31 protein-coding genes are annotated in these 57,671 nt (G+C 46.8%); 6 read left to right on the top strand and 25 right to left on the bottom strand.

Annotated features, from left to right (window positions below; genetic code table 11):
* Nucleotides 1-20 precede the first annotated feature (20 nt).
* The 14 genes from Q1V85_RS03430 to Q1V85_RS03365 form a co-directional block, all read right to left on the bottom strand.
* Nucleotides 21-1,589, bottom strand: coding sequence for a hypothetical protein (locus tag Q1V85_RS03430; protein WP_300597460.1), 1,569 nt, complete (start codon nucleotides 1,587-1,589; stop codon nucleotides 21-23).
* Nucleotides 1,590-1,620: 31 nt separating this feature from the next.
* Nucleotides 1,621-3,141: a glycosyl hydrolase family 28 protein gene (locus Q1V85_RS03425; protein WP_300597459.1), complete on the bottom strand. Its 1,521-nt coding sequence runs from the start codon at nucleotides 3,139-3,141 to the stop codon at nucleotides 1,621-1,623.
* A 417-nt stretch (nucleotides 3,142-3,558) separates the two neighbouring features.
* Entirely contained in the window at nucleotides 3,559-4,983 is a 1,425-nt protein-coding gene (locus Q1V85_RS03420; protein WP_300597458.1) for an alpha-L-fucosidase, read from the bottom strand.
* A gap of 78 nt (nucleotides 4,984-5,061) precedes the next feature.
* Nucleotides 5,062-6,435, bottom strand: a complete 1,374-nt coding sequence (locus Q1V85_RS03415) for a polysaccharide lyase 6 family protein (protein ID WP_300597457.1) — start codon at nucleotides 6,433-6,435, stop codon at nucleotides 5,062-5,064.
* 30 nt (nucleotides 6,436-6,465) lie between these two features.
* Nucleotides 6,466-7,863, bottom strand: coding sequence for a hypothetical protein (locus Q1V85_RS03410; protein WP_300597456.1), 1,398 nt, complete (start codon nucleotides 7,861-7,863; stop codon nucleotides 6,466-6,468).
* Between the two features lie 204 nt (nucleotides 7,864-8,067).
* Nucleotides 8,068-9,261: a glycoside hydrolase family 88 protein gene (locus Q1V85_RS03405; protein ID WP_300597455.1), complete on the bottom strand. Its 1,194-nt coding sequence runs from the start codon at nucleotides 9,259-9,261 to the stop codon at nucleotides 8,068-8,070.
* 13 nt (nucleotides 9,262-9,274) lie between these two features.
* Nucleotides 9,275-11,194: an alpha-L-fucosidase gene (locus tag Q1V85_RS03400; protein WP_300597454.1), complete on the bottom strand. Its 1,920-nt coding sequence runs from the start codon at nucleotides 11,192-11,194 to the stop codon at nucleotides 9,275-9,277.
* Between the two features lie 13 nt (nucleotides 11,195-11,207).
* A complete protein-coding gene (locus Q1V85_RS03395) occupies nucleotides 11,208-12,419 on the bottom strand; it encodes an alginate lyase family protein (RefSeq protein ID WP_300597453.1) in 1,212 nt (403 codons plus the stop codon).
* A 198-nt stretch (nucleotides 12,420-12,617) separates the two neighbouring features.
* Nucleotides 12,618-14,759: a TIM-barrel domain-containing protein gene (locus Q1V85_RS03390; RefSeq protein ID WP_300597452.1), complete on the bottom strand. Its 2,142-nt coding sequence runs from the start codon at nucleotides 14,757-14,759 to the stop codon at nucleotides 12,618-12,620.
* 7 nt (nucleotides 14,760-14,766) lie between these two features.
* Complete coding sequence (locus Q1V85_RS03385) at nucleotides 14,767-17,304, bottom strand: glycoside hydrolase family 95 protein (RefSeq protein WP_300597549.1); 2,538 nt, start codon at nucleotides 17,302-17,304, stop codon at nucleotides 14,767-14,769.
* 191 nt (nucleotides 17,305-17,495) lie between these two features.
* The gene (locus Q1V85_RS03380) at nucleotides 17,496-19,991 is read right to left on the bottom strand and encodes a glycoside hydrolase family 2 TIM barrel-domain containing protein (protein ID WP_300597451.1); all 2,496 of its coding nucleotides are present in this window, start codon (nucleotides 19,989-19,991) and stop codon (nucleotides 17,496-17,498) included.
* A 42-nt stretch (nucleotides 19,992-20,033) separates the two neighbouring features.
* Nucleotides 20,034-20,831 carry a hypothetical protein gene (locus tag Q1V85_RS03375; protein ID WP_300597450.1) on the bottom strand — a complete coding sequence of 266 codons (798 nt, stop codon included), beginning with the start codon at nucleotides 20,829-20,831 and terminating at the stop codon, nucleotides 20,034-20,036.
* A gap of 69 nt (nucleotides 20,832-20,900) precedes the next feature.
* Nucleotides 20,901-22,475: a RagB/SusD family nutrient uptake outer membrane protein gene (locus Q1V85_RS03370; protein WP_300597449.1), complete on the bottom strand. Its 1,575-nt coding sequence runs from the start codon at nucleotides 22,473-22,475 to the stop codon at nucleotides 20,901-20,903.
* A 9-nt stretch (nucleotides 22,476-22,484) separates the two neighbouring features.
* The gene (locus tag Q1V85_RS03365) at nucleotides 22,485-25,619 is read right to left on the bottom strand and encodes a SusC/RagA family TonB-linked outer membrane protein (protein WP_300597448.1); all 3,135 of its coding nucleotides are present in this window, start codon (nucleotides 25,617-25,619) and stop codon (nucleotides 22,485-22,487) included.
* A 195-nt stretch (nucleotides 25,620-25,814) separates the two neighbouring features.
* On the opposite strand from Q1V85_RS03365, the gene Q1V85_RS03360 reads away from it, so the two are divergent.
* Nucleotides 25,815-26,651, top strand: coding sequence for an AraC family transcriptional regulator (locus Q1V85_RS03360; RefSeq protein WP_300597447.1), 837 nt, complete (start codon nucleotides 25,815-25,817; stop codon nucleotides 26,649-26,651).
* A gap of 27 nt (nucleotides 26,652-26,678) precedes the next feature.
* Nucleotides 26,679-29,507, top strand: coding sequence for an endopygalactorunase (locus Q1V85_RS03355; protein ID WP_300597446.1), 2,829 nt, complete (start codon nucleotides 26,679-26,681; stop codon nucleotides 29,505-29,507).
* Between the two features lie 85 nt (nucleotides 29,508-29,592).
* On the opposite strand, the gene Q1V85_RS03350 is transcribed toward Q1V85_RS03355, so the two are convergent.
* From Q1V85_RS03350 to Q1V85_RS03325, 6 genes are all read right to left on the bottom strand, one after another.
* Complete coding sequence (locus Q1V85_RS03350) at nucleotides 29,593-31,746, bottom strand: alpha-galactosidase (protein ID WP_300597445.1); 2,154 nt, start codon at nucleotides 31,744-31,746, stop codon at nucleotides 29,593-29,595.
* A gap of 113 nt (nucleotides 31,747-31,859) precedes the next feature.
* Entirely contained in the window at nucleotides 31,860-33,908 is a 2,049-nt protein-coding gene (locus Q1V85_RS03345) for a hypothetical protein (protein WP_300597444.1), read from the bottom strand.
* 307 nt (nucleotides 33,909-34,215) lie between these two features.
* A complete protein-coding gene (locus Q1V85_RS03340; protein ID WP_300597443.1) occupies nucleotides 34,216-34,947 on the bottom strand; it encodes a DUF4998 domain-containing protein in 732 nt (243 codons plus the stop codon).
* 19 nt (nucleotides 34,948-34,966) lie between these two features.
* Nucleotides 34,967-36,184 (bottom strand): DUF5000 domain-containing lipoprotein, encoded by a 1,218-nt coding sequence (locus Q1V85_RS03335; RefSeq protein WP_300597441.1) that lies wholly within the window; start codon nucleotides 36,182-36,184, stop codon nucleotides 34,967-34,969.
* 25 nt (nucleotides 36,185-36,209) lie between these two features.
* On the bottom strand, nucleotides 36,210-38,144 hold the full coding sequence (locus tag Q1V85_RS03330) for a RagB/SusD family nutrient uptake outer membrane protein (RefSeq protein WP_300597439.1): 1,935 nt from the start codon (nucleotides 38,142-38,144) through the stop codon (nucleotides 36,210-36,212).
* 9 nt (nucleotides 38,145-38,153) lie between these two features.
* On the bottom strand, nucleotides 38,154-41,345 hold the full coding sequence (locus Q1V85_RS03325) for a TonB-dependent receptor (RefSeq protein ID WP_300597437.1): 3,192 nt from the start codon (nucleotides 41,343-41,345) through the stop codon (nucleotides 38,154-38,156).
* A gap of 646 nt (nucleotides 41,346-41,991) precedes the next feature.
* Between Q1V85_RS03325 and Q1V85_RS03320 the strand changes: the two genes are divergently transcribed.
* The gene (locus Q1V85_RS03320; RefSeq protein ID WP_300597435.1) at nucleotides 41,992-43,758 is read left to right on the top strand and encodes a DNA polymerase III subunit gamma/tau; all 1,767 of its coding nucleotides are present in this window, start codon (nucleotides 41,992-41,994) and stop codon (nucleotides 43,756-43,758) included.
* A 339-nt stretch (nucleotides 43,759-44,097) separates the two neighbouring features.
* On the opposite strand, the gene yidC is transcribed toward Q1V85_RS03320, so the two are convergent.
* Both yidC and Q1V85_RS03310 read right to left on the bottom strand, forming a co-directional pair.
* Nucleotides 44,098-45,942, bottom strand: coding sequence for a membrane protein insertase YidC (yidC, locus tag Q1V85_RS03315; RefSeq protein WP_300597433.1), 1,845 nt, complete (start codon nucleotides 45,940-45,942; stop codon nucleotides 44,098-44,100).
* A 212-nt stretch (nucleotides 45,943-46,154) separates the two neighbouring features.
* Nucleotides 46,155-47,807 (bottom strand): CTP synthase, encoded by a 1,653-nt coding sequence (locus Q1V85_RS03310; protein WP_300597431.1) that lies wholly within the window; start codon nucleotides 47,805-47,807, stop codon nucleotides 46,155-46,157.
* 304 nt (nucleotides 47,808-48,111) lie between these two features.
* On the opposite strand from Q1V85_RS03310, the gene Q1V85_RS03305 reads away from it, so the two are divergent.
* Complete coding sequence (locus Q1V85_RS03305) at nucleotides 48,112-49,731, top strand: tetratricopeptide repeat protein (RefSeq protein ID WP_300597429.1); 1,620 nt, start codon at nucleotides 48,112-48,114, stop codon at nucleotides 49,729-49,731.
* On the opposite strand, the gene proC is transcribed toward Q1V85_RS03305, so the two are convergent.
* The 3 genes from proC to purL form a co-directional block, all read right to left on the bottom strand.
* Entirely contained in the window at nucleotides 49,728-50,516 is a 789-nt protein-coding gene (gene proC, locus Q1V85_RS03300) for a pyrroline-5-carboxylate reductase (RefSeq protein WP_300597427.1), read from the bottom strand. The two genes, Q1V85_RS03305 and proC, sit on opposite strands and share 4 nt — an antisense overlap.
* A gap of 78 nt (nucleotides 50,517-50,594) precedes the next feature.
* Complete coding sequence (locus Q1V85_RS03295; RefSeq protein WP_300597425.1) at nucleotides 50,595-51,236, bottom strand: outer membrane beta-barrel protein; 642 nt, start codon at nucleotides 51,234-51,236, stop codon at nucleotides 50,595-50,597.
* A 248-nt stretch (nucleotides 51,237-51,484) separates the two neighbouring features.
* Nucleotides 51,485-53,713 (bottom strand): phosphoribosylformylglycinamidine synthase subunit PurL, encoded by a 2,229-nt coding sequence (gene purL, locus Q1V85_RS03290; protein ID WP_300597423.1) that lies wholly within the window; start codon nucleotides 53,711-53,713, stop codon nucleotides 51,485-51,487.
* Between the two features lie 261 nt (nucleotides 53,714-53,974).
* Here purL and Q1V85_RS03285 point away from each other — a divergent pair, with 261 nt between their 5' ends.
* Nucleotides 53,975-55,243 carry a hypothetical protein gene (locus Q1V85_RS03285; RefSeq protein WP_300597421.1) on the top strand — a complete coding sequence of 423 codons (1,269 nt, stop codon included), beginning with the start codon at nucleotides 53,975-53,977 and terminating at the stop codon, nucleotides 55,241-55,243.
* A gap of 134 nt (nucleotides 55,244-55,377) precedes the next feature.
* Nucleotides 55,378-57,567 (top strand): glutamine synthetase III, encoded by a 2,190-nt coding sequence (locus tag Q1V85_RS03280; protein ID WP_300597419.1) that lies wholly within the window; start codon nucleotides 55,378-55,380, stop codon nucleotides 57,565-57,567.
* Nucleotides 57,568-57,671 lie beyond the last annotated feature (104 nt).

The raw sequence follows: 57,671 nt of genomic DNA, 5'->3' as shown, positions 1-57,671 counted from the left end.
CAAAACATTCAACGTTATTGTCATTTCCTTCCGGTATCCGCGATCACACCGGCTGCTTTTTCACCAAGCCGGGCTTTTAACTGTGCCTGGTACAAACTTGCAGGAACAACGGCTGCGCCGTGTGCATCATAGGTTCCTCCGGGAAGGAATGGTTCCTTATTAAAAGGCATGGCTTTCTGCTGTTGTTGTCCGGTTGAGCCGATCACCCAGTTGTACGCCCCCGGTGGCTGCTGGTTCAGATAAGACTTGGCCCTGCAGTTCCAGGCTACGGCCCAGCCGATGGCCCAGCCATGCCCGGATCCCATTTCACCGCGGTTCATAAAATCAATACCGCCATCCGGCACATCGCAGGCATCCACCAGCAGTCCGGTAGCCCAACGTTGATGGGGTTGTATCCAGCCATTTCCCGTAAACCTGCAATGCAACAATACGATCGGTCCGCTTACTTTGGCTCCTGTTGCCAGGAAGAAGACATTATCTCCCTGGATCGTACACCGGTTGAATAATAGCTGGGCTCCGTCGGCCGACAGGTCCGCCGGCTTGGCCGATCCAATGGTAGGTACCGTATGCCGGATATCAAGATCGGTAACAGTGATTTGCTTGCCCCCAATGCCGATACTATTCACCGTATTACGGACTGCTATGTTACGGATCCAGCCATCTGTTAAACCGCGTGTCCGGATAGCCGAATGATGCCCCTGGCTGATGGTGACCGACTGTTCCGGTGCATCGATCTCCAGGTACTCCACACCTGCATTTTGAACGCCACCCGTTTTTACTATTTTTTGTACCGTAGCGCCGGGCTTTATAAAGGCCGCATCATAACTATCCGTAAAGGGAACATCGACTGTTATCTTGTTTCCGCTGATGGTTTTGATGGTTCGTTCAACCGACAATTCGCCGGTAATCCAGGTTTGTTTTTTCCCATCGCGCACCAGGCTATCCATTCCCATAAACCGTATCCATTCCGGCGTGATTGGTTTTGTGATCACTACCAGGTCTCCTGCTGCAAATGCACTTGCATCTGCAACAGTGATCCGGTCAGTACCCGATGGTATATAGGTATCCGTGATCCCGGTTTTGCCACCCGATGTTTTTATTTGAACCGGCGCTTCCAGCCGGATGGCCACATGTGGTACACCAGTCATCTGGATCTTAGTAGCAGTACCGCTGCCACGCAATACAATGCCGCTGCTTTGAATGGTAATGGTTTGCGCACAGGAAAATATTCCCGGAGCCAGTACTACCGCCCCCCTGAAACCATCTGTCAACGGCAGCTTTGCCACCGAATCGATCGCTTTTTGAATATTGGGCGTATTGTCTCCGGAAACAGGCGTTATCCTTACCACTTCTTTTACTTCCGGCAGGTTTACACCTCCGCCTTTATAACCCGCATAAGAAAAATCCATGATCCGGTCTCCTCCTGGAGTGGTGGCATAGTCCAATTGCCCTGCGGCATTTACCCGTACCCAACGGCTTTTATTTTCATTGCTGACCGGCTGCTTTATTTTTTGCGCTACAGCACTGCCTGCAAACAGCAGCAGCGCCAGCAGTGTGCCGGCACTTTTTAAATGAATATGATGGTGCATGGAGTGGAAACCTGTTTTCTGAAACCTTTCATTACTGACCCGTTCTGTATTGAACACCTGCCTTGCTTGCGGCATCTGCATCTACAAATGCATTTGCTTTGGCCACAGCCTGTATTTTTTCCAGGGTGATGGCACCGGATGACTTTATTTTAACAATCGAAGCAGGTGCGCCCTCTGCACGAAAAGTGCATTGTGTCAATTGCGCATTCTGTACATCTTCCATAAATACAGCCGGACGCTCATCGGCCTTTTTTGTTTGCAGTTCGAGGGCTTTTACGCGGATATCCTGCGCATGGCGCAGCCACAAACCATAGGCCGGTATCACCGGACCAAAGGTTTTTACTTCCGGATACTGAGTGATGGCTTCCGGTACAACCGCATCTGTTTCACTGGCTGCGCCACCACCCGGCAATGTGATCCGGATCTTTTCAAGCGTAATGCCGGTAATCCTGTGCTCCGGCACACCCGTGATCAGGATGCCGCTGGCAGATTTCAGTTGCGTACTGTCGGCCGAAACGGCGGTAATATTTTTCAATACCACGTTTTCAAATTTCCCGGTACGCTGCTGTTCGTCCTGTCCTTTGCGGAACACACTGAGCCGCGATCCCAGGCGCAGCAATATGGGGGTGCGGATATTGTTCATGGTTATATCAGCGATCCGCACATTTTTTATCTGTGCACCGTCAACGGATAGTAGTTTAATGCCTCCATTGCGGGTATCATTGATCACACAATCGCTGATCGTAATATTTTCAAAATTGGCCATCGATTCTGTTCCCATCTTAATACCGGCCTGGTGACTTTTCAACCGCAGCCCGGTTGCCTTTATGTTTTTGCAGGCCATTTTACTGGAGGTTGTTTTAAATACTAACGCATCATCGCCGCTTTCTACATCGCAATTGCGGATGGTTACGTCCTGACACCCGTCGATACCGATTCCATCATTGTGCGCTACACCCACGCTTACTATTTTCAGGTTTTCGATCCGGATATTTTTGGATTGGAAATAATGAGAGGTCCAGGCTCCGGCATATTTTAATATAACATCGCTAACCTGCACACCGGTGCAGCGCACCACCCGCAGCAGGAACGGACGACGCCCCCAGCGCTGGCCTTCCGGCCGCGTATCTTTTAGAATATGCTCCGCCTTCAATTTGCTTCCCTGCCCGTCGATGGTACCCGCTCCCTCGATGCCAATATTCCTGCGGTCTACCGCCACCAGCAGCGCCCAGCCTACATCAATGCCCAGCCCTTCCGTAAACGGATCGAGGTTGCGGTAAGCTTCGATATCGGTACTGCCCAGGAGGGTAGCACCTTTTTGAAAATGCAGCACCACATTATCCTTTAACTCGATGGTACCGGACAGATAATTCCCTTCGGGAAAAAAAACTTTTCCACCGCCGCTGCGGTTACAGGCATCGATAGCCTTCTGTATGGATACCGTATTCAGCGTAATGCCATCACCTTTTGCGCCGTAGGTGGTAATGCTTACATCGGCGGCGCCGGCATACAACCAGGTCCATGACAAACAAAACAAAAATAATGACTTCATATTGGGAGCACTTATTCTTTTAAATAAACTACAGGGGAACAGGAGTATGCGGAGACCGTGGCATGAAACAAAAACGCAAGGAGCACAAAAATTCGCAAGGCTGTTGTCCGTAATCACGGCGTATCGTTATTTCTCTCCTTTAAATCAACCGCTAACGCGCCATGGACGCAAAGAAACACAGAACTAAAAGCCTTTGCAGTCCCGCCGCATTCACCGCTCCATTTCACCGCTGCGTGAAATCAACCGCAAAGACCACAAAGCAGTACGGTGTTACTATTCGTAATCATGCCGTATCGCTGTTCCTCTCCTTTAAATCAACCGCTAATGCGCCAGGAACACAAAGAAATACAGAACTAAAAGCTTTTGCAATCCCCCACGTGCTGCTGCTTCGCCCTATCGCTGCGCGAAATAAACTACTTAATCCAGCTCTCCCGATTTCATTTTCTTGCCGCCTTTTGTATTTACATTGGTAACCTTGCCTTTTACCTGTAACCGGATCACGGAAGCAATGGCATCCGGCGCTGTTGCCGGCAGATCGATCACTACCGTTCCATTCTGATTACGGGCTTTTACCGTTTTATTACCCGCCAGCTGCACGGCGCTGATCACTTTATTGGAAAGACCCGGTACCACCAGTTTTCCATTCTTTGGCCAGTCAAATACAAATAAATTCAGGGTAGTATTATCGCCGGATTGCTTCATGGTGCATCTTCCCCATGTAAGATCCTGCAACGGACTGGCATGGGTGGCATACACCGCACTGCTGTTTACCTTCATCCATTGGCCGATCTGTGCCAGGCGCTCAATGCTTTCCTCCGGTACCGATCCATCATCCTTAGGTCCGATATTCAACAAATAGTTGCCACCCTTGGAGGCAATGTCTACCAGGTTCCGGATCAGGGTCTCTGTTGGTTTCCAGTTATGATCCCAGCTCTTATAGCCCCAGCTTCCATTCATGGTCATACAGGTTTCCCAGTCCTGCCCGTCCAGCTCTGCCTGTGTTGGAATCTTTTGCTCCGGTGTTTTGGTATCCCCCGGAAAGTTCGGGCGCTTTAAGCGGTCGTTGGTAATAATATCCGGCTGCAGTTTTAATGCATCCTGCAGTTTCCGGGCTGCTTCATCCGTCATATTAGTCGGCGTATCCCACCACAGCACAGCGATATCGCCATAGTTGGATAAGATTTCTTTTACCTGGGGTACCGATACATCATTAATATATTGATCGAAGGTTTTTGTTTCCTGTGCGGGATCCCAATGCCCTTTATGCGCCAGGGTGTATGCATCGATCTTTGCCGAATCCGGGTTCGCCCAGCCTTCCCGCATTTCCTTACGGGCAGCTGATCCACCGGGGTTATTCCAGTCCTGCGCCTGGGAATAGTAAAAGCCCAGTTTTATTCCATATTTGCGGCAAGCCTCCGCCAATGGCTTCAGCAGGTCTTTGCCGTAAACGGTGGCATCTACCACATTCCATTTACTGGCATTGGATTTAAACAGGGCAAAGCCGTCGTGATGTTTAGATGTAATGATGATATATTTCATCCCTGCATCCTTTGCCATTTTCACCCAGGCATCGGGATCATATTTCACCGGATTAAAGGATCTGGCGCGTTCCTGGTATTCGGCTACCGGTATCTTGCTGCGGTTCATGATCCATTCCGCACCGCCCCTGGCCTGCTGATGCCCGTGATATACGCCCGCCCATTGTGCATATACCCCCCAATGAATAAACATGCCGAAACGGGCTTCCCGCCACCATTTCATCCGGGTATCCTTATCTACCGACTGGCCATTTACCATGCCTGTAAGCAGACATATCAACATAACGATTGCGATTCTTTTCATATATTTATATATTTCTACCAATAGAGCGCTCCTGAGGGAGCTTTTTATTTGTTATGCGAGGCGTTCCGCTTCACATCTTTATTTCGCCGAAGCACCTACTTCAGTTGCTTTCAATGCATGGACACTCGTTGCTGCGGTGCTGTACTGATCCGCACCTGTATCCCATTTTCCGCTACGGGGCTGCCCATCCATATCTACTGCCGCAACCGGGTAACCGACGCCACCCGCGCCAATGGCCGGACTGTTTTTATCTAACCGCCAGATGCCATTTGCATCTTTTACCAGTTTTGGATCCAACACCTGGTAGCCGGACTCCGGCATATCACCGGGGCCTTTTGTTTTAAAAATAAGATTTCCCTTCCATTGTGGTGACGTGTAAGGTCCGGCAATGGATGCAGCCAGATCCCCGCCCTGGATAATATTGTTGGCAATTATAATGGCTGTAGCACCCAATCCATTTTTTCGACCCTGCTGTTCAATATTTTTTTTGTTGTTCACCAGCGTATTAAAGGCGATCAGCACCCGGTCTGGCCGGTCATGCTCTGTAAGCGGCGCACCATCCGCTACTTCTCCGCCTCCGTTACCCACGGTGATGGCCGGGTTACAGTTTTCAAAGTAATTGCTGAAGATATGATGGTCATCTCCGAAAATGCGGATGCCCGGTGTATTGAAAAAATAGTTACCGTATACTTCGCATTTATTTCCATGTCGCAATGTAAACTGTGCCGGGCAATCGCGGATGGTATTGTAACGCAGGGTTACTCCCGATGCCTTCACGGAGATCAGTTCATTTTCACCATGGCATTTCTCAAAAAGGTTATATTCAACAATACTGTTGCTGGTTGATAAACTAAATCCGCTTAAGCCGAACTGAAAGGTTTCAGCTCCGTTGGCACCACCCTGATCCGGAAAATTATAAAAATAATTGTGATGAATGTGCAGGCGCTCTGCGATCTGTTTCCCCTCACCCCGGATGGCCAGGATACGCCCCATTTCGGTTTTATTCTGAAATGTATTGTAATCTATTTCATGATCATTACCTGCAATGGTCAGGTATTCTCCCTTACCCGGTGTTTCAAAGATATTATGCGTCCAACGGCAAAAACGGGTTCCCGCACCTGAACGAGCCTTTGATGCTGCATGCGTAAATTTAAACCCTTCTACAACGATATAAGCGGCCGGACTCACCATGCTGATACCGCCGGCACCACTTATTTCTGCACCACCGGTACGCTCTGCCCGGATGGTAATGGGCTGTTGTTTTGTACCCTGCTGCGCGATCTTAATATCGCCGGCCGTTTGATACACACCATTTTTGAGGATGATGATATCACCCGGAGCCGCCCGGTTAATGGCTTGCTGCAGATCATCAATTGAAGCAACAGTAACAGTACCGGCCCATATGCGCATGGAGAGCTGTAACAATACCAATGCCAGTATATATTTTTTCATCTGTATTTATTTAGATCATTTATAAGACCGTTAATCATGTGCCTGTCCGGGATTGGGATTCGGGTTCTTCTCATATACATTAAAATCCGTCAGCCACAGGGACTCATTCTTTAGCAACGGACTTTGCCCAACCGGGGTCCGGTCCAGCCGTCCGCCGGCAAGGCTCCTGTAAATACCATATTTATTCCGCATGTACGAGCTGCCTTTCCGCCACATATCAATATTTTCATCTTTAAAATCCAGTAATACTTTTCCATCACTTACACGGGTGATTTTGCAGGAATAATAGCCATTGTGCGTATAATGGATCTCCTCCTGTACCTGTACCCATTCATCTTCAAAATCTGCCAGTGGTATGTTATCCACAATGGTGCCCTTCCCTGTGCTGGCGCCATCTACCGTATGGATGATCTGTACTCTTTTATTACTGCCGCTGCTGCTGGCACGGGGTGTAATGGTAATCAGCGGGCTTCCGTTATTGGGACCATCCTGGGCCTTTATCTGGTGAATGTGACAAAAACTGGAAGTGGGCTGAAATCCTTTGGGCAGTTTAAATTTCCATTCCAGCAGCTGCCATTCATCCCAGTTTCCCTGTACTTTAGCCCAGGTAGTATTGTTGGTAGCCGATTTCATTTCATTCCGCTGGCGGTCTACCGTACCCGAGCTGCAACGATCGCCATCGATCACCGGATCGATATGTATATTAAAACGGAACACATATTTATTGAAATAGGGATCCAATTCGGTATCACAATGAACGCCGTCCTGGTGTCCGCCATAGCCGCCGCTACAATGCGGATTTTCTGTATAATCAAACCCGTAGGGCTTCATATAGTTGTTAATCTCATTGTACTTCTTACCAGGCATGGTTGAATCGGATTGCATGGAGGTTGTAAGCTGGTATCCCCGGTAGCCAGGTCCCTGTACATTCATCATTGTACAGGTAGTACCGGCCTTCACCCATCCGGTTGTATTGACCCTTGCATAAACCGTATCCAGTTTCAATTCGATCACATATTGGTCCGCCGTACCCAGTTCTTCAAATTTGACAAAATTGGTGGTGCCAATCGTGCAAGCAGTATTGCCATTTGTATTTTTAATTTTCCCGGTCCAATCCACACCGTTCACCCGCGCTGATACGATGTTAGCAATGGTGGGACTGCCGTTATCCGGGTTTCCCAGGTTCAGGACAAAATACCCTACATCTTTGGCCTGCTGATTCCTGGCAATCGTATAGGTCCATACATATGCATCTGCCGACTGTGTGGTATTTAAACTGATCTTATAGGTGCCTGGATTTTGCCCCCCGGACAAAGCAGATTCGTTTGAGGTCTTTATTTCCCCGTTAAGTGAATTCCTGGTGCTACATGCAAAAACAAACAACAGCAGCCCCATAATGGTGGTACCCGTTTTCTTTAAACTTTTCATATGCAAAAACATTAAGGATGATCATATCGCCCGGATCGTTTTCAGCGATATATTTCATAACAAATAACCTGTTTATTTCATAAAAAGAACTGCGATAAATTTGCTTTCTGTTCAGCGATTTTACCTCATTTCACAGATCAACGTTAGCGCACCGTTCCGTTTTATGACCTGGTAAGCTACCACCATTACCACCCAAAAAGGCGCTTAGAATAATTTTTTTCCTGCGCGGAGCTTGCTTCCCCGTTGCAATGCTTCCAGGTAATAATAGTCTGCATAGCTCAATGGTTCATCCACCTCCGTATTCGTAAGCTTTGTTCCGGTACTGTGCAATAGTAAAAAGCCGCTTGCTGTACCAATGGGCGCCCGGTAACTTTTTGTAAGACTGCCAACAATCCGGTCGGCCTCCGCCTTGTATTTTTTTCCGTTGTTACTGTAGGTGCTCAGCTCATACAGGGCCGATGCAATAACCGCCGCAGCCGAAGCGTCCCTGGGTTCATTAGGGATGCCCGGTGCGTTAAAATCCCAATAAGGAATACCGTCCTTGGGCAGATTGGGATGATTGAGAATAAAACCGGCAATATGCTCGGCCATCCGGAGATACTTTACATTCTTTGTTTCCCTGTAACACAGCGTATATCCATACAATCCCCAGGATTGCCCGCGCGACCAGGCAGATTCATTGGCATAGCCCTGGTGGGTTGTCTTTTTGTTGATTTTACCGGTAACGGTATCATAATCCACTACATGGTAAGAACTGTAGTCCGGGCGAAAATGATTCTTCATCGTATGGTCTGCATGACTTACCGCAACCTGGTATAACGAACGGTCACCTGTAAGCTTCCAGGCTTCAAACAACAATTCAAGATTCATCATATTATCGATGATTACCGGAAAATCCCATTTGTTCTTGCTATGATCCCAGGACCGCAGTACCCCGGCAACCGGATTGAACCGTTTGCTTAAGGTTTTGGCCGACTCGATAATCACTTCCTTATAATGCGGATCTTTTGTAAGACGGTATCCGTTTCCAAAGCTACAGTACACTTTAAATCCCATATCATGTGTAGCACCGTTCGTCTTTTCCTGTTCTATATCTGCGGTAAAAGTCCGGGCGGTTGCTTCCCATTTTTTATTTCCCGAAAGCTCATACAGGTACCAAAGTTCACCGGGGAAGAAACCACTGGTCCAGTCGCGGGATGCCACCAGCTTTAATTTCCCATCTTCCAGTGTTCTTGGAGACACGCCTTTTTTATCCGTTTGTTTTGCCACAGCAATCTCCCGCAGCATTACGGTGGTTTGCTTTTCGGCGTCCTTTACCACACTGACTGTATTTATATTTTGTGCTGGGCCCTTTAATGCACCAACCATAAACGCAATAACGATCCCTGTTTTCTTCATATAAATGGGTTGCTTATTTCTTATTTGAGATTTGGGATTTGAGATTTGAAGTTTGAGATTTATCATCTGTCCGCACCAGCTGTACTTCCAGCAGTTTCATTAATTCTGTGCCGGAAATCACCCGGGGGCTGAGGACCAGGGTATTGCCCCCCTGTTTCAGTTCCAGTTTGCCAATTTTTTCCGTAATAACTCCGCCCTTCGTATTTTGTACGCTTCCTTCAATGGAGGCAATATTATTCAGCAATAACTTATAGGAACCTCCACATTCTTTCCCTGTTACATATTTAATGATCACATCATATTGGCGGGCCTCCATGGTACGCACCTTCCATATCAGTTGCTGTGCCGGCGACTTCCAGCCTTCTACATAATAGCGGTCGGCTTTTCCGTCACCAAAGCCAAATCCCTTTCCCTGTAACTGTGCATCAAAAGCCAGCAGACGTGTTACCGGAATATTGGGAGCAACAAAGAACAGATGATCTGTTTTTGGTTGTTCTTTTAATTCCAGCACTACTACCGTGTTGGCCACATCTGCGGTAATACCGGAGAGGTCGATCAATACATCATCGGGACCAAGGCGTTTTGCGCTTACCGTTTTTTTGCCCGATAGAGTGTAGGCCCTGCTGATAGCAGATTGTAATCCGCCTACATACAATTTCCTGTCCGCCGGAAAATCAAATACATGCAGGTATACTTTATTTCCCCGCATGGTGCTTACCCCCCAGTTCTGCAGTGGCAGCGGGCTTGGTGTAACATTGTAAACACTTTCGCTATTTTTTTTTACCCAGTTACCGATGCCCTTTAAAATGGTAAGATCTTTTATATCAATTGCCCCATCACCTTTCGGCCCGATATTCATCAGCAGGTTGCCACCGCGCGATGCCGCTTTTGCCAGCAACTGTATAAAAAAGGGAACCGTTTTATGACTGTTGTCATACCGCGAATATCCGTAGCTTTCATTGGTGGTTGGAATCGCTTCCCAGTCGGGATTATCAGGAACCGGTGCAAACTCCGCAGGACGGTCGCCGGTATTCAGATAATCGCCATAATTCCGAGCCGCACTTCTAGCCAGACGGCCATTTACTACAACATTGGGATCTGTTTCCCGTATCACTTTTAAGATCCGCAGGTTCTCCGAAAAGGGCAGTTTATGCGGGGTATCGAACCAGATGATATCGGGATGGTATTTTGTAAGCAGCTCTTTGATTTGTGGTATTGCCTTCTCATTAACGTACTTCACGGCCTTTGGCAGCAGTTCGGGATGATGATCAAACCAGTCACGACCACCATACAGGTTTTTATCACCGCCCGGGTTATTGTATTCCCAATCGTTACCCGGAGCATCCGGATGTTCCCAGTCAAATGCATGCGAATAATAAAACCCGAATTTGATGCCGTATTTTTTACAGGCGGTAGATAGTTCCGCCAGCGGATCGCGCTTAAACGGGGTTTGATCATGGATGTTAAAATCAGAAACAGCGGAGGGATACATGGCAAACCCATCATGATGTTTAGCCGTAATGATCATATACCGCATACCGGCATCCCGGGCCGCTTTTGCCCATTCATCCGCATTAAACAAAACAGGATTGAACCGGTGTGCCAGTTCCAGGTATTCGCTGCGCGGAATCATTTCCTTACGCATTAAATGCTCTGCATACCCTCCCACCTTTTTTCCTTTCCACTCGCCGCCGGGCAGGGAATAGATCCCCCAATGAATGAACATGCCAAATTTGGCCTGGCGCCACCACGCAATCCGTTCTTCATGTGTTTTCATGGACTGCGTCCACCAGCCGTTTACCGCTTCATTAACGGCCTGCTGATCGCGCTGTTGCCCTTTGTTGTACATGTCCTTATCCTCATCGCCGGCAACCTGCGCGGCTGCCGTAACAACACCGGCACCCAGCAATATTCCTAAAAACAAACGTTTCATATCTATCATTATGTCACCTCTTCGAGGTTGCTTTTTTCTTGTTTATTCCATCTTGGTACGGGTTCATCCAGATCAACGGGTTTCTTACCGGCAGGTTGCGGATCACTTCTTCCGTTTCTGGCGCATGGTCCAGTTTTTTCCAGGTTTCAAGCCAACGCTTTTCTTTAAATGCAAGAGCTCCAAACACCAGGGCCGGTTGAGCAACGGGCCAGTTGTTCCAATACATTACATCTTGTTTATAAGGCCAACTGCCCTTGTTGGCGATAAAGGGATAAAGAAAGGCAATCCCCTTTTTTATCGAACGCCCATCAGCAGTTTGATAGTTCCAGAGATCATCCGACTTTGTTGACAATACCTGGCAAATGGTGGTCATGGCATCCAGGTTAAATAAGGAATAACCAAAAGGCTTGGTACGTGCCAGCTCTTTGGGAAAACTTCCGTCCGCCGCCATTTGATTCGGCAGCAATACATTTTTATACCGGTCGCTGCAAAACTGCATCAGCTCCTTATTCCCGGTGAATTTTGCAAAAACCGCCACCTGCATAACCCAGCAGGTACCATGATTATTGGCAGCGTTCATTTCATCTTTGCCGTAGGGATGCGTGGTTAACCATTGCAAAAAACTGGCAAACCATTTTTTTGTTTCAGTCAATACCGACCGGTCCATTGCGGCATCCTGCTCCATTACAGCGATCCCCTGCACCACCTCCATCAACTGGATGGCATCGATGATACCAATACCGCGCCCGGTGGCCCTACCCTTTATGGCCTGCGCATACAAAAGATTCGGGTTCATTAACGTAGCGGTATCTGCAAACCAGGCCTTACAATGCAACAGTACCTGTTTTACATATTTTTGCTGCGGACTGATCCGGTAAGCCGATGCCAGGGCTCCTACGATCTGGCTGAAACGGATCATGGCCAGCCGGTGCGCTACAAAATTATCCGGGTTTGTTTGTCCGTCTTTTTGAATATACGGGCTATCTACACTCGCCGGGTTTGGCCACCAGTAATCACCTTCACTGTAAAATTCATGTATCCCACCGGCACTGCGGAACGCTCTGTGAGCCGTTACCGTTTCCGGCTGCTGCTGCATGGCCCAGGCAGCTTTTTCAAGCACCTGTTTTTTTAACGTGGTTTTTACCTGGGCAATATCCTGGGCAGAGAGCCATTGCGGCTGCAACAAAGCCACAAGCAAAACAAAGTATATAGTTCTTATTTTCATTAATATTTTTATACGTTGGTTTTTATTGGTTCGTGAGAACACGAACCATTGCCACAGTTGCCGCTGCAAACAATAATATCGTATATAGGAATAGGATCTTTATTTTTTTAAAGTTATCACAAGCGAACCAGGAGGCTCTGAGGAGACACCCATGCTTTCAATGCGGTCTTCCCTGCGCCTTCCCAATTCAACAATCGTTTACTGCTCCGTCATAAACGTCCAGGTGATCTTACTATATGATTGGACCTCTTTTTTATGCGAAGGTTCAATGCTGCCCTTTAATTTTCCTTTGGCATCTTTTTCAATACGAACGGTTCTCCAGTCGTAGTTGCCTTTTTCATAATTAAAAGTTTCTCCGTCATCGTCATATAACCGGTACGTGCCGGGCTTTTCGCCATATACGCGAATCTCCAGGTCTACTTTTTCACCCGCCTTTGGCGCATGCAGCAGTGGCGGCATCATGGGAATGATGCCACCATCCTTTACATATACGGGGATCTTATCCAGTCCGGGCGTAACGGTAATCACTTCTCCATCACCGGCATAAGCGCCGGTGTAGAAATCATACCAGCGTCCCTTCGGCAACACTACTTTTCTGGAAGTTTGACCCGCAAACAATGGTGCTACCAACAAATATTCTCCTGCCATATACTGGTCTTTTACCTCGCGGGTTACAGCCTCCAGGTACGGATTATCTTCCAGGTTATTTTTTACAGAACTATTTGTCGTGTTTACCTGGTATCCCGGTTCCAGGCTCATTCCGCGAAAAACAGGTGTGCCATCGAAATGATATTTGGCAAACTCCGAATACCAGTAGGGCATCATCCGCATACGCAGCAAAGAAAGTTCCTTTACCTGTGCTGCCACTTCCGGATACGACCAGGGCTTGGTACCGCTGGACCATGCATTAATCATCGCCATGGGCGAAAAGATCACGGTCTGGAAACGGCGCAACCATTCTTCGGCCGTTTTTGAAGCGCGTACCTCCGGTGTCCACAAAACGCCGATATACCCGCTGTTGATAAGCGCGGTAATAAAATCTTCGTGGTTATAATAATCGTTATAAATCACATAGGGATAACTATTGGCACCGGCATTGGACGCTCTCACCAATCCATAAGTACGTTCATTCCTGTTTTTAAAAAGATCGATGCTGTTTTTCATGGCCAGCACTCCATAAGTTTGGCGCATCTGTTCTCCGGACAGCCCCGAAGGAAAGGTAGCCACATCCGGCCACAGGTAATGATCATACCCATCTACTTCATCGATCTTATACCCGCTTACACCAATATCTACCTGGTCTTTTTTTAATTGACCGAAGAAAATATCGCGCGCTTTGGGAATGGTAAAATCCGGTACTTCACCTGTCCATACTGTATGCGATCCTGTATAAGGTGTGATGGCTTTATAGAAAGAAGCCGATTTGGATACATAGGGATTGATCCAAAGATTCAGCCGGATCCGTTTATCCAGCATTTCCTTTACAAAGGCCGCGGGATCGGGGTATCGTCTTTTATCCCATTCAAAAGTGCCGGGATAAGCGCGGCTCTGCCAACCGGGTTCCAGCCCGATAAAATCAAGCGGATATCCTTTTGCAGAAAAAGAGTCCGCTTCCTGTTTTACGTCATCTGCCGTAAACAGCGATCGCACCCGTTGTGTAAAGCCCAGTCCCCACCGCGGCGGCAACACCCCCCCACCGTTAAACAGGTTGTAACGGCGCACCGCATCCAGCGGCGTTGGCCCTGCAAAAACATAAACTTCCGTACCCGGTGCCGGCACCAGCAATTCCACTGCATCTGAATACGGCCTCGAGCTCCAGCTCTTATCGGTATTCCGGTCTTTTTCCAGGGGAGGATGCTTGCTGTCTTTACGCACACCCGATCCGGCATATACGTTGATGTACCGTGCTGCATTTACAAACACCCCATATCCTTTGGATGATACATAAAAGGGAACGGGGGCATGGGTGCGGCCATTATCCTTACCGCCGTAATGATCCATATGCAATTGCAGTATTTTACCCCGCTGATGCACTGTTTGAAAATTCAGTCCAAAACCAAATAACTGCTCGTCTTTCTCCAATGGAAAACGCAGGTTGGTTTTACCATCGGTAACGGTGCCCGAAATATCATCTTTTGAAAAAGGAAATGCCTGTTCACTCATCGTTTTCAGGCCTGGCGCCGGCGTAGCGCCGGATGCTTTTAAAAGATCATAGGTTTCCGGTTTTCCTACAACGCCTTTCCATACGCCCGGGGCCACCGGGCTCCAGGTAATGGATTGCGCGGCAATCCCGTTCCATATGGCAACAAATAAAAAGAGATAAATGATTCTGTAATACATAATGGATCTATAATGGTACAATCGTGTATTGTTTGCCTTTAACTGTTTTAAAATCGATGGTATACCCTTTTTTTGCCGGCAGATCTGCCAGCTTTGCTTCCTTATTTTTTTCATAGGGCGGCTCGCCATAAGCCGTCAGCAGGGCATTGGGATTGGCACCCATTGCCGGCACGGCCTTTACCTCCACTACTTTCACCGGTATCGCTGTATGTACCCGGCAATTGCCGCCGGATCCCGATAAAACCGTAGCTCTTACCAGGCGGCCACCAGCCCATTCCATATTCCATTGAAAATCGCCACGTGCCCGGATGCCTTTTACCGATCCGCTTTTCCATACAGAAGGTAAAGCCGGTAATAACGCGATCTGCCCGTCATGACTTTGTAACAACATTTCGGTAATACCTGCTGTAGCTCCAAAATTGCCATCGATCTGAAAAGGCGGGTGTGCATCAAACAGGTTGGGATAGGTACCTCCACCACCCATGGTTTCCCTGGCTTGCCTGGGATCGATATAGGTAAAGGCATCACTTAATATTTTATAGGCATGATCTCCATCCTGTAACCTGGCCCACCAGTTGATCTTCCAGGCCATGCTCCAGCCCGTACTTACATCTCCACGGAAGATCAGCGACTGTTTGGCGGCTGCCGCCAGCTCCGGTGTTTCGGTTACATTGATCTGGCTGCCGGGATATAAGCCGAACAGGTGCGATAAATGCCGGTGCTTATCTTTTGGATCATCCCAGTCTTTAAACCATTCCTGTAACTGACCATACTGACCGATATGATACGGATAGAGTTTGTCTTTTACAGCTTCCAGCTCGCCTGTAAATGCCGCATCTGTGTTCAGTATTTTTGCCGCCCGGATCACCGCTGTAAATAGTTCGCGTATGATGGACATATCCATCGTACTGGCTATTGTTAACTGGTATTCTTTTCCTTTTATTTTTATGGTATTTTCCGGTGATGTGGAAGGATTGGTAACCCAATAGCCAGAAGCCGGATCCTTTACCAGCCAGCGCAGGAAAAACTGCGCCGCACCTTTCATCAATGGGTAGCCTTCTTTTTGCAGGAAGTTTTTATCGCCGGTAAACCGGTAATGTTCCCATAAGTGCGTGGAGAACCAGCCGCTCGCCATGGGCCAGCAACTCCAGCGCGGCATTCCCCGCGGGTCATCCCATCCCTGTCCGCCGGGCGGTGATGTTTTGGCCCAGAGATCTGAATTGTGATGCGTTACCCATCCTTCTTCAATGCCGTAATTTGTTTTTGCGGTAACGGCACCGTTCACCGCCAGCTCTTTCATAAAATCGAACAGGGGCTGGTGACATTCCGATAGATTGGTATTCTCCGCCAGCCAGTAGTTCATTTCCGTATTGATATTGGTGGTATAGTTACTGCCCCAGGGCGGCTGCACATGATCGTTCCAGATACCTTGCAGGTTCGTTGGACGCGCACCCGGACGGGAAGCGGCAATCATGAGGTAACGCCCGAACTGGTAGTAAAGGCTTTGTAAAGCAAAATCATCCGGTGCTTTTGCAAACTGCTTCAGCCGTTTGTCTGTGGGCATTTTTATGCGGTTGGCATCGGTACCCAGGTCGATGGTTACCCGGTTAAACAGGGACTGGTAATCGTTTATATGTGCTGACCGAAGGGCCGCATATTTTTTTTGCAATGCCCGGTTCAATACCGTAGTAGCCTCAACAGCGGGATCTTTTCCTTCTTTGCCGGGTGATTTATCGAAACCATTAAAGCTGGTGGCTTCAGACAGGTAAATGGTTACCGCATTGGCACCGGATACCACCAGCGCTGTATCTTTACGGTTTACTGATCCGCCTTCGGCGATGATTTTTGCATGCACTTCAAAATTCATTCCTTCCCCATTCCAATCATCGTACACTACCTGCTGTGGTTCATACTCGCGGTTGGCCACAAATTTGGGAGCCTTCCCTTTCAGCACCAGCAGGTCCTGGTCTTTATTTTCCGTACGGTATTTCAGCTTACTGGTCAGCCCGGCCACAAAACTAATGGCATTTTTTTTATCGGCCGTAATGCGGATCATCATGATCTTATCCGGATGACTGATAAAGGTTTCTCTTGTATACTGTACGCCTCCGGCCCTATACCGAACGGTGGTTGTGGCATTGGTCAGGTCCAGATCCCGGTAATAACCAGTGGCCTGTGTATCTTTTAATGAAAAGTTCAGCCAGAGATCTGCCAACGGCAGGTAACGGGCCGAATAAGGACCATGCATTTTTTTCCAGACCACCGCGGCACTGTCATAATTACCGGCGAAAACCAGCGCCCGCACTTTTTCCAGTATGGCAGGGCCCTCCGGCTGATTGCCAGGATTGGGAGCACCCGACCAAAGTGTATTGTCGTTTAACTGATAGCGTTCCTTTACAATGCCGCCAAACACCATGGCTCCCGTTTTTGCATTCCCCAGCGGCAGGGCCTCCTCCCAGATGGTAGCCGGTTGTTCATACCAGAGCCTGAGGGCATTTCCGTTACCGGCGGTTTGTGCATTTAACGCCCAACCGGGAATTATCATTGACAAGAGAATCAAAAATCTTTTCATTTCTATATGCCGCCCCTACGGGGCTTTGTTTTGTGTTAAAAACCTGTTCTACCGATATGTTGCCCCGATGGGGTGGCCATCAGGCCGCTACCACGTCCTTATTAAACCATTAAGAACAGATCTTCGCTTAACCTTCCTTAACAGCTTAATGGTTTCCGGCCATTTTACAGATCCAGGAATGCCATAGGCAATTTACCGGATACTGCGCTTACCACCACCCGGTCTTTTCCTTTCTCTACACTGATCAGCGCCCGGCCGTTGTAACACTGTACATACCTGGATCCGGAGGAGGTTCCCAGGTCATCCAGTAAGCGGCCATCGCCGGTTGATCCAAAACGGATCCAGTCCATTGCATCCAGGCAAGGCACGCCCTTATCGTCTAACAGTTGCGCCTGAAGTGTAATAATACCCGCTTCTTCTTTTATTTTCTTTAATTCCACACGCGCGGGTTTTGTCCACTTTTCGGTTTGGTATTCAAAACGGATTTCATCGGTAACCGTTTCTTTTCCTTTTTTTGCTACCACTTTAACCAGGTATGTTCCTTTTTTCAACGGCACATTCCAACGCAGGCCGGAGGCAGGAAAATCCTGGCTATTCCTTTTTTTACTTCCCAGGGATTTACCATTTACAAATAATTCCGCCACATCACAATTGGAATATACTTTGATCATCTTTTCTTCATCTTCATTCCCCCAGCGCACGGGCCAGGTATGCCCGTAAATATGCACCATGGGTTTGTTGGTCCAGTAAGACTGGAATACATAATATGCTTCTTTTTTTGTAAGATCTCGTTCCACCACTCCTTTCTGATTCATATACGGGATGGGATTATCCGGGCGCACCGGTGTAGAAAAATCCTTGAACGGCCATTGAGCCGTACCGGTAAGCCAGGGCATGGTTTCCTGTTCCTTGAGATGCCAGTCTACCAGGTTACAGAGATAGGTCTCACTCCAGTCTCCGTCCTTCGAAGCGCGGGCTGCGCCGCCATATAAAGAAGCATCGCCGGCACGCTCATCGGCAGCGCCGCTCGCCTTGATATTCTGCAGGGATTTATCCGGGTTTTCAGAATGACGTCCGGCATGGCTATCGCCGCCCCATTCTACATGTAAGAAATGATCTACCTTATCAAATTCCGCTTTTGTTACTTCCTTATACTCCGTATAAATACCGCGGTACCAGCCTGCCCAGATGGAAGGAGAATACACATCTACAATGTCCTTACAAAAATCGCAACGACGGATAGCGGTTTTACGCGAAGGGTCCAGACGATGCGAAAGATCATTCAGCGCTTTCATAAACTGCCGGATCTTTTCTTTATCAAACTCCGGAAAATCGCCCGGCCAGTCGTTCTCATTTCCAAGCCCCCAGATGATCACCGACGGATGATTGTAATGCTGTTCGATCATGTTGGTGAGCATGCGCCGGGCCTGCTCTTTGTATACATCACCTCCCAGCCCGCCCCGGCACCAGGGTATCTCTTCCCATACCAGGATCCCCAGGCTGTCGCATAAATTCAGAATGATGCGCGATTGCTGGTAATGTCCCAACCGGATAAAATTCACGCCCATTTCCTTCATGGAGATCATTTCATCGCGCATCATTTGCTCCGTCATGGCAGCGGCCACACCTGCGTGATCCTCGTGCCGGTGGGTGCCTCTTAATAAAAGCCGCTTACCGTTCAGCAGGAAGGGCCCATGTTTTACAAATTCAAAATTCCGGAATCCTATTTTTGTCTGTTCTGCATAGTTATCACCACGGGTACGAATAGTGGTAACCAATGTATACAATACCGGCGTCTCCGGCGCCCACAGTTGTGGCCGGTTTACTTTCAGCTCATCAAAGCGGTAGTCACCATTGAGGTTGCTTTTTTTACTGATCTTCTGCAGCTCCTTTCCGTTCGGATCCAGCAATTGCAGCGTCATCTCCGCCTCACCGGTAACCGCGGCCGGGTTATACAACCGGGTGCGCACCTTTACAGTACCCGTTTTACCATCTTTATCCGCTGCTGCTTCTGCAAACACTTTATCCAGGGAAACAGCCGGTGTATACACCAGGTTGAGATAGCGGTACAGGCCGCCGTAGAGATTAAAATCCGACAGATCGGAAGGAATCATTTCCAGGTCGCGCGAATTATCACTGCGAATGGACACCGGCACCTTTCCTTTGAATTGCTTTACCAGGCTGTCCTGTTTCAGAAAAGCATTTACCGCATCGGTAATATCGGCGGTCCACTCATCGTAGCCCCCCACATGCGTGGCCACCTTTGTGGTATATACATATACTTCCGTTTTTTGTCCCGCGCCTTCAAAATGCAGGAGGGTACGTCCGTTTGTATAAGGATTTTTAATGGCAAGCTGCGTACGGTACCAGGCCGGCCCCTGGTAATAATTTTCATCAGGGTCCACCGCATCCCGGGCATTCACACAGTGCGGCAATGTAACATTGGTCCACAACGGAACGCTTTCCGGGTTGCCCTCCTTCACAGGCCGTACGGCTTCCCATATACCTCCCAGGTCCTGTTTCAGGAATTGCCAGTTCCGGATCAGCCGGCTACTTTGCTGGGCGGAAGCCTTGTTATTACATAATAACAATGCCAGGATATACACCGGTAATAATACCCGGTAATAAAATACTTGTTTTTTGTTTTGACTGGTGAACATAAAAGCCTTCTCTGATTAATAAAAAAGCATGCAGGCAACCCATTATTTCGAAGGGTACAGTGCCGCTCCGTATACATGTACGACTCCATTAGTGGCGACAAATCCAATGGAACGGCTGTTGGTACGGTCATTGAACACAATTGGTGCAATATCCGCATTGTTCTGGATCCGCAGTGTAAATTTCCCTTGTGGATCAAACCCGTTTCCGCCTGCAGGATTAAAACCAGGCAGCGAGGGATCCCAGTAGCCCAGCAATGATTCTTTTGTTGTAGTACTATTAGGAGGTAGCAAGGATTGCAGGTATTTGTTCTCCGCTCCCAGATCATAGTAGTTATAAATGCCCTGGCCAATGAGATAGAGGAAAAATTTCTTTACCGTTTCCTTTGAATACTCTTCCCACCCGGTAGCGGGATGCGTTTGAGGCAGACCAGTAGTCGGGTTGATGATCGGGTTGCCATTACCATCCAGGTTCACGATCGGGAATGTAAAAAATAATCCTTTATCCATAACGCCGGAGCTATTAAATCCCCTTACGGCATCATTATGCAGAAATATAAATGTTCTCCCCTCCTTTTCATACTCCGAAAGATCGAACCCGCAATAGTCCAGTCCCTTTTTCATCCACCGGAATACCGTATCATTGGGTGCATCCGGTGTACCATCGGCTCTTTTTAGTAAAAACTCTTTAGCCGTCATATTGATATTCGGATCCAGCGTTTTCTTTTTATAATCATAATTCGTCTGCCTTTCTAATCCCAGCAGTTTCTTACATCCCGGAAGAAAAGTTGCGATCGCTGCAAACATCAGGATGCTGTTGATAGTGATTTTTAATATTTTCATCTGTTGATATTTTATGGTGTTCAATAGCCCTGCATCCCTGTACCTGCAACCGGGCCATTTTCTGTTTTTTTATCCGCCGTAGCCGGGGTTTTGAACCAGTTTCTTATTTGCATTCAATACACTCCGGTTGATGGGCCAGAAGACCCTTCTTGGATCACTAAAGCCGATAGCCTCTCCCGCAGGAGTACCGGCAGCGATCTGCCTTCTTCTCAATATCGGATCCATTACTTTTACCACGTTGCCGGTACGCACCAGATCGAACCATCTTTTACCTTCACCAACCAGCTCCATCTGGCGTTCTTTCAGGATCGCATCAGCCAGTGATACCTGGTCGGCAACCGATGCACTGCCATCAGCATATGCCGGAAGGCCGGCTCTAACGCGCACATAATTCAGGTATTTTAAGGCTGTGGGCTGATCTCCGGTAGCATTCAATGCTTCCGCATATAAAAGATAGATATCGGCTAAGCGGTACATCGGTAAATAGACGGGAGCTTCCTTAAAGTAGTACAATGCCAGCTCCGCCGCAGTGGAGGCTTTCGTAGGATTTACCGGTGAGGCATACCATTTCACAAAGCGGTCGCGGTTGGATTTAGTGGCATCCCCGCTCGCCGAATAGGGATCGATCGTTTGTTTCGGACGTATATCTACAGTAGCGGGAGCAGCTACCGTTTGCGGTATCACCCAGCTGTTATATAAATCAATATCCATAACGATCGGCTTGTTATTCGCCGTCCAGGATGTGATCATACAGGCACAATCATTTTTCAGGAAATCCCAGTGGATACTCCAGATCGATTCAATACTGGTATTGGGTATGGTGAACAACGATTTCCAGGTTGCCTGGGGCTGAAGGTTGGCGCCGCTTGCACCTGCATACAAAGCGCCGGTAGGCCCCTTCGCCTTAAACAGGTTCTTTATCCATACAATCGCATTGGGATAATCATGTTTCCACATATATACATCTGCCAGTATCGCGCATATCGCGCTTTCTCCAAGTGTCCATACAGAGGGTGTCTGATTTTTTACCACCAGGGAATACGCATTGGTAAGATCTGGTATGATCCTTTCATCAATTATTTTCGCTGCCTCCACGCGGGGTCTTTCCAGCGAGTCCGACAAACTTTCCATTGGAGTGGTCCATACCGGCGCATCGCCCCAAACCCGTACAATATAGAAATAGCACATTGCCCGCATTGCATAACTTTCTGCCAACGCTTTATTCATTACGGCCTCTGTAACCCGGCTGTCTGAAGCTGCAGCACCGGGAATATATTTGATATTGGCATTTGCTCTCCCGATTACGGTATAAAGACCCGACCAGTCGGAGAACTCATTATCCGTTGTCAGCGCATTCATTGTTATTTCGGTAGTTGCAATGGTTGTATAACTCAAAAACCGATCGAAATTATCGGAGCGATAATCGCCCCAGATCAGCGCTTTTTCTTTATAATTTCCGCTGCCTCCGATCATTTGGTCCTGAAACCCCGCATACATACCGGCAACGGCTGCATTTACATCGTAAAGGTTTTTGTAGAATTTATTCTGGGCCACCTGTGCCTGCGGCGAAAGGTCAAGAAACTTCTTACAGCCCCCGCATGCGCAAACAATACATATGATGATGATATAACTCAGCTTTTTCATTTTGTCAATTTAAAAGTTAACATTGATTCCAAATCCATATTCCCTTCTTTTGGGATATTTTCCATTGTCGTACCCCGGCTGCAATACATTGCTTGCACTGAATTCCGGATCGTATCCCCGGTAGTTGGTCCAGGTAAGCAGATTGGTGCCGAACACATAAACCGTTGCTCCTTTCAACAAGATCTTCCGGGTCAAACCGGGAAGAAACATATACGAAAGACGCAGACTGGAAAGACGTATAAAAGAGCCGTCTTCAATGAATATACTGTTGGCATCTTTTTTCTCATTTCCCCTGTTTTTAAATTCGGGGTAATAAGGGTATTTGGCAATATCACCCTGCTTTCTCCATACATTGTACACCATTTCGGGGCTGCCGGCGCCGGTATTGGACGGGTAACTTTGCGCCGCCAGCAACGCATTGTATACATGGGCACCAAAAGATGCATTTACCAGGAAGGACAACGAAAATTGCCGGTAGGTAAGGTTATTGAGTATGCCCAGGTAAAACTTAGGTTGCGCGTTGGCGAGTATCTGCCGGTCACGGTCATCGATCAGACTGTCTTTGTTGATATTTTCCCAGATCACATCTCCTCCACGCAGCTTACCTCCGGGATCATACATCTGGTGTACGGCCCCGTTATAAGGCTGTCCGTTGAACGTGTATACAGGCTTACCATTGTCATACAACGGTTTTCCATCCTGACCCAATACCACTGTAAGCCGCTCCCAGTTATCATTGTATGCATTGGATTCATTCCAGGCGTACACCCCAAGATTTTTCCAGCCAAAGAAATTACCGATCCTTCCGCCCTCTTCGATATACCATTTATTGGCTACGATAAAAGGCATACCGTCGCCCAGTTTCTTAATGCTATTCCGTTCAAAAGAAATATTTCCACCGATCTCCCAGGTAACGCCTCTGCTGCTTTTTGCAAGGAAGGGCGTGCCCTTTGCGGAAAACTCCAGTCCGCGATTCTCCAATGTGCCAATATTTACTTTCACATTATCGAAGCCTGTTTCCCCCGGAAGCGCTTTCTCATACAGAAGGTCTTTTGTTGTTTTGATATAGTAGTCTGCAGTGAACGTTAAGCGGCCACGGAAAAAAGTCAGATCCAAACCTACATTTTGTTGCTGGGTGGTTTCCCAGTGTACGGTTTCATTTCCGAATGTAGGCGTGGTATATGCACCGCCAACACCCGCATAACTTCCGGCAAAGATGATTTTATTAAGATAATCGTTTGAACCAATACGGTCATTACCCACCTGGCCAAAACCCAGCCTGAAGCGACCATCGCTTAACACATCTTTTGCCCAATACATGAATTGTTCATCAGAAAAACGCCATCCCGCAGAAGCGGAATAAAAATTACCATACCGTGCCTGGCTGCCAAAACGGGAAGAACCATCCCGGCGGAAAATACCGGCCAGTGTATATCTTCCTTTATAGCTATAGTTGCCTCTTGCAAACAAATTTGCCCCGGCTGTAACATCCGCATCCGAATAGGTTTTGGAGGCCGTAATATAAGAAGGCTGCGTAATAAAGATTTCTTCACTTACCACATTGGCATATTCAGAATGTGCCCGGTCGTACCTTCTTTTATCTGCGCTCACACCCAATGTAGCCTGCAGGTTGTGGTTGCTGTTAAACGTTTTGTTGTAGTTAAAGAAGGACTGATATTCCCAGGAAAACGCTTTTTGCACATCGTTTACCCCATTATTCTGGTCTTTGTTGGCCGAAACATACCGGGGCGAAAATTGTAAATTCTGACGGTCATCCAACATCGCATTAAACGTGGTGGTAAACAGCAGGTCTTTCGTGATCTTGTATTGTACCGAATTGGCGAACTGGATAGAGAACACATCTGTCTTATTGGTTTCATATATAGCGTTCGCAACAGGGTTACGTTTAGATCCGATATAACTGGTTAACGAGCCATCCGGGTAATAGATCAGCGAAAACGCCGGCCGGTCAAAAGCCACGGCTACCGTTCGGGCAATCGGCACTTCATTACCTGTTTGATACATCATGGAAATATTGCTCAGATACTTCAGTCTGGGTGATGCCTGGTATTCAATATTGCTTCGTACCTGCACCCGCTTGATATAACTGTTCAAAATGATCGACTTATCATTCAGGTAATTAACCCCTGTATAATAGCTGAGCCCTTTTTGTCCGCCGCTGATACCCAGGTTCAGCTGCTGCCGGTCTCCAAGATTACCCAACAGGATCTGCTGCAGGTCGTTATCAGAATTAAACCCGGGATTTAATGAGTCCGTATTGCCACCGGTAGTACCGGTAGGGTTGGCAGACTGTATTCTTCTGAATTCGCGCACTTCGGCAGAGTTGTTTTGCGGCAATTTGTGTGCAAGCTTTCCAAAAATGCGGGAATAATTCAGATCGATCCTCGCGCGGCCTTCTTTACCTTTTTTTGTGGTAATGATAATGACACCATTTGCAGCACGTGCACCATAAATCGCGGCCGATGCCGCATCTTTCAACACTTCGATGCGCTCGATATCCATGGGGTTGATGCGGGCGCCATCGGGGTTGATAACACCGTCTACAAGATATAAAGGCCCATTGCCACCATTAAGTGTAGATGCTCCGCGGATCTGGATCGATCCTTCTGCCCCAGGGGCTCCGCCACCGTCATTTACTACTAATACCCCGGCAGCCTGCCCCTGCAATGCATCAAACAAATTAACGGGCTGGCGCTCTTCAATTTGTTTGGAGCTGATTGAGGAAATAGCTCCTGTAACATCGCGCTTTCGCTGGGTTCCATACCCCACTACCACAATCTCATCCAGATCACTCAATGCCTGTTTCAATACTACGTTCACCGTCCGTTCCTCGTTCAATACCTTTTCAGTATTGGCATAACTAACGGCCGAAAAAACCAGGGTTCCTTTCCCATCAGGCACCTGGATGGAAAACCGCCCGGAAGAATCGGTCATGGTACCGCGGTCGGAGTCTTTTAACGCCACCGAAACCTGCGAAACAGGTGCGCCTTTTTCATCTACTACGGTCCCCTTTATCTGAACATTCTTTTGCGCCTGCAAAAAAACAGGTAGTGAAAACAGGAAAGAACACAACACCAACAGCCTTGTGATTCTTTTCCTTTTTTTCGTGAAGCAATACGTCATACAGTTTATTTTAAGGTTTTGTTCAATCGTTTGCACATCTGCAAATAAAGATGTTTTTGGAGCAAAAGGACTTTCTATATTATCCAACCATTAAGCTATTTTGGCATCCGGTTATATCACAATAAGATTCTTATGTATATTTCGCTTACTATTACTTGTCAACATAAAATCCGGATGAAACCGCATGTATTAAAAATGGCAACGCAACCGGGCATTTCCTTTGAAGTAAGAAGGGATCTTGTACCGGTAAATAACCGCTGGCATTGTCATAAAGAGGTGGAACTCATTTATATCGCTCAAGGATCGGGCACCCTTTTGGTGGGGGACCATGTCCGCAATTTTTCAGCAGGCACCCTCTGTTTGATCGGTGCTGATGTGCCACATTACTGGCGGTTCGACGACCGGTATTTTGAAAATGCGGATGTATCGATTGATGTGATTGCCATTCATTTCCTTGAAATTTTCTGGGGAAAAGAATTCCTGGTGCTCCCGGAAAATAACAGCATCCGGCAATTGCTCGAAAGAGCACAAAAAGGCATACTGATCCAGGGCCGGATCCGGCCGCTTATTCACTCCTTTGAATACCTGTTGCATATAGACGGGCCTTACCGCATTATTACCCTGATCGCATTGCTTTCGAAGATTGCCGGCTGGGCCGAAGTACTGCTCCTTTCTTCCGGTAAGGTTCCTACAGGCGCAGGCGTATTGGAAGAACAACGGATCAATGCCGTTTATGAATACTCCATGAAACATTTTAAACGGAAAATACCGCTTCATGAAATTGCGCGGGTAGCCAGCGTGAGTCCGAATGCCTTTTGCCGGTATTTTAAACAACGTACCAGGAAAACCTATTCGCAGTTTATTACGGAATTGCGCATCGGTTATGTATGCAAACGGCTGGTGGAAACCGATGCGCCGGTAAAATTGCTGTGCTATGAAAGCGGATTTAATAATTCCACCTCCTTTCACCGGTGCTTTAAACATATTACCGGGAAAAGTCCCCTCTCTTATCAGAAAACGTACCGGACTTAACCGGTCATTACGCTTAAAATCTGTTGTATGAATCCCTTCTTCCTGCTTATTTTCATATTCTTGTACTTGCTTCCCGGCGGTTTGCAGGCACAGCGCTCCCTGTTTCATAACAGCCGGTATATTGCAGCCGTTCATAACGATACAGTGGAGGTTGTTTCCGGTACTACTTATGCTTTTACCGTGGATACCCCGGAAGACAGCGGCCTTATAGCAACGGCTCCCTCTACAGCCGACTTTTTAGCAGATATCGGCAGCAACGGCTCCAGGTATACCCTTTCATCCGCAGATGGAAGCGCTAAAACGAGCGGAAGTATTGCAACCGGGGACCGGCTTACGGAACGCAGTATAAACGGACAATCGCGGTATTTTTATATTGAATGTATCAGGAAAGCAATGGGCGGTACACTGATCGCAGCGCAGAACAGCGTTTCGGTAAATAGCGCTACCAGCATCACGCTTTACTTTACTGCCGGACAGCGCAGTCCCGATGCCACCGTAACCATTGAGCTTCCTCCCGGGATAAAGGCGTCGATGGAGCACACAACCGTGAATATCATCGGGCGTGGTGATGTATATCTAAAAGACCTCGGACATCAGTCCGTTGGAAGAACAGGAACTGCCTATCCTTACAACAAAACAGGAAAGGTGCAGCTACTGGAAGACGGCCGGGTACTGCTTTTTGAACACCTCGACCTGCGCCCGGATAACGGCCCCGACCTGAAGATCGTGATCCCAGGTATTCAATTTTCCCAAACCGGTACGCATCTGTTTAAAGCCCGTTATACAACCCGTTTACCGGAAGTACTGAACAGCGCCGATGCCACCACCTCCATTGCGGTTACCCGTACAATTTCTGATCTGAGGCGCATTCCGGCCACGGGTTTAACCTTCAATGAAACGCCGGACCTGTATACATCTACCACACTGCAGTGGTCCGGACCTGGCATTACCGGAACGGTTGTACAACAATCACTGGATTCCGGCAAAACCTGGACCCCGGCAAAAGCGACGATCCTTCTTCATAAAAGAACCGCCCGTCTTACCGGTCTCCGGTCCAACCGTTTTTACAGGTTCCGGCTGCTGGTTCCGCAGGGACCTTATAAAGGAACATCCAATAGTGTATTCTTCTACTCCGGAAAAACAGATATACGCGATTTAGGCATTACCGGCAATGGAAAAGATGATAACACCGAACAGATCAATGCGGCCATCCGGCGTTTGCACGATTCGGGAGGAGGCACCCTGCGTTTCAGTAAGGGCATTTACCAGGTAAGAACCGTTCATCTGCTAAGTAATGTATGGCTTTATGTAGATGAAGACGCCACGATCAAAGCATTGAAAGGCGGCGATGCCCCCGAAGCTACCTGGTTTAGTGACAAACAATACCGGTCGGGCTTATCGCCCACCGATATGGGCCCCTATGAGAACCCGGAGAACTGGCTTACCAAACAGGATGTGGGTCATACCTTTTTTAAAAACGCGATGTTTTATGGCGAAAGGGCAGATAATATTAAAATTATCGGCAACGGGTATATTACCGGTAACGGTAACCTGGTTACCAGCGATAAGGTCATGAACAACGATCCGGACAATCGCAGTGATAAAATGTTTTCCTTAAAACTTTGCACCCGTATCGAGATCGGTGGTTTGAGCCGCCGCGAAGATCTTTGGTATGATAGCCTGCAGGATGCCCCTTATTATATCCTTCCGGATAAAACAAAAGATTTTAATACCGGTAACATGCTGCGTATTGACCGGGCCGGTCATTTTGTGCTGCTGGCAACCGGAACGGATGACATTCATGTACATGATACCTATTTTGCAAAAGACAATACCTCCAATGCCCGCGACATTTATGATTTTATGAGCTGTAACAATGTTACGGTAACCAATATCTATTCAAAAGTGAGTTCGGATGATATCGTAAAACCGGGATCCGACTGTTCACTGGGATTTACCAGGCCGGCCACTAACTACCGGGTACGGAATATTATTGGTGACACCAATTGCAACCTGTTCCAGATCGGTTCGGAAACGGCAGATGATATTACCGATATCTGCGTAGACAATATCTATGTACTGGGTGCTAATAAGGCCGGGTTTTCCATTTCCACCAATGACGGCGGCCATATCCGGAACATTCATCTTAATTGCGGGCATACGGGCGTATTACATCACCGCTCCAAAATGCTGCGCACGTATACGCCTTTCTTTATTTCTATTTCCAACAGGGGCCGCGTGCTGGGTGCCGAGGCCAAACGGTTCCGCTTCCGGGAACACAACGTTACCCGCGATGAGCTGCTGGTAACGAATGTGAATATTGGAAGGGTTGAAAATATTATCCTAAACGGCGTAGACATCACCGAAGTTTATGGCGGCAGCTCCTTTGGTAAAAGCAGCACCCGCTGGGCTCCTTATGATGGTACACAACGAACCGCAACTCCAATTGTGGCCGGTTACCAGTTACCGGATACCAAACAGGTGGAAGGCGGATTAACGTTCCGGTTGCCCGACGGTGTTCATACAGGACGCATCAGCAATATTGTTTTTAATGATATACAGGTACTGGTAAAGGGAGGACATCCATCTTCCGATACAATGGCCTTTCCGCCTGAATTGGGAGTAGGTCAATACAATGCCTCGAACCTGAAATTACAACCCTCCTGGGGACTTTGGATACGGCACGCCAAAGATGTAACGATAAAAAATTCAGGATTCTATACGGAAAAACCCGATGGGCGCTATGCACTTTACCTGGATGATGTTCAAAATGCACAGCTGATGCAGATCCAAACACCCGTTGATAACAAGGAACGATTGGGATACCGGAATGTGACGGGTTTGAAGGTGCAGTGATGGCATTGGGCTTTCAGCTTTTAGCCTTTAGCATTCAGCTATTAGCCCTTAGCTTTGTCAGCGTTCTTCACTCTGGATCGGCCATTCATTTTTTCACCTCCGTTATTTCAATAACATTGCTCGTAAGGGATTGTATTTTCCCCGCAGCAAGATTCAGTCCTATCTCCATCAAATAGGAGCCGGATAAAATACTTTCATTTTCAGCAAGGGTTGATTTAGTTCCTGGAAATAAATTGATTTCCCGGATCCGGTATTGCTTTGCCGGATCCAATCCCTGCAACAGTACCTTAGAAAAACTATCCTTTTTTCTAAGGTTGGTGTAATAATTAAATAACATGGCGGTATCCTTTACCGTATTCACATACATAACCACCGCACGGTTTTCATCATAGGGAGAAATCAGCCGGTACAGATCTCCTTTCCATATAATATCGCTGATCGACCGGTATGTTTTCACTGCAGTTTTGCTAAACTCCAGTTCCTGCGCGGTAAAATTATTGATCCGGATATCATAGCCCATCTTTCCCATCATCGCTACATCTGTTCTGAATTTCAACGATTGCTTTCCCATACTGGTTACGTGCGCCGAAATCGTATTGGCCGGGAAGAAATAGGAATACCCCCATTGGATAAAGATCCGCTCCAACGCATCCGTATTATCGCTGGGCCAGAATTCCGTAAAATACTCCAGGGCTTTATAGTCTGTACGCCCGCCCCCTCCGGCACATAACATAATGGGCAGGTGCGGGTATTTTTTCCGGATGCGCGTCATTACCGCGTAAAAGCCTTTTGTATAATTGATATACAGATGCGACTGACGTTCTTTCAAATAGGCCGAATACGCATTGGTCATGCTGCGGTTACAATCCCATTTTATAAAAGCAACACCGGGGTTTTGCGTCATCAGGTCGTCTACAATATGAAATACAAAATCCTGTACCGCAGGATTTGTAAGATCCAGCACCAGCTGGTTCCGTCCATAGCTTTCCGGCCGGTTAGGCAATTTCAGGATCCAGTCCGGATGTTTCTCGTAGAGTTCACTTTTCGGATTTACCATCTCCGGTTCCAGCCAGATCCCAAACTTTATATCCCGGAGGCCCGCCTCTCTTACAAGTGTCGCAATCCCATTCGGTAATTTGGACCGGTCCGGTTGCCAGTCGCCCAGCCCTGCCTTATCATCATTCCGCGGATATTTATTCCCAAACCAGCCATCATCGAGCAGAAACAGCTCTACTCCTAATTTCTTTGCCTCATCAAACAATTCAACTAATCGCAACTCGTTAAAACTTGTATGCGTAGCCTCCCAGTTATTCAACAATGTCATGCGGGGTGCATTGCCATCCAGCAGAGCGTGATTCCTGACCCACTTATGCAAATTGCGACTGGCCTGCCCCTTTCCTTTTCCCGAATAGGTGAATACAAATTCCGGGGTTTCAAAAACTTCATCGGGCCGCAGGTAATATTCCGAAGCAAACGGATTGATCCCCGAAATTACCCGCAGGCCATTCTTCTGATCTACTTCAAAACTATATTTAAAATTGCCCGTCCAACCAAGGGTTCCGGCAATCAGCTTGCCCTCGGTTTCGGTTGAAAGCCGGTCCAGGGAAACAAAAAAGGTTTGCGTTTGATAGAAATTTGTGCGGGTGCCCAATTTACTTTCAATGCTTTTTATACCATTGATCAACGGTTCTTCCTTTAACTGTACTTCCCGGGCCCAGTCGCCATGAAACTGTGTAAGCCAGTATGCACGGGCATTAAAATGCAGTAAAGAAGAAGCATACTGTGTTAACATCACCGGTTTTTTTTCATTGTGCCGGATCTCGGTCCAGGTTTTGATTACATCTTCATCTGCATATGCTTTAAAGTGTACGGTTACGTAAAAAGGATACACCGGATCTTTTAAAAAGATCTGGCTATGCACAGCATCATCCTCCTTTACCTGTTTGTAATCTTCAAACTGCAGATCCAGTGAGGGATTCCCATCATTGTGTACAGCCCGTATGGCCGGTTCAAACTGGTTTTCCATCCCCGCAGCCAGGTAAATCTCCCGGCCACCATTCAATCCTGAATAGTCAGTGCGGGCCAGTTTGTCGCCAATATAAACCTGGTTTACTTTTTTATCTTTTCCTATTTTATAAACGATGGCGGTATGATTTGTTTCGATAAAAATCTTATCATCCTGAGCGCTTGCGGTCAGTGCTATAAACAGGAAAATCAGTGTACAAAAAGTTGGTCTCATTTATTTACAATAATCATTTATAAAATGCAATCTTGTAGTCATTATTTAACTGGTAAAAACAAGCGATTGCAGTAACCAGTCTGCTCTTTGAGACCGGCGGGCCGCCACTTATACTATAACTGCACCAGTATTGTTTTGCCTTCCTTAACGGTATAATCCCGGTCCTTTCCGCTGTCCGAAATCTTCACAACCAGGTTACTACCGCTCTTTCTTATTACCTCAATATTAAACACCGTTCCAAAAGCATGCATATTTTTCAATCGCATAAAATTCCACCCTGCAGGTAAATGCGGCGTAAGATGAAATGACCGGAGGCCTGTGGGGCGTATACCCAATACACCTTCTGTAAAAATACGGCAATACAACCCGCTTTCTGCCGACAGGTGCCGCTGGTTCCCTTCCGGGTAAGCTTCTACGGCATACGGCACATGTTCACCCAGCAAACGCCGCTCTGAATAATATTTCAGAAAATCATAGGCTTTTGCGGTTTCACCCGCTGCAAATGCGCCGCGCAATCCGTACAAAGTGGCCCGATCCCAGAATGTACTGTTTCCCGCCAGTGAAGCCAGGCCATCTTCTGTCCACAGCCGGCCCGAGAACAAGGCGTTAACCGTTCCCTGTTTCCGGTCGAAAATATCCATCACCAGCGGCGTTGCGATCCAGGCACGCAGCGTATCATTTTCTTTATAATACCGGTAGGTTTTAAATCCTTCTACCGTTGCGCCAAAATAGTTCTCAATATTTTTCCGCATCAGCGCGGCCTGATCCGTATACGCTTTTACCTGAGCTGCCGGTTTGCCCAATGCCTTTCCAAGCATCGCCGCAGATACCAGTCCGTCATAATATAAACAGCTTGTATTGAGGTTGGCGTTACCGGCAGGAAATCGCCCCTCCAGTTCATCCTTATTGCTCCATACCACGCCCTCCGCATTGATCTTTCGCTTACAGTACTCAAGGCACCATTCGATCAATGGCCACAATACTTTGGCAGAATCTGCATTACCATTCGCCAATGCAAAACGTCCGGCGCCATAGGCGATCATGGCCATATCCCCCCTGTCGCCGGCTCCGTGCCAGGTGCCCTTTCCTTCATTGATAATGGAGCTGGGGATGGGTTTGTACTCCGGGTTCATATAACCGGCAAACAGCCGGTAGGCATTCATGGCTGATTTGGTTGCAATGGCATCTCCTAGAAATCCAAAAAACGGGTTCACATATTCCGCCTGGTCATTGGCCCAAATGGCAGCGTAGTACCGCAGTCCACCCGGTCCATGCATCAATCCGCCACGGGTATTGTAGATACTTTCGGTTCCCCTTATCTTGGCAAAATAAAACATGGTATTGAGTACGTCATCGGGTGTTTCCAGCTGAAGCAGCGAGGTTATTTCATGCACCCGGCTCCGCCTTGCCTGCTCTTCCTGCTGCAGATTTACTTCCATAACAGGCGCGGCAGCTCCGGCAATGGCCTGGTAACTGATACCAAAAACGGCAGAATCGCCGGGGTTAATGGTTTTTAACCCATCGTTGATCGTAGCTACTATAAAGCGCAGCGGTCCGTCGCTGGCACGTTCTGCTGCCGGCCGTACTTCCCGCTGCATATATTCCATTTCAATTTTTGCAGCCTGGCTTCCCTTATTCACAAATACCAGCTTTTCAAGCGCCAGCGCTTTGTCTACCGAAGGATAAAAGGATCGCTTTAAGAGCAGCGTTCCTCCGTTACCAACGGCACTTTCCATTGTAAGAATTCCATCAAACTCCACTGCCAGCGCCGTTTCCGGCTGGTCTTCCATAACGGTGGCATTATATACACCCTTTTTCAGCAGCTTATCGTTGAGCAGGATCCGGGGAAGGTTGTCATCATCCACGCTATACATCATGGAAGCAATCGTTTTGGCCGGCAGCAGGCGGAATGTTGGAAAAACAAAGGTTCTTACAAAAGAAGGTTTTTTTGCCTGATCAACTCCATATTGCAGCCACACCGATACTTTCTGTCCGCTCATTTCAATATGGTCCTGGTGCGGAAGCGAACCGGAGATATTCCACTTTATTTTTCCAGGTGCGCTTATTTTCCACCGGTCAGACAGTTTATTTTTAACCGTCAATTGTGTGTTGCCGGTCATATACAGCAACAAAACAAAAAATGAAAGAAATATTTTTTTCATGAACGATTCCTGTTTAATATAAAGAACAAAAACTTTACCTGTCAACTCCCGTATATTATGCCCTGGTGCTCGTCATCTGCCCGGCCACGCCGCTGCAATACTATTTTTTTAACGTACTGAAGGCGTTTAATAAATCATCTATTTAATAAGCAATTTCAGCAAATCTGTAGTGCTGAATATGCTGCCCGGATTATTTCCTAAACGCCACACCAGGTATTTGAACGCCTCCGCTTCTCAAAAACCAAACAGCGGGTATGTCCCGCTGCCTGGTATCCAAATAAAAGTTCCATAAACCTTCAACTATCTTCTATGGTGTAACCGCTTTATAATCTGTATAGAATGTATCAATTGCCGTTTTGGTTGGCAAATATCCCGTCCGGTACTTAAAAGACGAACCGGATTTATAGCTATATAACGTATCCTGAGATGCGAACCCCAGCGATTTTCCTTTATCATTAAACTGTTCTTTTAAAACACGCGTTACAGATTGATCGGAAGCATTCGTATAATTCACTTCAACGGTCACGGCCTGCTGGCCAACGCCAAACCAACTCAAAAATATATTTTTTCCGTCTGCCGATTTTGTGGTAGACTTAAGTGAACGGTTAAATATGGATTGCGCAAACGTTTCGCCATAAGAGGCTGCCGTTACCTCTGCTTTCACTGAAGTATGGCCGGCTTTGTCATACGTAAACACCTGGAAGGCATACAATCCTTCCGGAAGCGGATCGATCATGGCCCGGATGGTATCTACTCCGGCAGTTCTGGATACCGGAATCACTATCGAATCGGCTTTATTATTCCAGAAAACCTTACACTGTACAATTTTAGGATCAGACACCAGCAGCCATTGAAGCTTCACCCGGTTATTTCCTGAAAATGCAGTCAGTGAGTCGGGTCTTCCGGAATAAACTTTTTCTCCATCTTTTATAAAATCTGCATAATTACTATTCATCTTTCCACAGGAGTATAGGATCGCAACCAATGCGGCCACCATCAAAAAAGAAATCCCGCGCATACTTTTTAATCTATTAAACATAGTCATTCTAATCGCTTTTTTATTGAAGCTGTCCCCAGAGAGACAATTCAAAAACGTGAAAAAATCCGGTTTGTCCGCCAATTGCACTCCAGCAATCAATATTCTTCCAGGCAATGTATCGTACAGCCGGCAGATCTTCGGGAAACTCGTATTCCTGGCCGGCATTGGCTACATCCAGGTCCTCATTTGAGTTTTGTCCTTCCGGCAACCCCGATGGTTTGGTCATGATCTGGTGATCGAGCAATACCCAGCTATTTACATCTGCGGGATTATTGGTACCCCAGATTTCCCATTCATGCGGATTTCCATGTCCCCAGGCGAAGTTGCCATTCCGCTGCCAGATCTTATACCTGCTGAACCGGGCTTTTAACCCCAGGTCAATGGGAATCCAGATAGGCTGATCCACATTCTGTTTGGTATGGAACATCGTAGTGGTATTTCCATCATACAAATTTTTCATCGGGTAACTGCTGGAATAATCAACCGCTTCAATCATTTTAGCGCCCGAAAGCGGAAGCGGATCTTTTTGCGGAATCGGATATTTTTTCCGGATATCTGCAAACTTGGATTTATCCAGGAGAATTTCATAAATAGGCTTTAATTGAAAGGCCATAGTATCCGAAAGGTTATTCCAGCGATCTCTTACTACAAGCGCAAAGTTCTGCAGGGTAGAATCCTGACCTCTCACTTTAAACAATCCTGTTTCCTGCGCGGTGTAATTGGCATCGACCTGGCGCCATTCCTTCTGGGCATCGTTCCACTTCAGCGCCATAATAACCATGTTGGCTTTGTCTTCATTTAAAAAGGACACCACAAATCCACCAAAGGAAGGTTTTACGGCGAGGGACTGACGTACTTTTAACACCGGTGGCGTAAGCGGTTTAATTTTAACGACTACCGGTGTTGATAATTTTTCGGCCCTGCTTACAGTATACAATTGTATTTCATGCTCGTTCGTATCTCCAAAGCCTTCTACAGTAAGATTATTGGCATAGAACGAAGCCTTCACATCCTTTTTTTCACCATTAACCATATATTCGGCTCTTACATAGAGCAGGTTCTGACTTTCGGGAAGCGAATAAAAAATCTGTGCGCCCCCCGCTATATTTTTTACCGATGTACTTTTAACAGGATCGGGAGCCGATTGGTCGGGATCGATCGGTTTATTTACACTCTTCGTACAACCGAACACGATTACAGAGCATAATCCAATAAAAAAAGCGGTTTTCATTTTCATATTTGATTTTATTGAATGAACAATTTTACCAACCGGTGTTTTGGACCAGGTTTTTATTAATACGCAACTCTGTGATCTGGATCGGCCATAAATAATTACGCAGATCAAAGCGCTGGTTAAACAGGAGGATCGGCTTATAGTAAGGTACGGTTTCCTTCTGGATAATATCCCATCCAAATATGGGTTGATTTAATTCGATATGCGCCGTTTTCCAACGCAGCAGATCCCAGAAACGCTGTCCTTCAAACATCAGTTCAATTGCCCGCTCCTGTTGAATAATAGCACGCATACCTGCTTTGGTTTTAAATTTGCCCGGGTCTTTTGAATGCTGCGACCAGGAATCTTCCACCGATTGCAATCCGGCCCGCGCCCGCACTTTGTTGATCCAGGCATACGTTTCATTTCCCGGTCCGTTTTGCTCATTCAATGCTTCTGCATACAATAAATATAAATCAGACATCCGGATTTCCGGCCAGGGATACTGTACCGTATTGCTGGTGATATTTCCATCGGCGGCAACGGTTGTTTCAATATTAACCAGCTTTTTGGGGTAGTACCCGGTTATCGAATAGTTACTGATCCCCTGCCGGGCTGCGGTTTCACCGGCCTTTCCTTTTACATAGAACAAGCCACCGGCTACATACACATTGTAATTCCCGATCCAGTTCCCATACCAGATACCCCTGTCGAAGCCCAGCGATGCATAAAAGCGAGGCTCCCGGTCAAAATTAAGCCGAACTGTTTCCTGACCTTTCGCTACATAAAACTGGTCCGCATCACCCGCAGTTTTCAAAGCAAAGCGTTCTGTAAAATCCCAGTCGGGATCTTCCGTGATCGGAACGCCATTTTTTGAATAAAATATTTCTGCCATTTTGAACGTAGGTGCAATAATGCTCTTTGCATTTGATGTACTTGTAAAAGGTGCAATATTTGCCATCGCATAGCGTTGCATATCCCCTGCCCGGCTGTCTGTATTTGGCCAGATCACCTCCGGGTTGTTAAACTTATTGGTAATGGCCGTGCGAATATCCAGTTCCCGTTTAATGGTATCGTTAATGATGTACCCCGTATTGCCCGCAAAGGTGGACAAACTGTAGCCATTGGCTAAACAAAACTCAATGGCATCTTTGCAGGCCACCGCAGCCCGCTCCCATTTTTGAGGATCCACCGTTTGCGGAAACAACTGCCGTCCTTTATTATCTACCAGGGAAGCATACGAGTTATTACCATTAAATAAGGGACTGGCTGCCGTAACCAGCACTTTCGCTTTAATGGCCTTTACAATACATTTTGTGATGCGTCCCAATTCTGCATTTTCCGTTCCGGATATACGATCGGGCAGCAAATCATTGGCAGCGGCGTCATCCAGCAACGATACAATATAATTTACACAGGAATCCACCGGCTCGCGGTAAACCTTTACATCTTCCGGCGAAGCAGAAATAGGAAGGTTTTCTTTTAACAAAGGTATGGGGCCGTACATCCTGAACAGATAAAAATGATAATACGCTTTCAGAAAAACCACTTCTGCTTTCCAGCGCTCCCGTTCATAAGCATTCAAATCAGGCACCTTGTCTACGTTATCCAAAAAGGTATTGCATTTCCGGATGGCCTGGAACAGGGCGGTACCCCGGGTTGTTCCGCCCCAAAAATTGCCCAGGGGATTATCTGCATTTTGCAGGCCTTTGGCAATATTGTTAAACGTGGGGTCCACATCCCTGATGGGATCCATATACCACACTTCGTCTCCGCTGTTGAACGCCGGGTTGTCGTTAAAAGACGCGTCATTAGGGAGATAAGCAAAACAAGAGAATAAATAACGTTCTGCGGACGTTCTTAATGTGAAGGCACTTTCGATGGTTGGGATACTATCCGGTACCACATTCAGGAATTTTTTACAAGCCGGCAGCGTACTGATCAATATCAATAAGACCGCTGTAATTTTTATCATTCTACGCATACAAAAATTTTAAAATGAAGCATCAATACCAATGGTGTATGTTTTCTGTAAAGGATATTTTAAGCCGTCGCCGCCCATTTCTACATCCCATAACTTAAAGCTGCTAAAGGTGAAGAGATTGCCCCCTGTAAAATAAATTTTCAGTTTGGTCATCTTTACCTTATTGGAAAGACGGGGAGGAAGCGTATAAGCTGCCTGTAGCTGCTTCATTCTTAAAAAGGATCCATCCCGCATAAACCAGGTACTGTTTTGATTATTATTGGAATTGGTATTGGCACTTAATCTTGGCCAAAGAGCATACAGGTTGCGATTCTCCTCGGACCAATGATCATCTGCATAGGCCTTCAAAAGCTGGTTCTTCAGCTGCACACCGGCAGGAGCCGGGTCATTGGAAGAATACCGGTAAGAAATAAACGGTGCGGTTGACTGAGGGTTGATCCAGAATGAAGATCTTGCCGAACCCTGTGCAAAAAAGGAGAATTCGAAATTTTTATAATTGCCGGACATTCCAAAACCATAAACAATTTCCGGAGCGGTAGGGAACCCGATGGGCACCATATCGTTTCCGTCGATTTTCCCATCATCATTGATATCCCTGAATTTGATATCCCCTCCACGGGTGATGGTACTTCCAAAACTTTGGGTGGGCGAGTTCTTTACCTCTTCGTCATCTACAAAAAGGCGTTCGGCTATATAACCCCAGCGCTGGTTAACGGGCTGTCCTTTCCGGTACAACCAGGGATATGCATACTCCGGCTCTTCATAAGCTTCAAACCTGTTCTTGGCATAGGTAAAATTTCCGATAAACTGGACGCCTATATCCTTTCCGAACCGCTGATTATAAGTCATATTGATATCGATAGACCGGGACCGTGCCTTGCCTACATTTGCCTTGGGTATATCCCCCTCCAGCCCCATGGTTTGCGGAATGGATGCCCGGTCCATTAAGATATTATACCGGTGCTCCAGGAAATACTCCGCCGTAATATCCAGTTTCCGGAATAAGGTAGCTTCTACACCAAAAGTGGAGTTGCGGGCCGTTTCCCAGGTAATGGCGCTGTTTCCATAACGCAATACAGAAATACCGTTCCTCGAATAACCTCCATCTGTTCCGAATGCGAATTTATAATTGGCATCATTCATATTGATATTGGACAGATAGAAGAACCGGTCGCTTGCGCTGCCGATCGCGTCGTTACCCACCAGGCCCAGGTTTCCACGCAGCCGCAGTTTGGAAAAAACATCTTTGAGTGGTTCAAAAAACTTTTCGTTGGAAACCGACCATGCCAAACCAAAGGAAGGAAAGAATCCAAACCGGTGGCTCCTGTCAAACCGTTCGGACCCGTTATAGGCAAAATTCACTTCTGCGAAATAGCGGTTATCGTATGCATAGGTTCCTCTTGCACCCAGCGTAATATTACGGGAAGGCAGTGAACGCTGCAATGTTGTTTCATTCCCGTTCAGATCATTTTGTATCATAAAGATCCCCATCGCTGTAATATTGCTCCGGCCAATGGCACGGTTGTAATTTGTTGCCAGCTCACCATGGAAGGTAGAAAGCACACTTTTTTCTCCCGGTACAAAATCAATATAATCGGATCCGGTTTCTGCATTCAGATCCCGCAGGATAAATGAATTGGTAAACTTATCGTAATTGGAAGGTTCTACATAAAAGGGTTTATAGGCTCTTGTAATGGTAAAGTTGGCTCTCCGGTTGGTTGTTAACATTCCGCGCATCGTCAGTCCCGGCGTAATAATAGCTGAAAGATCCTGGTTCAGCTCAAGCTGTGCCCCCATCAGCGAGTTGGAATACTGTTTATAGCCCCGGGTCATATCGGCATAGGGATTGAAATAATCACCTTTATCGGCATTACCAAACAGTATATGATTTACAAAGCGATGGGTTGAATCCGGCTGGTAGTAGGGCTTAAATAACACCGGACTGGTACGCATAATATTCATATACATAGCCGCCCCGGAAGTAATAGGACCCGTATAGCCATCAAAGGTTCCAAAAAGCCGCACCATTGCGGAAGTGGTCTTGGTTACTTTAAGATTTACGTTGGACCGGATCGTATAGGTTTTCAGACTGATATTGGTATTGAAATTATTGCGATGATCTACCTTCAGGTTCCCGTGATCCTGGTTTATTGATCCGGCAATATAATACGTAGCAACGCCGCCACCGCCGCCCAGGTTCAGATTCAGGCGCTGGTTATTGGTATTTTGCGTCAGCATCTCTTTTTGCCAGTTTACCGTAGGAAACATATCCGGGTTCACGCCGGAAATAGTATTATCAATTTTGCTTTGGGAATACGGCAATACACCTAAGGGGTTGCGGGTTAACACGGCTTCATTCTCCAGCTTCATATATGTGATGGGATCTGCGATCTCCACCATCCGTGTTGGTTGTGATATGGAGTTTTCAAACCGTACACCAATCTTCGCCCGGCCTTCCTTCCCCTCCTTGGTGGTGATCAGGATCACGCCGTTTGCCCCCCTTGCACCGTACAGGGCATTGGCCGTTGCATCCTTCATAATGGAGAAGCTGGCGATGTCATCCACGTTCAGACGTGCCAGTTCGGTAGTGGAATATTCCATTCCGTCGATAAGGATCAGGGGATCTTTCTTATAGCCAAATGTAGTGGACCCTCTTACAAAAAACTCCGCATTATCTGCACCGGGTTCTCCAGAACGCTGGTAGGCAATGATGCCCGCCACCCTTCCGGCCAGCGCCTGTGTAAGATTGCTTGAAGGGATCTTGAGATCCTCCGGCTTTACGGTGGTTACCGACCCAATTACAGATTGCTTTTTTTGCGTTCCATAGGCCACCACTACCACTTCATCCATTTTACTGTGCGAAACGGCTAAGGTAACATCGATCACCGACTGTCCTTTTACCGGCATTTCAACGGTTGTATAACCGCTCATTTCAAAGACCAGCACCGAATTTTCGCTAGGAACATCCAGGATGTACTTTCCATTACCATCGGTAGTGGTTCCGATGGCCGTTTGGTCCTTTACGTACACCGTTGCGCCAAACAGAACCCCAGCCGAATCGGTTACCGTTCCGCGGACTTCTTTTTTAATCTTACTGGCAGCTTTTTGTTCCTGTGTATGTCCCGAGTAGGGCGTAATGATCATCCCTCCCAGTAAAACAATAAACAGGCAGATACTTTTTCTGATTTCTAACCAATTCATAAACAATTTAATAATAGTAATAATAAAATGATCCTTCATTCATATCGAAACGACCATTGATGCGGGCAGGTATGGCAAGCTGCTTGTTTCCATCAACATCGTTTTAGCATAAAATTTGGTTTGTGCAATCGATAGCGCAATGATAGAGTGTAAAAACAGCCATGCAATTCAGTACTTTAACAAATCATTAAACAATTTTGGCAATAGCAGCGGATACAGCGGTGATTTGCTGCCATTTTTTTGACCGGACGGAACCTGGTGTCCTAAACCGGGTCATTCCCGCAGCTTGCAAGCACCTGCAGTCCTGCTTCAACACTCCCCTTGTTTGCTATGGAACAGAGCTCCAATATGAAGCATCACACCGGAAAAGAAATTTAACGGTTAAGGGCGTATCAAAAATGATGAAAGTGCGGCAATGAAGTATTTGTCCAGCCTGTCTTACCTGGTAACAAGACACACGTCGGCCCTGCCCTCCTTTCCCCTGATATCTCAATCAGATACTTAAAAAGTGGTCTGAGCGTGTATGGCTATTGAAATCTACAGGTAATATACCAGGTGATTCCCCTTTTTTCCACATCCCGATCTCCCGGAACAAAACCACCCTCAATTATGTTACATTTGTCAGATATAATACTCAGGAGCTTTCATGGATAAATTTATTGTTTCAGCAAGGAAATACAGACCCCAGACCTTTGACACGGTTGTGGGACAGGCCCATATCACCACTACGCTAAAAAATGCGATCCGGCAGAACCAGCTGGCGCACGCTTTTTTGTTTTGCGGCCCCCGTGGTGTGGGAAAAACCACCTGTGCCCGGATCCTGGCTAAAACCATTAACTGTGAGCAGCCCACCGCAGACGGAGAGGCCTGCAATACCTGTAATTCCTGTGTGTCCTTTAACCAGGGAACCTCGCTGAACATTCATGAACTGGATGCGGCCAGCAATAACTCGGTGGATGATATCCGTACCCTGGTAGACCAGGTGCGCTTTGCTCCACAGGCCGGCCGTTATAAAGTATATATCATAGATGAGGTACACATGCTGAGCTCTTCGGCCTTTAATGCGTTCCTGAAAACGCTTGAAGAGCCGCCCTCCTATGCGATCTTTATCCTGGCTACCACCGAAAAGCATAAGATCCTGCCAACGATCCTGAGCCGTTGCCAGATCTTCGATTTTAAACGCATTACCACCAACGACACAGTCGAGCACCTGGAAGCAATTTGCGAAAAAGAAGGTGTAACCGCAGAACAGGCGGCCCTGCAAACCATTGCCCAGAAAAGTGAGGGTTGCATGCGGGATGCACTCAGTATTATGGATAAGATCGTCAGCTTTACCAATGGTGAGCTGAATTATACCAATACACTGGAACACCTGAACATCCTGGATGAGGATTACTATTTTAAATTGTTGGATGATATGCTGCAACAGGACCTTTCCGGTGCCATGCTTTTATACGATGATATTAACCGGAAGGGTTTTGAAGGGGACCTGGTATTAAACGGATTTGCGGCCTTTATCCGCAACCTGTTGGTGAGCAAAGATGAAAAAGTAGTTGCCCTGCTGGATACCGTGGAAAGCTTTAAACAGAAATATCTTGAAACCGCAAAAAAAACACCGGCTTCCTTCCTCATCAGTGCATTAAATGTATTGAATGAATCGGAGATCAATTACCGGTCGGCACGTAATAAACGGCTGCATGTGGAGCTGACATTGATCAAGCTGTGCTACCTGCAGCAGGCAATGGAACTGACAGCCGGTGATACCGGGCTGAATAAAAAAAAAATAACTGAAAAAGCGGTAGCTGTTCCGTTCCGGAGCATTCAGCCGGTTTTGGTAAAACCGGTACCCGCGTCCCAAACCGTTATTCCGGCAGTTAAGAGCGAAGCTTCCGGCAGCCGGCTGATCATCGAAGAACCGGAGTCCAGACCGGCACCACCTCCGCCCCCAAAAGAAACGGTAACCACCCGGAAGATCAGCAGCCTGGAAAAGTTGCGGCAGCAGTTTAAAGATACCCATGTGGAGCTGATAGATCGTCCCCTTTCCCAGGACACCCTGGAAGCGGCATGGGCGGCTTTTATTGTGGTATTAAAGGAGAACAAAAACTCAGCGGCCCAGAGTTTTGACCTGGCACAATTAAAAGTACTGGACGATAACTCTTTTTATGTATATACCGCCAACGCGATCGAATACCGGTTTATTGAGTCCTGTAAAACACAGGCCTCGGAATTTCTTCAGAAACAGCTGTCCAATTCGCAGCTCCAGTTCTACATCACCAAACGGGAAAACGTAGAAACACCCGAAAGCAATGAGCCCCGGCCAATGACTGCCGTACAGCAATACCAGAAGATGATCGAAAAATACCCGATAGTAAAAGAGCTGAAAGAGAAATTAAAGATGGAACTGGACCGGTAAGCATGTTTAATTTGAAAATTTGAGCATGTGAAAATGTGGGAATAAAGATGCCGTTCCTGCTCTTTTGTCTTCCTCCGATCGATATTCCACATATATCAGACCTTATTAACACTTGATGTCTGATATGTTCTACTTCAGTTTTCAGCGATCCTGGTGTAACATCGGGATCAAGACCGATCTCATCTAACGTATAGCGTCTAATATCTAATGTCTGAAACCAGAAAAGTCCCTAAGCATAAAAACGAATTCAACGTTAAACCTCAAATCGATCTCCTTTAAACGTTAATAGTCAACGATCCGAAGACCATTGACTATTAACCATTCACTATTGACTACTTATTACTTTTTCTTCCGCTGATCCTGCATCTGCTTTTGCTGTTCCTGCATCTGCTGCAGCCGCTCCTGCCATTTGGATTGGGTTTTGGGCTTTTTGCGGTTTTCCTGTATACGTGCCAGGATCTTATCATGATCGATAATATAATTCTGTATCACAAACTGCAGGGCCAGGGTGATCAGGTTCGATACCGTATAATACCAGGTAAGCGCCGATGGCAGCCGGTTAAAGATAAACAACAGGAATACCGGGAAGATATACGGCATATACTTCATCATCGGGTTGCTTTGATCCGGCGACATGCTCATACTGTATATAGAAATCAGTAAGCTGGTAACCGTTGCCGTAATGGTGAACAGGCTCAGGTGGCTACCCAATAAAGGAATATGAATACCAAATTTGATTGGGTCATCAAAGGCCGACAGATCGCTGGCCCAAAGGAAGTCTGCGCCCCTCAGATCCACACTGGAGTTAAAGAAACTATACAGCGCAAAGAAGATCGGGATCTGGAACAGGGCAGGGATACATCCACCAAGCGGGTTTACACCGGCCTCCCGGAACAATTTCATTTGCTCCATACTCATCGCCTGCTGATCCGTTCCGAATTTTTCTTTCAATGTAGCAATTTCCGGACGCAACGCTTTCATCTTCGCACCGCTCAGATAACTTTTGTATGTTAAGGGAGAAATCAATAAACGGATCACCAATGTCAGTAATGCAATTACGATTCCGAAGCTGCTTACAAAGCCCTTCATGAAATTAAATACCGGGATGATCACATACTGGTTTAACGGACGTACAAACGCATACATACCCTGTCCCAGGTTTACCATTTTACTGAACCCGTTATCGTAGCCTTTTAAAATATTGTAATCAGCCGGGCCATAATAAATGCTCAGTGGTACAGACGCCGCATTACCTGCAGGAACTTTCAGTTGCATGTTTGCCGTGCTCTTCACTACTTCTTTATTCGCATCCGGAGGAATGGACCAGGAGATCTTTCCTCCTGTAAAATTGTCCTTTGCAACCAGGAAGGTGTTGAAGAAGCGTTGGCGAACGCCGATCCAGTTTACCTCTTTTTCAAAATTCACATGATCTTTCCGGCCGATGGTATGATAATCGAACTTACCATCTTCCATATAGCCGATCTGTGTATTTTGTTTTTCAAACTCAATATCCGATTCCTGCTGTGCCGCATCATATTGCCAAACCAGGTTCATTACCCCCTGCGACAAAAGACTGCCGGGCTGCGACAGGCTGATATTGAAATCGACCTTGTATTGATTTGGATGAATGATAAACTGATGCACAACGGCAGTAGCAGCAGCCGTGCTGTCACCGCTTTTTAATTCAAAGGTTACTACTTGTGTACCATCAGGGCCTGGCGTTACTTTTCCGTTGGTAAAATACAGATCACCGGTTTGCGCACTTTGATTCGCTGCGGTATTGATGGCATAGCTGATCTTGTTAAAATCCGTAGCCGCCAGTTTTACCTGCTGACTGTCCAGCGCATTTTTAAATTTCTTCAGCTCAACAAACTTCGGTTGTCCGCCTTTATTGGTAAACACAATTTTGAACACCTCATTTTCGGCAGTTACAAGCTGCTCGCTACCCTGTGCTGCATTTAAAAACATACCGGCACTGGTGGCATGACGCTGGGAATCGGCCCGCATTGAATCCAGGCGGAATGCCGCTGTATCCAGTTTTGGCTTTAACGCATTGGCGATAGAATCTTTTCGTGCCTGTTCTTTCTGATGTTCGCCCTGTTGCAGGTTATTGTAGTAAAAATAGAAGAAAAAGAGTACGGCTAAAAGTCCGAACCCAATGATCGTATTCCGGTCAAAATTCATTACTTACGTATATTTTTGAGCCGGCAAAGATAGGACAAAGCGGGGGATTTGCCTTTGAGGATTTCATCTGTTTGTTTTTTATCGTATTTTAATGGCCGGGGGCAATTCCTCAGCAGCATTCCCATTCAACCAGCACGATCCTGATAAGAGCTTCTACAAAAAAAAGTCGCCCGGAAACCAGGCGACCAAATGCTTACATTTATAATAAGTTCTTATAAATCAACGTTTACAGGTTCGCCTTTTTTAGAAGGAACACTGTTAGCGGCGGCATGTTCCACCGCAGCTTCCACAAATTTCACAAAAATGGGATGCGGGCTCTCTACCGTACTTTTCAGCTCCGGGTGAAACTGAACTCCTACAAAAAACGGGTGTGAAGGCAATTCAATCACTTCCACCAGTCCGCTCTCCGGGTTTTTACCACTGGCCACCATTCCGGCCTGTTCAAAAGCCTCCAGGTATTTATTATTAAATTCCCAGCGGTGCCGGTGGCGTTCGGTGATCTGCAGTGTTCCGTAAATAGAAGCAGCCAGGCTGCCCTCTTTGAGTTCACAGGCATAAGAGCCCAAACGCATGGTACCACCTTTTTCGGTAATATTTTTCTGGCTTTCCATGAGATCAATCACCGGATCAACAGCGTTTTCATCCATTTCGGTTGAATTGGCACCTTTTAACCCGATCACATTTCTTGCAAACTCGATGGCCGACATCTGCATACCCAAACAAATACCGAAAAACGGCAGTCCGTTCTCACGGGCGTATTGCACCGCTGTTATTTTTCCTTCCACCCCTCTGAGTCCAAAACCCGGTGCCACCAGTAAACCATCCAGGCCGCCAAGTTTTTCTCCCACATTCTCCGGTGTAATGTATTCACTGTGTACGTTTACGATCTGTACCTGGCATTCATTTACCGCACCGGCATGTACGAAGGCTTCCAGGATCGATTTATAAGCATCCTGCAATTCCAGGTATTTACCAATAAGCCCGATGCGTACTACGGATTTGGGGTATTTTAATTTATCCAGGAACGCCCGCCAGCGGGTTAGTTCCGGCTCTTTAAATTCGGATATACCCATGATTTTTAAAACCGTCAGATCCAGTTTTTCACGCAGCATGGCCATGGGCACTTCGTAAATGGTAGACTGATCTGCCGACTCAATCACTGCATCCTGGCGCACATTACAGAACTGGGCAATTTTGCGGCGCAGTTCGGGTGTAAGGGGTTTTTCCGTTCTGCACACGATAATATCAGGACGCACCCCTTCCTGGCTCAGCATCCGTACACTGTGCTGGGTAGGCTTGGTTTTTAATTCTTTTGCTGCTTTGAGGTAAGGGATCAATGTAAGATGAATAACTACCGTATCTTCATCCGGCAGCTCCCACTGCAGCTGGCGGATGGCTTCTACAAAGGGCAGACTTTCAATATCCCCAATGGTTCCTCCGATTTCGGTGATCACTACATCATATTTGCCCGTAGTGCCCAGTTCCATCATCCTCCGCTTGATTTCGTTGGTGATATGCGGCACCACCTGTACCGTTTTACCCAGGTAAGCACCCTCCCGTTCCTTGTTGATCACCGTTTGATAGATCCGCCCGGTGGTCACATTATTTGCCTGCGATGTAAAAATGTTCAGAAAACGTTCGTAGTGACCCAGATCCAGGTCCGTTTCGGCACCATCTTCTGTTACATAACACTCACCGTGCTCGTAAGGATTCAGCGTACCGGGATCAATATTAATGTATGGGTCGAATTTTTGTATCGTAACCCGCAGCCCCCTCGCCTGTAACAGTTTTGCCAGCGACGCGGCAATAATTCCTTTTCCTAATGAGGAGGACACGCCTCCGGTTACAAATACGTACTTAGCCATAATGGTATATTAAAATCAATAAATCATTCCTTAACAAGAATCATTTCACGAATAAAAATCAACCTGTTTCAACAATATCCAGCCTGCGTGATCTCCTAAAAAACAAAATCAGCCCGCTATGACCAATAAAATCCTGTGGAAAATTTGAAAGGTCATGCAAAGTTAGGAAATCATTTGTAAAAAAAAAACGGGGCGAAAATTTATATGGGCTTTTTGCTACAGAAATGCTGAAACACAAGCTTTTCTTGTTACAATCATCCGGGATTTTCTTATTTTTAAACAACCGATTATTTACGCCTAAAAAATGAACCCGTTGCACGCCAAAACTGTTGCCCTTGCCGCACTATTCCTCAGCATTACTTCCGTATATGGGCAAGATCGTTTACAATCGTCTTCACCGGTCAGCCGTTTTTACCAGGCCGGGAAAACGGCGCTGAATCAAAAAAACTATGCGGCGGCGATTAAAAATTTTTCCGCAGCAGTAACACAGAAGCCTTCAGACAGTGCGCTGGCGCTTTTAAGCAAGGCCTACCTCTACAAGGGTGACACTGCAAATGCCATCCGGTCTGCAACCAGGGCCATTGCGCTGAATGCCAGCTGCGTTGATGCTTATCTCAACCGCGGCATGGCCTACCTGGGAAAAAGAGAGATGCGGCAGGCCAACGAAGATTTTTCCCGGGCTATCCGGCTGGATCCTGGTAACTACCAGGCATATGCACTCCGGGGTATCAGTAATATAAACGCTCCGGATATAGCAGTTGTTGATTTTACAAAAGCCATCGAGTTGAATGATCAATATGCGGAAGGTTATAATAACAGGGGCAATTATTACAGCTCCATCGGGAATTACGAGGCGGCCATTGCAGATCTTACAAAGGCGATGGCCATTGACACCGGGTATGCAGAGGCCTGCCGCTCACGCGGCAATGCTTATTATTTAAAAAAAGATTATGAAGCGGCCATCCGTGATCTTACCCGTGCCATTGTCCTGGGTATCGACAAGAGCGATGTTTACGAGATGCGGGGACTGAGTTACCAGGAACTCAATAATACCGCTGCCGCCGCCGAAGATTTTACCAAACTCATTGCACGGGAGCCGAATCATACCGAGGCGTACCGCCTGCGTGGGTGGCTGTATTTTACAAAACAGGACTATGAGCGGTCGCTTAAGGATTTTAATGCCATTCTTAAACTGGATCCGAAAAACGCAAACGCTTATTATAACCGCGGCACCATTTACGCATTAAAAAAAGATTACGTAAACGCCGTCAATGACTTTACAAAGCTGATCGCCCTGGATACTACCTATGCCGACGCCTACAAAGAACGGGCAAGGGCTTACTCCACACAAAAGGATTACACCAATATGCTTAAGGACCTGGATAAATGGGCGGCACTGGATCCCCAAAATAAGGAAGCCCATTCTATGCGTGGGTCTTTTTACCAGCAAATGGGCAACACGCAAAAAGCGGCTGAAGATTTTACAGAACTCATTGCACTGGCCCCAACAGATATTGAGGGTTACCGCCTGCGTGGGTGGCTGTATTTTACAAAACAGGACTATGAGCGGTCGCTTAAGGATTTTAATGCCATTCTTAAACTGGATCCGAAAAACGCAAACGCCTATTATAACCGCGGCACTATTTACGCATTAAAAAAAGATTACGTGAACGCCGTCAATGACTTTACAAAGCTGATTGCTTTAGACACTACGTATGGGGAGGCCTACCGGTTGCGCGGCGGCGCTTATTTTGCCCAATCGGATTATGCCAGCACATTAAAAGACCTGAATAAATGGATTGAACTGGATCCTGAAAATAGTGAGGCTTATTTTATACGGGGAACGGTTTACCAGCAATTGGGCAAACAGGACCAGGCCGATGCCGATCTAAAAAAAGCAGCAGCCTTAAAGTCTAAAAATTAATCCCTGGCAATTTTCTTGTAACTGGCAATCACCCCACGGATGAGTGAAGAGCTGAAACCACGGTGTTCCATTTCATTCAGTCCCACAATGGTACAGCCCTTGGGCGTGGTTACTTTGTCAATTTCCTGCTCCGGATGACTGCCGTTTTTCAGCAGCAGTTCCGCAGCGCCTTTTGCCGTTTGCGCGGCGATAAGATTGGCGGTTTTAGCATCAAACCCGATTTCAATACCGGCCTGTATATTGGCGCGGATATAGCGCAATGCAAAAGCCGTTCCGCAGGCGCCCAGCACGGTAGCCGCATCCATCAGCTTTTCATCAATAACGGCCACCTTACCCAGCGTATTGAACATATCTACCACATAAGAGGCCTCCTTTTCCGAAGCATTCGCGTAACTGATACAGGTAATACTTTCCTGGATGGCGATGGCCGTATTGGGCATGGCCCTGAAAACAGGGAGCTGTTTTTTTACCATCTCCTGCAGATCGGCAATGGATACGCCGGTAATTACAGACACGATGGTATGCTTTGCCGCTAATTGTTTTTTAAATCCTTCAATCACCGCCGCCACCTGGAAAGGTTTTACAGCCAGGATCACCAGCTCACTCTGCTTTACGGCAGCAGCGTTGTCTGCACTGATGTTTACACCTTTTTTTTCCAGCTCCTTTAAAGTAGCCGGATTCCTTTTAGTAATGGTTATGGCTTCGGGTTTACAGAACTTACTTTTGATTAACCCTTCGGCAATGGCGGTACCCAGGTTACCGCCACCGATAATTGCAATGTTCATATCTATTCAGGTTTAACGTTCAACATTTAAAGTTTTGTTTCGAAAAATCAGCTGATTGCCCCCCGTAGTGTTTACACGTTACAAATCATAGCAGACTGATATCCTTAACTGCTGATTGTATGCTGATGCAGCAGGCTTTTTGCCATAGATCTTTGACTGAAGGTTAAAGAAAGAATGGTCAGCATTGAGTTTTACGCCCATTTTATTTCCAAAACCGTATTTAACAACAATGCCGCCGCCTACGTCAAGCGGCCTGCTATACCCGGGACTATATGTTGCCACATTATTTTCGCTGGAAAAATCTGCTTCGTTCTTAAATTCAAGTTTAAATTTTTCATCCTTAACCGTTTTTCCATCCAGTTTTATAACGGTATGTCCCCGGCCACCAATTCCGTATGAAGCGTATATATTAAGACCCGCATCAAAAGACCGCCCGCCGCTCAACCGCCAACGATAGGCGATATCTACCGGAAGCTGGATATAGGATGGAGAAAATTCAACCCGCCAGTCTCGGGAGCCGTCACTGAGTTCATCCTGCAGCCTGCTTTTATAACCCTTTTTTATAAACAGCAGACCCGGCGCAATAATTATATTATTGCCCGCGTACAATTCTTTATACACACCCAGCTGATAACGAATAACCGGGCTGAATTTTTGATCCGGGGCATTCGTATATTGAGGGTCTTTAACTGTCATTTTTGAAAGATTAGCGCCAGCCATAATCCCCCAGCCTTTTTGCGCTTTCAAAGACAATATTGATAAAAAAAAGAACAAAAAAAACGCCGAAAAATATTTCATAAAATTATTAGCTCGGTTGTGCAAAAATGAAGTATGGTAAAAACATCCAATAAACCCGAAGTATGCTTTCAGCATATAGCCTTCAGCACTCAGCTGTGAACGTGGAAGTGTAAGACAGCAGTATCAAGCCAAGCGGGATCCAGCTTGAAACATTAAACTTTAAACCAGTCTTACAGCCCTCCCATCGCTTCCCCGGCACTTTCCTTTGCCAGGTAACCTTCGATGGCCGTATCATATTTTTCTTTCCATTCGCTGATGGCACCCCAATCTGCACCGTTAACCGTTACGGCAGCTGCTGTTACCACACCTATTTTTTCAAACGGAACACTGGCCTGCTGCTCAAACGCAGCCACTTTATCCGGCGCTACGGTTACTATCACACGGCTCTGGGCTTCTCCAAACAGTGCCGCATCTTTGCGAAGTGCGGCATTGGTATTGATATTGAAACCCAGCCCGCGGTTGAAACCACTTTCCAGCAGGGTAACAAACAAACCACCCTCACTGATATCATGCGCCGATTCAATGGCTTTATTGCTGATCATCTTTGCCAGCGATTGTTGCAGTGCAAATTCTTCCTCCAGCTCAAAATAGGGCGCAGCTGAATGCGTTACACCATGTACGTGATACAGGTATTCAGAGCTTCCCAGATCTTCTGACTGCTTGCCCAACAGATAGATAACAGCGCCCTCATTTTTAAAATCGAGCGTCATTTTATTATCGATATCGTCCAGCAATCCTACCATACCGATCGTTGGCGTAGGATTTACGGGACCATCAGGGTTCTGGTTATAAAAGCTCACATTACCACCGGTAACAGGCGTGTCGAATTTGCGGCAGGCATCCCCCATACCTTTAATGGCATTTACGAACTGGTAATAAACCTCCGGATCGTAAGGGTTTCCAAAATTCAGACAGTTGGTTACGCCCAGCGGCAATGCCCCGCTGCATACCAGGTTACGGGCCGCTTCGCTCACCGCAATCATGGCTCCTTTATACGGATCGGCATATACATAGCGACTGTTACAGTCCGTAGTAACGCCTAATCCTTTTTTTGTACCTTTTATGGTTACAATGGCCGCATCTGAAGGTGCATTGGTTGATGTATTTACGGTTCCTACCATACTGTCGTACTGGTTATAGATCCAGCGTTTGGATGCGATGGAGGGCAGGGTTACAATCTGTTCGGCTACGGCCTTTAAATCTGCCGGCTGTTCTACAGCAGTACCATCAAACGCCCGGATCTTTTCCAGGTAAGCCGGCTCTTTATATTCCCGGTCGTATTGCGGGGCTCCGCCGCCCAATACCAGTTCTTCTGCAGGCAGGGAAGCCTCCAGCTGACCATGCATATAAAAATTCAGCAATCCATCATCGGTCACTTCACCAATAACCGAAGCCGGCAGGTCCCATTTTTCGAATACCGCTTTTACTTCAGCTTCCCTTCCTTTTTCGGCCACCAGCAACATCCGCTCCTGGCTTTCGCTCAACAGCAGTTCCCAGGCCTTCATATCTTTTTGCCGGGTAGGCACTTTATCCAGGTCAATGCGCATACCTACACCGCCCTTTGCACTCATTTCTGCCGTGGAACAAATAATTCCTGCGGCGCCCATATCCTGCATGCCTACAACCGCTCCGGTCTGGATTACCTCTAAACAGGCTTCCAGCAGCTTTTTTTCCTGGAACGGATCACCCACCTGTACCGCAGGTAATTCCTGCACGCTTTCGGAGGTAATATCCGCTGAAGCAAAAGAAGCCCCGCCAATTCCATCCTTTCCGGTAGCACTGCCCACAAATATTACCGGGTTTCCGGTTCCTTCCGCTGTGGCCGATACGGTTTCCCCCGCTTTTACGATGCCCACGCTCATGGCGTTTACCAGCGGGTTGGTATGATAACACTGGTCAAAATAAATTTCTCCGCCTACGGTAGGTACTCCAAAACAGTTGCCATAGTGACCAATCCCGTGTACCACTCCCGCCAGCAGGTGCTGTGTTTTTGCTTCGTTCAGTTTTCCAAAACGCAGGGAGTTCAATGCCGCAATAGGGCGTGCGCCCATGGTAAAAATATCCCGGTGAATACCGCCCACACCGGTGGCAGCCCCCTGGAAGGGTTCCAGTGCTGAGGGGTGGTTGTGCGATTCAATCTTAAATACAACGCCCAATCCGTCGCCGATATCCATCAACCCTGCATTTTCCTCTCCTGCTGCCACCAGCATGCGGCCACCATCGCGCGGAAGCGTTTTCAGCCATTTAATGGAGTTTTTATAACTGCAATGCTCGCTCCACATGGCGGAAAAAGCACAGAGCTCATTGAAATTAGGAGTACGTCCCAGTTTTTCTTTGATCAGTTCAAACTCTTCTTTTGTCAAACGCAGCTGTTCTGCGGTTTTTACAGTAATTTCCATTATATATTTATAGCTGATTTTATGTAGTATTAAAAAATCGCAGCGAATTTACAAAACTACGGTCATTTAGCAATCCACCGCAAACACAGCAGCCAAAAAAAGCCCCTGAAACACAGATTCATAATGCGCCTTCCAACAAAAGCAGTTAGGCCAGAACAATTTAATGGCGTTCATTCAGAAACCACCGCCTTCAGTCTTTCTTTGCCCCGGTGACCATCTTTGCAATTATTGAATTATCATTGTACCATAAAATGCGCAGTTGTGGAAATTTTTCTTTTTGCGGCATACCTCCTGCTTTTTACCTGGTGTATTCCCAAAATCCGCTTTTTCAGCAACAGCGGACTTTCGGGATTTCAGCTGGCAGCGCTTTTTCTTTTGAAAGTGGGTATGGGCGTGCTTTACGGCTGGATCGCCTGGTATTCGGGCGGTTCCCCGGGCAATACCGACACCTGGGTGCTGCATACAGAAAGTCTGAAAGAGACAAAAAACCTGCTTACCACTCCCCGGCAATATATCACCAGTTTTTTTCATGATGGGTACGGCACCAGCTTCAGAAGCTTTTTTGCCTCCAGCGCCTCTTACTGGAACAATTTAAAAAACAATACCTACGTCCGGATCGAATCGGTATTTAACTGCTTTAGCTTTGGCAGCTACTTTATAAACATCATTTTTTATACGTTTTTCGTTTTTTTCGGCGTTGTAGCCCTTTACCGGGTAATGCAGCATCATGTTGGCGGCAGCCGCCTCCTGCTGATTATCGGTTGTTTCCTGGCACCCTCTTTTTTATACTGGACCAGCGGATTGCATAAAGATGGGCTTACCTATTTGGCCCTTAGCACGATCATTTACATTTTTTATTTCCACATTACGTCAAAAAAACCGCTACAGGGTTACTTATTGCTGTTGGGAGCCTTCCTGTTATTATTTGCACTCCGGAACCATATATTGCTGCTGTTATTTCCGGCCCTGTTGTGCTGGATACTGGCGCGGCGGTTCCCATCCCGGCGCGTGCTGGTGTTTACGGGGGTATACAGTTTGGGACTTGCTTTCTTTTTCTTAGCCAAATACCTGCATCCCGCGCTGGATTTTCCCGCTATTGTTGCCAGCAAACAGGCATCCTTCCTGGAGCTTACCGGTGGCCAATCCAGCGTGCCGGTGCCTCCTCTGCAACCGGATCTGGCAGGTTTTATACGCCAGTTTCCGCAGGCAGCGGGTATTGCGTTTTTTCGTCCTTTTATAATGGATCTTAAAAAAATGCTCATCATCCCGGCCTTCCTGGAAATGATGCTTACCTGGATCTGTATCCTGCTTTTTTTGATAGTTCCCCGGCAAAAACGCAGTTTCCGGCCTTTTAGCCTCTTCCTCCTCGTATTTACGATCAGTACATTGTTAATGATCGGCTATACGGTGAATAACCTTGGGGCAATGGTCCGTTACCGGTCCATTCTTTTCCCGCTGTTCCTGCCCGTTATTTTAGCAGGTATCCATTGGCAACGCCTTCTTAAAAAAACAAATACTAAAATAAAATAATACATATTTTTCAGCACAAAAACAGCATTTCGTTGATGGCAAAACAATAAAAAGAGAAATATTTATTCAAAAAATAGAAATATTTCATACATGAAATACTATTTTCCTTTTATTTTTGCAAAAATTATTCTTCAATGTCATTAAGATTCAACGCAATTTCCGAACTGCATACCTACAATACGGATGTAGGCAAGATCACCCCCAAGATTACGGAGGTTTTTGGTTCTCATGTATTTGATTTGAAAACCGCGAGAAAGTTTTTAAGTGATGAAGCATATAAGAGCCTGAAGGCTTCTATTAATGCGGGTCAGAAAATTGATCGCAATGTAGCCAACCAGATCGCAACAGGCATGCGTGCCTGGGCAGAAACCAAGGGCGTAACCCACTATACACACTGGTTTCAGCCACTGACCGGAACAACGGCAGAAAAACATGATTCCTTTTTTACATTAAAAGGAGATGGAACGCCGATTGAAGAATTTGACAGTGCCGCGCTGATCCAGCAGGAGCCGGATGCATCTTCCTTCCCCAACGGAGGCTTAAGAGCCACTTTTGAGGCCAGGGGTTATACCGCCTGGGATCCTTCTTCCCCTCCCTTTATTGTGGAGATCGGTTATGGCAGAACCCTGTGTATTCCTACCATCTTTATTTCTTACACCGGGGAATCACTGGATTATAAAGCACCTTTATTAAAATCAATTGATGTATTAAATAAAGCTGCCGTTGATGTATGTAATTACTTCGACCGGAACGTACAGAAAGTAAACGCCACCCTTGGATGGGAGCAGGAATACTTTGTGGTAGACGAAGGGCTGTTTAATGCACGTCCGGACCTGGTGATGACCGGCCGCACGGTTTATGGCCACAACTCCGCCAAGAACCAGCAGCTGGAAGATCATTATTTTGGTGCGATACCTGAACGCGTATATGCTTTTATGCGTGATTTTGAAAACGAATGTTACAAACTGGGCATTCCGCTGCGCACCCGTCACAACGAGGTAGCGCCCGCACAGTTCGAGTGCGCCCCCATTTACGAGGAAATCAACCTGGCGGTAGACCACAATACCTTATTGATGGATACCATGAGCCGGATCGCTCCCCGTCATGGTCTGAAAGTACTGTTCCACGAAAAGCCGTTCGCCGGCCTTAACGGAAGCGGTAAGCACAATAACTGGAGCCTTGCTACTGATACCGGCATCAACCTGCTGGCACCGGGCAAAACCCCCAAAACCAACTTAATGTTCCTTACATTCTTTGTAAATACCATTAAGGCGGTGCATGATTATGCAGATATCTTAAGAGCCTCTATCGCTTCTGCTCCCAACGATCACCGTTTGGGCGCAAATGAAGCACCACCAGCAATCATTTCCGTATTTATCGGAAAATACCTGTCGCAGGTGCTGGAAGAGGTAAAAGAGCGTGTTTCTGACAAAATGGATGAGCAGGATGAAAGCATGCTAAAGCTGGACATTCACAAAACCATCCCGGAATTGTTTATGGACAATACCGACCGGAACCGGACCTCTCCCTTTGCCTTTACCGGAAACAAATTTGAGTTCCGTGCAGTAGGTTCCACTGCAAACTGCGCCAACCCCATGACTGTATTAAATACCATTATGGCGGAAACACTGAAGCAGTTTAAAAAAGAAGTAGACTCCCTGATTGAGAAAGGTGAGAAAAAAGAAATTGCTATCATGCAGGTGATCCGCGAATATATCGTTGCCAGCGAAAAAGTACATTTCGAAGGTGATGGTTACAGCGAAGCATGGGAAAAAGAAGCGGAAAAAAGAGGGTTGCCCAACCTGAAAACAACGCCGCTGGCACTGGATGCCATGGTTACCGACAAAAACAAAAAATTGTTTGTGGATAACGGCATCTACTCCCTGTCGGAACTGGAAGCAAGGCATGAGATCGAACTGGAAAAATACATTAAGAAAGTACAGATCGAAGGCCGTATCATGGGCGAGATGGCAACCAGCATTATCCTGCCGCCATCTATCCGTTACCAAACCCTTCTGGCCAATAATATCCGTGGTCTGAAAGATGCGGGTGTTCCGGAAGAGGCGTATGCCAACCAGAAACAGATCCTTGATAAGATCTCTGAGCATATCAACAAGGCCAGCGACCTGGTAGAGCAAATGATTGAAGCGCGTAAAATATGCAACGCAATCGAAGATACCCGCACAAAGGCGATTGCATATGAAAGCCAGGTAAAAGCAAAATTCTTCGACCAGATCCGTTATCATGTAGATAAACTGGAATTACTGGTGGATGATAAAGAATGGTACCTGCCGAAATACCGCGAGCTGCTGTTCATGCGATAAGACAATCCTTACCGAAAATAAAAAGACCGGCGCTTGCCGGTCTTTTTTGTATTTAAATTTTTTGTACCATTGGCATAAGGGCAACGACAAATGAACGGCCTGGT

The sequence above is a fragment of the Niabella sp. genome (assembly GCF_030150205.1).
Lineage (GTDB): Bacteria > Bacteroidota > Bacteroidia > Chitinophagales > Chitinophagaceae > Niabella.
The sequence above is the reverse complement of the archived record's forward strand: the minus strand, read 5'-3'. Positions and strand labels throughout refer to the sequence as shown.

Bases quoted from the DNA above. Each gene is read 5' to 3' on its own strand.
- Q1V85_RS03430 (WP_300597460.1), bottom strand. From the start codon at position 1,589: ATGCACCATCATATTCATTTAAAAAGTGCCGGCACACTGCTGGCGCTG.
- Q1V85_RS03425 (WP_300597459.1), bottom strand. From the start codon at position 3,141: ATGAAGTCATTATTTTTGTTTTGTTTGTCATGGACCTGGTTGTATGCC.
- Q1V85_RS03420 (WP_300597458.1), bottom strand. From the start codon at position 4,983: ATGAAAAGAATCGCAATCGTTATGTTGATATGTCTGCTTACAGGCATG.
- Q1V85_RS03415 (WP_300597457.1), bottom strand. From the start codon at position 6,435: ATGAAAAAATATATACTGGCATTGGTATTGTTACAGCTCTCCATGCGC.
- Q1V85_RS03410 (WP_300597456.1), bottom strand. From the start codon at position 7,863: ATGAAAAGTTTAAAGAAAACGGGTACCACCATTATGGGGCTGCTGTTG.
- Q1V85_RS03405 (WP_300597455.1), bottom strand. From the start codon at position 9,261: ATGAAGAAAACAGGGATCGTTATTGCGTTTATGGTTGGTGCATTAAAG.
- Q1V85_RS03400 (WP_300597454.1), bottom strand. From the start codon at position 11,194: ATGAAACGTTTGTTTTTAGGAATATTGCTGGGTGCCGGTGTTGTTACG.
- Q1V85_RS03395 (WP_300597453.1), bottom strand. From the start codon at position 12,419: ATGAAAATAAGAACTATATACTTTGTTTTGCTTGTGGCTTTGTTGCAG.
- Q1V85_RS03390 (WP_300597452.1), bottom strand. From the start codon at position 14,759: ATGTATTACAGAATCATTTATCTCTTTTTATTTGTTGCCATATGGAAC.
- Q1V85_RS03385 (WP_300597549.1), bottom strand. From the start codon at position 17,304: ATGATAATTCCCGGTTGGGCGTTAAATGCACAAACCGCCGGTAACGGA.
- Q1V85_RS03380 (WP_300597451.1), bottom strand. From the start codon at position 19,991: ATGTTCACCAGTCAAAACAAAAAACAAGTATTTTATTACCGGGTATTA.
- Q1V85_RS03375 (WP_300597450.1), bottom strand. From the start codon at position 20,831: ATGAAAATATTAAAAATCACTATCAACAGCATCCTGATGTTTGCAGCG.
- Q1V85_RS03370 (WP_300597449.1), bottom strand. From the start codon at position 22,475: ATGAAAAAGCTGAGTTATATCATCATCATATGTATTGTTTGCGCATGC.
- Q1V85_RS03365 (WP_300597448.1), bottom strand. From the start codon at position 25,619: ATGACGTATTGCTTCACGAAAAAAAGGAAAAGAATCACAAGGCTGTTG.
- Q1V85_RS03360 (WP_300597447.1), top strand. From the start codon at position 25,815: ATGGCAACGCAACCGGGCATTTCCTTTGAAGTAAGAAGGGATCTTGTA.
- Q1V85_RS03355 (WP_300597446.1), top strand. From the start codon at position 26,679: ATGAATCCCTTCTTCCTGCTTATTTTCATATTCTTGTACTTGCTTCCC.
- Q1V85_RS03350 (WP_300597445.1), bottom strand. From the start codon at position 31,746: ATGAGACCAACTTTTTGTACACTGATTTTCCTGTTTATAGCACTGACC.
- Q1V85_RS03345 (WP_300597444.1), bottom strand. From the start codon at position 33,908: ATGAAAAAAATATTTCTTTCATTTTTTGTTTTGTTGCTGTATATGACC.
- Q1V85_RS03340 (WP_300597443.1), bottom strand. From the start codon at position 34,947: ATGTTTAATAGATTAAAAAGTATGCGCGGGATTTCTTTTTTGATGGTG.
- Q1V85_RS03335 (WP_300597441.1), bottom strand. From the start codon at position 36,184: ATGAAAATGAAAACCGCTTTTTTTATTGGATTATGCTCTGTAATCGTG.
- Q1V85_RS03330 (WP_300597439.1), bottom strand. From the start codon at position 38,144: ATGCGTAGAATGATAAAAATTACAGCGGTCTTATTGATATTGATCAGT.
- Q1V85_RS03325 (WP_300597437.1), bottom strand. From the start codon at position 41,345: ATGAATTGGTTAGAAATCAGAAAAAGTATCTGCCTGTTTATTGTTTTA.
- Q1V85_RS03320 (WP_300597435.1), top strand. From the start codon at position 41,992: ATGGATAAATTTATTGTTTCAGCAAGGAAATACAGACCCCAGACCTTT.
- yidC (WP_300597433.1), bottom strand. From the start codon at position 45,942: ATGAATTTTGACCGGAATACGATCATTGGGTTCGGACTTTTAGCCGTA.
- Q1V85_RS03310 (WP_300597431.1), bottom strand. From the start codon at position 47,807: ATGGCTAAGTACGTATTTGTAACCGGAGGCGTGTCCTCCTCATTAGGA.
- Q1V85_RS03305 (WP_300597429.1), top strand. From the start codon at position 48,112: ATGAACCCGTTGCACGCCAAAACTGTTGCCCTTGCCGCACTATTCCTC.
- proC (WP_300597427.1), bottom strand. From the start codon at position 50,516: ATGAACATTGCAATTATCGGTGGCGGTAACCTGGGTACCGCCATTGCC.
- Q1V85_RS03295 (WP_300597425.1), bottom strand. From the start codon at position 51,236: ATGGCTGGCGCTAATCTTTCAAAAATGACAGTTAAAGACCCTCAATAT.
- purL (WP_300597423.1), bottom strand. From the start codon at position 53,713: ATGGAAATTACTGTAAAAACCGCAGAACAGCTGCGTTTGACAAAAGAA.
- Q1V85_RS03280 (WP_300597419.1), top strand. From the start codon at position 55,378: ATGTCATTAAGATTCAACGCAATTTCCGAACTGCATACCTACAATACG.